48 protein-coding genes (2 of these 48 running past the window's edge) are annotated in these 57,671 nt (G+C 66.1%); 24 read left to right on the forward strand and 24 right to left on the reverse strand.

Annotation, left to right across the window (positions count from 1 at the left end):
• Both CXY80_RS13120 and CXY80_RS13125 read right to left on the reverse strand, forming a co-directional pair.
• Window positions 1-886, reverse strand: partial view of an MmgE/PrpD family protein gene (locus tag CXY80_RS13120; protein WP_233195369.1) — the 5' portion only. The gene continues 650 nt to the left of window position 1, outside the view; 886 of the gene's 1,536 nt are visible here — the first part of the coding sequence; the start codon lies at window positions 884-886; the stop codon falls past the left edge of the window.
• A 31-nt stretch (window positions 887-917) separates the two neighbouring features.
• A complete protein-coding gene (locus CXY80_RS13125; protein WP_092451292.1) occupies window positions 918-1,598 on the reverse strand; it encodes a GntR family transcriptional regulator in 681 nt (226 codons plus the stop codon).
• Between the two features lie 106 nt (window positions 1,599-1,704).
• Here CXY80_RS13125 and CXY80_RS13130 point away from each other — a divergent pair, with 106 nt between their 5' ends.
• The 3 genes from CXY80_RS13130 (at window position 1,705) to CXY80_RS13140 (ending at window position 5,688) form a co-directional block, all read left to right on the forward strand.
• Window positions 1,705-3,633, forward strand: a complete 1,929-nt coding sequence (locus tag CXY80_RS13130; protein ID WP_104132778.1) for an acetate--CoA ligase — start codon at window positions 1,705-1,707, stop codon at window positions 3,631-3,633.
• 88 nt (window positions 3,634-3,721) lie between these two features.
• Window positions 3,722-4,069 carry a DUF485 domain-containing protein gene (locus CXY80_RS13135; protein ID WP_092451296.1) on the forward strand — a complete coding sequence of 116 codons (348 nt, stop codon included), beginning with the start codon at window positions 3,722-3,724 and terminating at the stop codon, window positions 4,067-4,069.
• The gene (locus tag CXY80_RS13140; protein ID WP_092451298.1) at window positions 4,066-5,688 is read left to right on the forward strand and encodes a cation acetate symporter; all 1,623 of its coding nucleotides are present in this window, start codon (window positions 4,066-4,068) and stop codon (window positions 5,686-5,688) included. The genes CXY80_RS13135 and CXY80_RS13140 overlap by 4 nt, the downstream gene beginning before the upstream one ends.
• Window positions 5,689-6,087: 399 nt before the next feature.
• Here CXY80_RS13140 and CXY80_RS13145 read toward each other — a convergent pair whose 3' ends face one another.
• Complete coding sequence (locus tag CXY80_RS13145; RefSeq protein ID WP_170851578.1) at window positions 6,088-6,870, reverse strand: SDR family NAD(P)-dependent oxidoreductase; 783 nt, start codon at window positions 6,868-6,870, stop codon at window positions 6,088-6,090.
• Window positions 6,871-6,899: 29 nt separating this feature from the next.
• Between CXY80_RS13145 and CXY80_RS13150 the strand changes: the two genes are divergently transcribed.
• The 6 genes from CXY80_RS13150 to CXY80_RS13175 all read left to right on the forward strand — a co-directional run bounded on the left by CXY80_RS13150 (window position 6,900) and on the right by CXY80_RS13175 (window position 13,994).
• Window positions 6,900-8,000, forward strand: a complete 1,101-nt coding sequence (locus tag CXY80_RS13150) for an acyltransferase family protein (RefSeq protein ID WP_233195370.1) — start codon at window positions 6,900-6,902, stop codon at window positions 7,998-8,000.
• Window positions 8,001-8,113: 113 nt separating this feature from the next.
• A complete protein-coding gene (locus CXY80_RS13155) occupies window positions 8,114-9,445 on the forward strand; it encodes a bifunctional o-acetylhomoserine/o-acetylserine sulfhydrylase (RefSeq protein ID WP_092451304.1) in 1,332 nt (443 codons plus the stop codon).
• Between the two features lie 73 nt (window positions 9,446-9,518).
• Window positions 9,519-10,721 carry a homoserine O-acetyltransferase gene (locus tag CXY80_RS13160; protein WP_104132780.1) on the forward strand — a complete coding sequence of 401 codons (1,203 nt, stop codon included), beginning with the start codon at window positions 9,519-9,521 and terminating at the stop codon, window positions 10,719-10,721.
• A gap of 70 nt (window positions 10,722-10,791) precedes the next feature.
• Complete coding sequence (locus tag CXY80_RS13165) at window positions 10,792-11,961, forward strand: sensor histidine kinase (protein WP_104132781.1); 1,170 nt, start codon at window positions 10,792-10,794, stop codon at window positions 11,959-11,961.
• The gene (locus tag CXY80_RS13170; protein ID WP_104132782.1) at window positions 11,958-13,292 is read left to right on the forward strand and encodes a hypothetical protein; all 1,335 of its coding nucleotides are present in this window, start codon (window positions 11,958-11,960) and stop codon (window positions 13,290-13,292) included. The genes CXY80_RS13165 and CXY80_RS13170 overlap by 4 nt, the downstream gene beginning before the upstream one ends.
• Window positions 13,293-13,337: 45 nt before the next feature.
• Entirely contained in the window at window positions 13,338-13,994 is a 657-nt protein-coding gene (locus tag CXY80_RS13175) for a response regulator transcription factor (protein ID WP_092451312.1), read from the forward strand.
• 98 nt (window positions 13,995-14,092) lie between these two features.
• On the opposite strand, the gene CXY80_RS13180 is transcribed toward CXY80_RS13175, so the two are convergent.
• From CXY80_RS13180 to CXY80_RS13195, 4 genes are all read right to left on the reverse strand, one after another.
• Complete coding sequence (locus CXY80_RS13180) at window positions 14,093-15,370, reverse strand: MFS transporter (RefSeq protein WP_092451314.1); 1,278 nt, start codon at window positions 15,368-15,370, stop codon at window positions 14,093-14,095.
• Between the two features lie 38 nt (window positions 15,371-15,408).
• Window positions 15,409-15,711 (reverse strand): thiamine-binding protein, encoded by a 303-nt coding sequence (locus tag CXY80_RS13185; protein ID WP_104132783.1) that lies wholly within the window; start codon window positions 15,709-15,711, stop codon window positions 15,409-15,411.
• Window positions 15,712-15,721: 10 nt separating this feature from the next.
• Window positions 15,722-17,014: a hypothetical protein gene (locus CXY80_RS13190; RefSeq protein WP_233195371.1), complete on the reverse strand. Its 1,293-nt coding sequence runs from the start codon at window positions 17,012-17,014 to the stop codon at window positions 15,722-15,724.
• A 162-nt stretch (window positions 17,015-17,176) separates the two neighbouring features.
• A complete protein-coding gene (locus tag CXY80_RS13195) occupies window positions 17,177-18,052 on the reverse strand; it encodes an ADP/ATP-dependent (S)-NAD(P)H-hydrate dehydratase (protein ID WP_104132784.1) in 876 nt (291 codons plus the stop codon).
• Between the two features lie 287 nt (window positions 18,053-18,339).
• Between CXY80_RS13195 and CXY80_RS13200 the strand changes: the two genes are divergently transcribed.
• The gene (locus CXY80_RS13200; protein WP_146070739.1) at window positions 18,340-19,860 is read left to right on the forward strand and encodes a leucine-rich repeat protein; all 1,521 of its coding nucleotides are present in this window, start codon (window positions 18,340-18,342) and stop codon (window positions 19,858-19,860) included.
• Between the two features lie 380 nt (window positions 19,861-20,240).
• Window positions 20,241-22,376, forward strand: a complete 2,136-nt coding sequence (locus CXY80_RS13205; RefSeq protein WP_134479455.1) for a leucine-rich repeat protein — start codon at window positions 20,241-20,243, stop codon at window positions 22,374-22,376.
• A gap of 134 nt (window positions 22,377-22,510) precedes the next feature.
• Here the strand turns inward: CXY80_RS13205 and CXY80_RS13210 are convergent, their stop codons facing one another.
• The 3 genes from CXY80_RS13210 to CXY80_RS13220 all read right to left on the reverse strand — a co-directional run bounded on the left by CXY80_RS13210 (window position 22,511) and on the right by CXY80_RS13220 (window position 26,532).
• On the reverse strand, window positions 22,511-23,581 hold the full coding sequence (locus CXY80_RS13210; protein ID WP_092451326.1) for a hemolysin family protein: 1,071 nt from the start codon (window positions 23,579-23,581) through the stop codon (window positions 22,511-22,513).
• The gene (locus CXY80_RS13215) at window positions 23,578-24,915 is read right to left on the reverse strand and encodes a hemolysin family protein (protein WP_104132803.1); all 1,338 of its coding nucleotides are present in this window, start codon (window positions 24,913-24,915) and stop codon (window positions 23,578-23,580) included. The genes CXY80_RS13210 and CXY80_RS13215 overlap by 4 nt, the downstream gene beginning before the upstream one ends.
• 177 nt (window positions 24,916-25,092) lie before the next feature.
• On the reverse strand, window positions 25,093-26,532 hold the full coding sequence (locus tag CXY80_RS13220; RefSeq protein WP_092451328.1) for a GuaB1 family IMP dehydrogenase-related protein: 1,440 nt from the start codon (window positions 26,530-26,532) through the stop codon (window positions 25,093-25,095).
• A 182-nt stretch (window positions 26,533-26,714) separates the two neighbouring features.
• Between CXY80_RS13220 and CXY80_RS13225 the strand changes: the two genes are divergently transcribed.
• Window positions 26,715-30,512, forward strand: a complete 3,798-nt coding sequence (locus tag CXY80_RS13225; RefSeq protein ID WP_104132804.1) for a multifunctional oxoglutarate decarboxylase/oxoglutarate dehydrogenase thiamine pyrophosphate-binding subunit/dihydrolipoyllysine-residue succinyltransferase subunit — start codon at window positions 26,715-26,717, stop codon at window positions 30,510-30,512.
• A 312-nt stretch (window positions 30,513-30,824) separates the two neighbouring features.
• Here the strand turns inward: CXY80_RS13225 and CXY80_RS13230 are convergent, their stop codons facing one another.
• Both CXY80_RS13230 and CXY80_RS13235 read right to left on the reverse strand, forming a co-directional pair.
• The gene (locus tag CXY80_RS13230; protein WP_092451330.1) at window positions 30,825-31,067 is read right to left on the reverse strand and encodes a zf-HC2 domain-containing protein; all 243 of its coding nucleotides are present in this window, start codon (window positions 31,065-31,067) and stop codon (window positions 30,825-30,827) included.
• Window positions 31,064-31,732, reverse strand: coding sequence for a sigma-70 family RNA polymerase sigma factor (locus tag CXY80_RS13235; protein WP_092451332.1), 669 nt, complete (start codon window positions 31,730-31,732; stop codon window positions 31,064-31,066). Before CXY80_RS13235 ends, CXY80_RS13230 begins: the two co-directional genes overlap by 4 nt.
• A 105-nt stretch (window positions 31,733-31,837) precedes the next feature.
• Between CXY80_RS13235 and aroA the strand changes: the two genes are divergently transcribed.
• Genes aroA through bcp form a run of 3 tightly spaced genes read left to right on the forward strand, consistent with a single transcriptional unit; the run spans window position 31,838 to window position 34,813 of the window.
• Window positions 31,838-33,199: a 3-phosphoshikimate 1-carboxyvinyltransferase gene (gene aroA / locus CXY80_RS13240; protein WP_104132787.1), complete on the forward strand. Its 1,362-nt coding sequence runs from the start codon at window positions 31,838-31,840 to the stop codon at window positions 33,197-33,199.
• On the forward strand, window positions 33,200-34,309 hold the full coding sequence (gene rsgA, locus CXY80_RS13245; protein WP_092451336.1) for a ribosome small subunit-dependent GTPase A: 1,110 nt from the start codon (window positions 33,200-33,202) through the stop codon (window positions 34,307-34,309). It abuts the gene before it with no gap.
• A gap of 24 nt (window positions 34,310-34,333) precedes the next feature.
• A complete protein-coding gene (gene bcp, locus CXY80_RS13250; RefSeq protein WP_092451338.1) occupies window positions 34,334-34,813 on the forward strand; it encodes a thioredoxin-dependent thiol peroxidase in 480 nt (159 codons plus the stop codon).
• 25 nt (window positions 34,814-34,838) lie between these two features.
• Here bcp and CXY80_RS13255 read toward each other — a convergent pair whose 3' ends face one another.
• Window positions 34,839-35,213, reverse strand: coding sequence for a hypothetical protein (locus CXY80_RS13255; protein WP_233195373.1), 375 nt, complete (start codon window positions 35,211-35,213; stop codon window positions 34,839-34,841).
• A gap of 267 nt (window positions 35,214-35,480) precedes the next feature.
• Between CXY80_RS13255 and CXY80_RS13260 the strand changes: the two genes are divergently transcribed.
• Window positions 35,481-35,729: a WhiB family transcriptional regulator gene (locus tag CXY80_RS13260; protein ID WP_035837005.1), complete on the forward strand. Its 249-nt coding sequence runs from the start codon at window positions 35,481-35,483 to the stop codon at window positions 35,727-35,729.
• 202 nt (window positions 35,730-35,931) lie between these two features.
• Here CXY80_RS13260 and CXY80_RS13265 read toward each other — a convergent pair whose 3' ends face one another.
• Window positions 35,932-37,425: a sensor histidine kinase gene (locus tag CXY80_RS13265; RefSeq protein WP_092451340.1), complete on the reverse strand. Its 1,494-nt coding sequence runs from the start codon at window positions 37,423-37,425 to the stop codon at window positions 35,932-35,934.
• Between the two features lie 79 nt (window positions 37,426-37,504).
• Between CXY80_RS13265 and CXY80_RS13270 the strand changes: the two genes are divergently transcribed.
• Both CXY80_RS13270 and CXY80_RS13275 read left to right on the forward strand, forming a co-directional pair.
• Window positions 37,505-37,969 carry a hypothetical protein gene (locus tag CXY80_RS13270; protein ID WP_092451342.1) on the forward strand — a complete coding sequence of 155 codons (465 nt, stop codon included), beginning with the start codon at window positions 37,505-37,507 and terminating at the stop codon, window positions 37,967-37,969.
• A complete protein-coding gene (locus CXY80_RS13275; RefSeq protein ID WP_233195374.1) occupies window positions 37,969-39,699 on the forward strand; it encodes a DUF5671 domain-containing protein in 1,731 nt (576 codons plus the stop codon). Before CXY80_RS13270 ends, CXY80_RS13275 begins: the two co-directional genes overlap by 1 nt.
• 34 nt (window positions 39,700-39,733) lie before the next feature.
• Here CXY80_RS13275 and CXY80_RS13280 read toward each other — a convergent pair whose 3' ends face one another.
• The 3 genes from CXY80_RS13280 to CXY80_RS13290 all read right to left on the reverse strand — a co-directional run bounded on the left by CXY80_RS13280 (window position 39,734) and on the right by CXY80_RS13290 (window position 42,308).
• Window positions 39,734-40,996 carry a regulator gene (locus CXY80_RS13280; RefSeq protein WP_092451344.1) on the reverse strand — a complete coding sequence of 421 codons (1,263 nt, stop codon included), beginning with the start codon at window positions 40,994-40,996 and terminating at the stop codon, window positions 39,734-39,736.
• Window positions 40,996-41,625 (reverse strand): hypothetical protein, encoded by a 630-nt coding sequence (locus tag CXY80_RS13285; RefSeq protein WP_104132788.1) that lies wholly within the window; start codon window positions 41,623-41,625, stop codon window positions 40,996-40,998. The genes CXY80_RS13280 and CXY80_RS13285 overlap by 1 nt, the downstream gene beginning before the upstream one ends.
• A gap of 83 nt (window positions 41,626-41,708) precedes the next feature.
• A complete protein-coding gene (locus CXY80_RS13290) occupies window positions 41,709-42,308 on the reverse strand; it encodes a hypothetical protein (RefSeq protein WP_092451347.1) in 600 nt (199 codons plus the stop codon).
• 130 nt (window positions 42,309-42,438) lie between these two features.
• On the opposite strand from CXY80_RS13290, the gene CXY80_RS13295 reads away from it, so the two are divergent.
• The gene (locus tag CXY80_RS13295) at window positions 42,439-42,879 is read left to right on the forward strand and encodes an Rv3235 family protein (protein ID WP_092451349.1); all 441 of its coding nucleotides are present in this window, start codon (window positions 42,439-42,441) and stop codon (window positions 42,877-42,879) included.
• Between the two features lie 31 nt (window positions 42,880-42,910).
• Here CXY80_RS13295 and secA read toward each other — a convergent pair whose 3' ends face one another.
• The 6 genes from secA to mtrA all read right to left on the reverse strand — a co-directional run bounded on the left by secA (window position 42,911) and on the right by mtrA (window position 51,585).
• Window positions 42,911-45,718 (reverse strand): preprotein translocase subunit SecA, encoded by a 2,808-nt coding sequence (gene secA, locus CXY80_RS13300; protein WP_092451351.1) that lies wholly within the window; start codon window positions 45,716-45,718, stop codon window positions 42,911-42,913.
• A 140-nt stretch (window positions 45,719-45,858) separates the two neighbouring features.
• Window positions 45,859-46,563 carry a ribosome hibernation-promoting factor, HPF/YfiA family gene (gene hpf, locus CXY80_RS13305; protein ID WP_092451353.1) on the reverse strand — a complete coding sequence of 235 codons (705 nt, stop codon included), beginning with the start codon at window positions 46,561-46,563 and terminating at the stop codon, window positions 45,859-45,861.
• Between the two features lie 122 nt (window positions 46,564-46,685).
• A complete protein-coding gene (locus tag CXY80_RS13310; RefSeq protein WP_092451355.1) occupies window positions 46,686-47,408 on the reverse strand; it encodes a ComF family protein in 723 nt (240 codons plus the stop codon).
• Window positions 47,409-47,516: 108 nt separating this feature from the next.
• Window positions 47,517-49,229 carry an LpqB family beta-propeller domain-containing protein gene (locus CXY80_RS13315; RefSeq protein WP_104132789.1) on the reverse strand — a complete coding sequence of 571 codons (1,713 nt, stop codon included), beginning with the start codon at window positions 49,227-49,229 and terminating at the stop codon, window positions 47,517-47,519.
• A complete protein-coding gene (gene mtrB, locus CXY80_RS13320) occupies window positions 49,222-50,859 on the reverse strand; it encodes an MtrAB system histidine kinase MtrB (protein ID WP_092451359.1) in 1,638 nt (545 codons plus the stop codon). Before mtrB ends, CXY80_RS13315 begins: the two co-directional genes overlap by 8 nt.
• 45 nt (window positions 50,860-50,904) lie before the next feature.
• On the reverse strand, window positions 50,905-51,585 hold the full coding sequence (mtrA, locus tag CXY80_RS13325; RefSeq protein ID WP_092451361.1) for an MtrAB system response regulator MtrA: 681 nt from the start codon (window positions 51,583-51,585) through the stop codon (window positions 50,905-50,907).
• 154 nt (window positions 51,586-51,739) lie between these two features.
• On the opposite strand from mtrA, the gene CXY80_RS19540 reads away from it, so the two are divergent.
• The 5 genes from CXY80_RS19540 to CXY80_RS13345 are packed head-to-tail and all read left to right on the forward strand — an operon-like array spanning window position 51,740 to window position 57,051.
• Window positions 51,740-52,861 (forward strand): hypothetical protein, encoded by a 1,122-nt coding sequence (locus tag CXY80_RS19540; protein WP_158251652.1) that lies wholly within the window; start codon window positions 51,740-51,742, stop codon window positions 52,859-52,861.
• Window positions 52,858-53,517 (forward strand): DUF4129 domain-containing protein, encoded by a 660-nt coding sequence (locus tag CXY80_RS19545; RefSeq protein ID WP_158251653.1) that lies wholly within the window; start codon window positions 52,858-52,860, stop codon window positions 53,515-53,517. Before CXY80_RS19540 ends, CXY80_RS19545 begins: the two co-directional genes overlap by 4 nt.
• The gene (locus CXY80_RS13335; protein WP_092451363.1) at window positions 53,514-54,749 is read left to right on the forward strand and encodes a DUF4350 domain-containing protein; all 1,236 of its coding nucleotides are present in this window, start codon (window positions 53,514-53,516) and stop codon (window positions 54,747-54,749) included. Before CXY80_RS19545 ends, CXY80_RS13335 begins: the two co-directional genes overlap by 4 nt.
• On the forward strand, window positions 54,746-55,741 hold the full coding sequence (locus CXY80_RS13340; RefSeq protein WP_092451365.1) for a MoxR family ATPase: 996 nt from the start codon (window positions 54,746-54,748) through the stop codon (window positions 55,739-55,741). Before CXY80_RS13335 ends, CXY80_RS13340 begins: the two co-directional genes overlap by 4 nt.
• Before the next feature lie 2 nt (window positions 55,742-55,743).
• Window positions 55,744-57,051 (forward strand): DUF58 domain-containing protein, encoded by a 1,308-nt coding sequence (locus CXY80_RS13345; protein ID WP_092451367.1) that lies wholly within the window; start codon window positions 55,744-55,746, stop codon window positions 57,049-57,051.
• Between the two features lies 1 nt (window position 57,052).
• Here CXY80_RS13345 and CXY80_RS13350 read toward each other — a convergent pair whose 3' ends face one another.
• Window positions 57,053-57,671, reverse strand: the 3' portion of a protein-coding gene (locus CXY80_RS13350) for a stage II sporulation protein M (RefSeq protein WP_104132790.1). 377 nt of this gene lie beyond the right edge of the window; 619 of the gene's 996 nt are visible here — the last part of the coding sequence; its start codon lies beyond the right edge, outside the window — the gene reads right to left on this strand; it ends in the stop codon at window positions 57,053-57,055.

A 57,671-nucleotide genomic window follows, 5' to 3' on the forward strand; every position in this document is an offset into this window, starting at 1 on the left:
CGGCCGAGTGCTCCTTGGTATAGCTGTCCAGAATGGCCCGCTTGATGCTGCCGGCTTTCGGCAGCGACACGTCATAGGAGCCGTCCGGGCCGTCGAGCAGCCAGGCGATGACGCCGTCTTCGCCCTCATAGATGGGAGTCGGGCTGGTTTCGCCGCGCAGCGCACGGTCGACGGCTTCGACAGCCATCTTGCCAGCGAAAGCCGGGGCGTGCGCCTTCCAGCTGGAGATTTCGCCCTTGCGGGATTGGCGCGTCGCGGTCGTGGTGTGCAGCGCCTGACCGACGGCCTGAAAGATGGTTTCCTTGTCGAGGCCGAGCAGGGTGCCGATACCGGCGGCGACCGACGGGCCGAGGTGGGCAACGTGGTCGATCTTGTGCGCGTGCAGGCTGATCGATTTCACCAGGTCGATCTGAATCTCGTAGCCGGTGGCGATGCCGCGAATCAGGTCGCTGCCGGTCAGGCCGCGGGAGGCCGCGAGGTGCTGGGCGACCGCCGTGATCGGCGGGATATTGTCGCCGGGGTGCGAGTACTCGGCGGCGAGGAACGTGTCGTGATAGTCGAGTTCACGCACGGCCACACCGTTGGCCCAGGCCGCCCACTCCGGGGAAACCCGGCGGGCGGGGGCGAGGCCGAACACAGTCGCTCCGTCGCCGCCATTGGAACGCGGATGTGCGAGCGCCTGCGAGCGGGCGGCGATCACCGGGCGACGAGTCAGGCTGGCCGCCGCGACGGAGGCGTTGTCGATCACCCGGTTGATGACCATCTCGGTCACCTCTTCGGAGACGAGGGCCGGGTCGGCGGCGACCTCGGCGATTTTCCAGGCCAGCTGGTCCTCGCGGGCCAGATTCTCGTCGCTCTTGTGAACTCGAACGTGGTGAAGCTGCACTGTGGATCCCTTCGTTAGGTGACCAGGGCCGCTAATTGGCGACAGTGGCCGAACCCTCATCGATCGCCGCGAGGACGCTCTGGAGGCTTTGATGAAGATGAATATGGGTGGCATGGGCCGCCAGCGACGGATCGCCGGCGATGATGGCGTCGAGAATCAGCAGATGCTCGGCTGCCGCGGCATGGAGCCGCAGCGGATTTCTCCGGGCCAACCGACGAATTCGGGCCAAGTGGGTGCGTACGGCGCGCAGGGCGCCGACGAGAAAGGGGTTGCCGACCGCGACATCGATGGCATCTTCGAGTTCATCGATCAGCCCGTAGTATCGGTGCACTCCGACGTCGCCCTGTTCCAGCAGCTGCGGAGCATTGACGAAGCCCTCACGGAGCAGGGCGAACGGGGTGGGATCACGGCGAATCGCCGCCAGACGAATGGCCTGCACCTCAAGCGCCTGGCGCAGTTCGTAAAGTTCGGAAATACTGTCGACCGAGATATCGGTGACTTCAAAGCCACGGCCTCGGCGACCGACGACGAGTCCATCGGCAATCAATCGGGCCACCGCTTCCCGCAGCGGGGTGCGCGATATGCCAATACGCTCGGCCTGTTCGACTTCGAGCAGGGCAGCCCCTGGTGCGAGGAATCCGTTCAGGATTTCCCCGCGCAGCTGACGGTACGCTCGCTCACTGGCGCGGAGCGGCACGTCTAACCCCAACATTGCGGTTTCTGTATACACAACTCAGATCCTATTCCACAATGCTGGGTTATATGCAATACTTCAACCACTCTTTGTATACAGAGGCACTTCGATGGAGAAGATAGACATGAACGGCGAATCAGGTGCGAGCTACCGGGATGCGTGGCGACGCAGCATTTCGTCGACGGAAGCCTTCTGGCTTGAGGCGGCTGAGGGCATCGACTGGATCACGCAGCCCCGTCTGGCGCTCGCTCCCGACGGCCCGGCGACCGGCAGCTGGTTTCCCGGCGGCACTCTCAATACCAGCTACAACGCACTCGACCGCCACGTGCTGGCCGGCCGCGGCGCCCACACCGCGCTGATCTATGACTCCGCTATGACCGGCACCCGGGTCAAGCTCAGCTACCTCGACCTGCTCGGCCGCGTCGCCAGGTTCGCCGGCGTACTCCGCGCCAACGGCGTTGGCACCGGCGACCGCGTCGTCATCTACCTGCCGATGATTCCCGAAGCCGTTGTCGCCATGCTCGCCTGCGCCCGCATCGGCGCGGTGCACTCGGTCGTGTTCGGTGGTTTCGCCGCAACCGAACTGGCCGTGCGCATTGATGACGCCCGCCCGAGTGTCATCGTCACGGCATCCGGCGGCCTGGAGCCTGGCCGCGCGGTGGAATACCTGCCACTGGTCGACAAGGCCATCGCCCTGAGCCAGGGTTCGGTGCACACCGTGATCGTGCAGGGCCGGGACAGCATCCCCGGCTCAGCTGCTGACTACCAGAACCATTCAGAAGCGGATGTCGTCTGGCTCGACTGGGCAGCCGAAGAGGCCAAAGCCGCGCCGGCCGACCCGGTCGCCCTGCGCTCCGAAGACCCGCTGTACATCCTGTACACGTCCGGTACGACCGGTAAGCCCAAGGGCATCATCCGCGACAACGGCGGCCATGCCGTTGCGCTGAACTGGTCGATGCGCAACATTTACGATGTGGGACCGGGCGACGTCTACTGGGCCGCATCCGACGTCGGCTGGGTGGTCGGACACTCCTACATCGTCTACGCGCCGCTCCTGGCGGGCGCGACCACGGTCCTCTATGAGGGCAAGCCGATCGGCACCCCGGATGCCGGCGCCTTCTGGCGCGTCGTCGACGACTACAAGGTGAAGGTTCTGTTCACCGCGCCGACCGCCATACGGGCCATCCGCCGGGTCGACCCCGACCTGCTCGATCTGAAGAACCACGACGTTTCGAGCCTGACCAGCCTGTTCCTGGCCGGCGAACGACTCGACCCCGAGACCTTCCACTGGGCCAACAATGGGCTGCACTGCCCGGTCGTCGACCACTGGTGGCAGACCGAGACCGGGTGGGCGATCTGCGCCAATCTGCTCGGCATTGAAGAATTGCCGACCAAGCCGGGTTCGGCCACCGTCCCGGTACCCGGATACGACATTGCCATTCTGGATTCCAAGGGCAAGCCGATCGAGAAAGTCGGCAAGGACGGCAACATCGCCATTCGACTTCCCCTGCCGCCCGGAACCCTGCTCGGGGTCTGGGGCAGCGAGGAACGGTTTACGAGTTCTTACCTGACCGCCTTCCCCGGCTACTACGCCACCGGCGACTCCGGCCATTTCGACGCCGACGGCTACCTGTTCGTGATGGGCCGCACCGACGATGTGATCAACGTTGCCGGGCACCGGCTCTCCACCGGGTCGCTCGAAGAGGTACTCACCCTGCACCCGGCCGTCGCCGAGTGCGCGGTACTCGGCGTGCACGACGCCCTCAAGGGCCAGCGAGCCGCTGGTTTCGTGACCCTCAAAGTAGGGACTAGTGTCGACCACGACGTTCTGGCCGCCGAACTCGTCGCGCTCGTCCGGGAGCATGTCGGCCCGGTTGCCGCGTTTCGCGACGTCACCATACTCGACCGACTGCCCAAAACGCGGTCGGGCAAGATTCTTCGCAAAACCATTCGGCAGATCGTCGACGGTGAAGAATATTCCGTTCCCCCCACTATCGAAGACCCCACCGTTCTCGACGATTTGAAACAGGCGCTGTCAGCATCCGTTTCCTAACCAGGTCAAGACCGCTCGCGCCCTAAACCGCGCACCGACAACTTTTCCGTAAAACCCGTACTTTCCACCCTTAAGGCAAGGAGGCCCCATGAGTGAAGCAGTGAAAGACGCCCCACCGAAGTCCATCATCGACTACGAGGCTTTTGAAAAGACCCCCCGTTTTCTCGAGTTGAAGCGCACCCGCAACAGGTTCGTCGTACCGATGGCAATCTTCTTCTTTGTCTGGTACATCGCCTACGTACTCGCTGCCGCGTACCTGCACGAGTTCATGGCCACGCCGGTCTTCGGCCGCATCAATATCGGACTGCTGCTCGGCCTCGGCCAGTTCGTCACGACGTTCGCCATCACCATGACCTACGTGACCTTCGCGAACCGCAAGATCGACCCGCGCACCGAAGAACTTCGCCTTGAGCTTGAGCGGATGGAACAGCGATGAACGCACTGCACCTCCTGGCCACGACGGTCAAACCGGTTGAAAACAACCCGATCCTGAACATATCCATCTTTCTCGCCTTTGTGGCGGTGACCCTGATCATCGTCATCCGCTCCGGACGCAACAACAAGTCCGCCGCGGACTACTACACCGGTGGCCGCTCGTTCACCGGACCGCAGAACGGTTTCGCCATCGCCGGCGACTACCTCTCGGCGGCGTCGTTCCTCGGCATCGTCGGCGCCATCGCGATCAGCGGCTACGACGGGTTCATGTACTCGATCGGATTCCTCGTCGCCTGGCTCGTGGCCCTGCTGCTCGTTGCGGAGCTCATGCGCAACACCGGCAAGTTCACGATGGCCGACGTGCTCTCCTTCCGGTTGAAGCAGGGTCCAGTACGCGTGGCAGCAGCAACGACCACCCTGGCCGTGTGCTTCTTCTACCTGCTCGCCCAGATGGCCGGAGCCGGCGGACTCGTCTCGCTACTCCTCGGCATCAACGACAAGCTCGGCCAGTCCATCGTGGTCACCGTCGTCGGCGCGCTGATGATCGTCTACGTACTGGTCGGCGGTATGAAGGGCACCACGTGGGTGCAGATCGTCAAGGCGTTCCTGCTCATCATCGGTGCACTCGCCATGAGCATCTGGGTACTGGCCCTGAACGGGTTCAACCTGTCGGCCCTGCTCGACAGCGCTGTTGCCGTCTCGACCTCCGTTCCGGCCGATGCGATCCTGGCTCCGGGCCTGAAGTACGGCACCAACCCGCTCGACTTCATCTCGCTCGCCCTCGCCCTGGTTCTCGGAACTGCCGGCCTGCCGCACGTGCTCATGCGCTTCTACACGGTTCCGACCGCCAAGGAAGCTCGTCGCTCTGTGGTCTGGGCCATCTGGCTCATCGGCGCGTTCTACATCTTCACCCTCGTGCTGGGCTTCGGTGCCGCATCGCTCGTTGGTGCTGACACCGTTCTCGCCGCTCCCGGTGGAGTGAACTCGGCAGCTCCGCTGCTCGCGCTCGCTCTCGGTGGTCCGCTGCTGCTCGGCTTCATCTCGGCCATCGCCTTCGCGACGATCCTGGCCGTTGTGGCCGGAATCACCATCACGGCGGCAACGAGCTTTGCGCACGACATCTACGGCTCCGTCATTAAGAAGGGCAAGGGAAACCCCGACGACGAGGTCAAGGTTGCCCGTCGCACCGTGATCGTGATCGGAATCCTCGCCATTGCCGGTGGTATCGGCGTGCAGGGGCAGAACATCGCCTTCCTCGTGGCACTCGCGTTCGCCGTCGCGGCGAGCGCCAACCTGCCCACCATTCTCTATTCCCTGTTCTGGCGTGGCTTCACTACCCGGGGCGCGGTCTGGAGCATGTACGGCGGGCTGTCCTCAGCCGTGCTTCTGATCATCTTCTCGCCGGTATTCTCGGGCACTGACACCTCCATGTTCGGTGCCGCCGTGGACTTCGCGATCTTCCCGCTGAGCAACCCGGGCATCATCTCGATCCCGCTCGGGTTCTTCCTGGGCTGGCTCGGATCGGTCACCAGCACCGTGAAGGAGAGCCCGAAGCTCGCCGCCGAAATGTCGGTGCGTTCGCTCACCGGGCACGGCGCCGAAAAGGCCGTCGAGCACTAACCCTCTGCAGTACACAAACGGGCCGGCCAGGATGCATATCCTGTCCGGCCCGTTTCTGTGCCCCTGCTGCTGCAGGCATCCGCTCCCGGGGTACGGTGGTCGCCGACCTCGGCCAGCGGATGCGCGCGAGCGGCCCCGCAGACACCCTCATGTCGGCAGCATGCCCACTCCAGTTCAAAATGTGGCTAAATACGGTGGCAGGATGGCTCAGTTTCGAGGGCAGCTCCGGGTCAGTTGCCCCCCCTCGCGGCACGCGGGAGTTGTGGCCAGGCCACAGGTCCCGCGCACTGGCGGAACACCCGCGTAACGAGGCCGGCCAGCACCGCCCCCGCTCCCAAACTCCCGCGCACCGGCGCAGGTCCCGCGAATTGGCGCAACCCCCGCGCGGCCGGAACGTGGTTAGAGCTCGCGCACTTTCAGCGAACCACGGGCGATGCGTGTCGGGGCCGCCTGGGCGACCGGCTTGATCACGATCAGGTCGAGGTTCACGTGTGCCGGGCGCTCAACGCTCGACACGATGGTCTCCGCGATGTCCTCCGCCGATAGCGGATCTGGCACGTTGTCGTAGGCCGCGAACGCCTTGTCGGCGTCACCGTTGAAACGAACCAGACCGAACTCATCCGTTTTGACCATGCCTGGCGCGATCTCGATCACCCGAATCGGCTCACCGGAGAGCTCGAGGCGCAGTACCTCGGTCATGGCGTGGGCAGCGAACTTGGCCGCGTTGTAGCCGCCGCCACCGAGATAGGCCACGTGCCCGGCGATCGAAGTGATGGTGACGATGTCGGCCGACCCGGCCCCGGAGTCGATGCCGGAGCGCAGCAGCGGCAGAATCGCCGTGGTGACCCGCTTGACGGCGAGCACGTTGATCTCGAACATCCAGGCCCAGTCCTCGATACTCCCGGCCTCCACAGTGTCGAGGCCTTTGGCGCCGCCGGCATTGTTGACCAGGGCGTGCACCGGGCCGGTGGCGGCGAGATAGTCGCGGAGGGCGTCGACATCCGCTTGCAGCGTCAGGTCAGCGGTGAAGACATCCGCTCCCGTGTCCGCTCGCAGCGTAGCGAGGCGGTCGGCCCGCCGCGCGACCCCGACCACATCCCAGCCTCGCAGCCGAAACAGGCGAACGGTCGCCGCTCCGATTCCCGAACTTGCTCCGGTCACAACCACTCTTCGAGTACTCATTTCTCCATTGTGGCGGGAGAATGGATTCAATGAGCGCACTTGGCACCGCCACCACTCGACCGCAGAAGCGTCGCTTACCCCTCTGGGACAACGCGCGCTGGATCGCGGTCACCCTCGTGGTGATCGGCCACGCCATTCTCAAACTCATTGGCGAAGCGGATGTCGCCTATACGCTGTACCTGTTCATCTACGCATTCCACGTGCCGGTGTTCGTTGCCGTGAGCGGCTATTTTGCCAAATCGGGGCCTCCCGACGCGCGACAGATGCAGCGGCTGCTCACCGACATCGTTTTTCCGTACCTCATCTTCGAAACCATCTGGACCGGGCTGCGCTGGATCCTCGGCGGCAAATTTCTGCTGGATTACTCCAGTGCCAGCTGGACCCTCTGGTTCCTGCTCGCCCTGCTGATCTGGCGGATCGCATTGCCCTACCTGGTCTTGCTGCGCTATCCCCTCACCATCAGCATTGTGATCTCCATCGGCGCCGGCTACATCTCGTCGATCGATGGCACCTTCACCCTCGCCCGCACCCTCGGGCTGCTCCCGTTCTTCGTGTTCGGCTGGAAACTGCGGCAGTGGCTGCTGACGGACACCTGGCTCGAACTGCGCGCGGGGCTGGTCTGGCGCTGGCGGGCCGGGGCGCTCGGGCTGTTTGGCGGGCTGTACCTGCTGATCACCCTCAATATCGAGACCCTGCGCGAGCTGCAGGTGCGCCGTTTTCTGCTCTACGACGAGTCGTACGCGACGTTTGATTACTCCTCATGGTGGGCCGGCGGCATCCGTTTGGCCGTCATACTGCTCGCCTTCGCGCTGATCGTGGCGTTCCTGATGCTGATCCCCCGGCGCACGACCTGGTTCAGTGAGCTCGGAGCGGCCACGATGTATATCTATCTGCTGCACACCTTTCTGCTCTACCCGCTGCGTGAAACCGGTGTACTCGACGGGCCGCAGGCGGGCTGGGTGCTTCCGGCGATGATCGTGCTGAGCGTGGCCATCTCGATCGTGCTCTCGCTGCCGATCGTGCGGAGGGTAATGCGGCCCCTGGTCGAGCCGAAAGCCCGGTGGCTGTTTCGCCCGGGCGCTGCGACACCGACGGGCACGATTGTGCTGCCGCATCGCGACCGAAAGTAGCATCCGGCAGAAGATGACGCCGTGTTGCGGCATCCGTTGCAGGGTTCACACCGGCTCCATATGCTCGTGGCCAGAGCGCCGGACAATCCGCGCCGAGTGATCCGGAGGCTATCGTGACCGACAATTCTTCATCGTGGAAGTTTGAGACCAAGCAGGTTCACACCGGAGCACACCCGGACCCGACCACCAACGCTCGGGCGACGCCGATCTACCAGACCACCTCGTATGTCTTCAACAGCGCAGAGCACGCCCAGAACCTGTTCGCGCTGGCCGAATTCGGCAATATCTACACCCGCATCCAGAACCCCACCCAGGCCGTCGTCGAGGAGCGCGTGGCCGCACTCGAGGGGGGCACCGCGGCGCTGCTGCTGTCCAGCGGACAGTCGGCGTCCACTTTTGCGGTGTTGAACATCGCCCAGGCCGGCGACCACATTGTCTCGTCCAGCTCGATCTATGGCGGCACCTACAACCTGTTCAAGTACACCCTGGCCAAGCTCGGCATCGAAACCACCTTCGTGGAAGACCAGGATGACGCGGCCGAGTGGGCCCGTGCGGTGCGCCCCAACACCAAGCTGTTCTTCGCCGAGACCATCGGAAACCCGCGCATCAACGTGCTCGACATAACTCTGGTAGCGGATGTCGCCCACGCCGCCGGCATTCCGCTGATCGTCGATAACACGATCGCGACGCCGTACCTGATTCGCCCGTTCGAGCACGGCGCCGACATCATCGTGCACTCGGCCACGAAATTCCTCGGCGGCCACGGCGCCGTCATCGGCGGGGTTCTCGTCGACGGTGGCAAGTTCGAGTGGTCGAAGAATGTGGAAAAGTTCCCCGGACTGACCGAACCCGACCCCTCCTACCACGGCGCGAGCTACACCACCGCGGTCGGTGACGGCATCGCCTACGTCATCAAGGCTCGCGTGCAGCTGCTGCGTGACCTCGGAAGCGCCATCGCCCCGGCGAGCGCCTGGCAGCTCATCCAAGGCATCGAGACGCTCAGTCTGCGCATCGAACGCCACGTGCAGAATGCCCAGGAAATCGCCGAGTGGCTCGACAACCACGACGACATCGCCTCGGTGAACTACGCCGGCCTGCCCTCGAGCCCCTGGTACGCCAACGCCAACAAGTACGCCCCGCTCGGCGTCGGAGCGGTGCTCTCCTTCGAACTCAAGGGCGGAGTCGCCGCCGGCCGCGCCCTCGTCGACAATCTGAGCTTGTTCAGCCACCTCGCCAACATCGGCGACGTGCGTTCCCTGGTCATTCACCCGGCCTCGACCACGCACGCCCAGCTCACCCCGGAGCAGCAGCTCACCGCCGGCGTCACCCCGGGCCTGGTGCGGCTCTCGGTCGGCATCGAAAACGTGGCCGACCTGAAAGCCGACCTCGAGGCTGGCCTCGCCGCGGCCCGCGCCGTCGTCAAGCGCGACCGCGCCGACGCCTGACCGGGTCGCTGGGCCCGGGCGCACAACGTAACATGCGCCCGGGCCGTCCATTCGGCCGACAGAATGGACGGATATGGAATGGCAATCATCAGCAGACACGGTCCCGTCGAGCTTCATCACCGAAGCCCAGGCGCGCTCGGTCCTCGGCAAGCCTCCGGCGACCGGTGCCTGGCGTGACGGTGACCCGGTGGGAAACCGGCAATTCGCCACTCTCGGCCCGCTGAGCTTTGAGGCCGGCGGCAGCCTCCCCATGGTGCGGCTCGCCTACGAGACCTGGGGCACCCTCAATCCGGCCGGCGACAATGCCGTGCTCGTGCTGCACGCGCTCACCGGCGACAGCCACCTGGCCGGTGCCCCCGGCCCCGGCCAGGAGACCGGCGGCTGGTGGGACGGCATCGTCGGACCGGGCCTCGCCATCGACACCGACCGGTGGTTCGTCGTGGCGCCGAACATGCTCGGCGGCTGCCAGGGCAGCACCGGGCCGGCGTCGCTGGCTCCGGACGGTCTGGAGTGGGGCATCCGTTTTCCCTATCTCACGATTCGCGACCAGGTCAGCGCGCAGCGCGTTTTCAGCGACCGACTCGGCATCGACCGCTGGGCTGCCGTCATCGGCGGGTCAATGGGCGGCATGCACGCCTTGGAATGGGCGATCATCACCCCCGAGCGGGTCGAGCGCCTGATCATTTTGGCCGCGCCGCCAATCACCACGGCCGATCAGATCGCCGTCAACTCGGTTCAGATCGAGGCGATTCGCACCGACCCGGCCTTTCGGGCCGGCGATTATTACGATGAAGCAGATGGTGACGGACCGACGCGCGGGCTGGCCCTCGCCCGCCGCATGGCCCTGTTGAACTACCGCAGCCCAGCCGAACTCAACGCACGCTTCGCGCGGGGCTGGCAGAGCGATATCAGTCCGCTCGGCGCCAACGGTCGCTTCGCCGTGGAATCGTATCTTGACTTTCACGGGAATAAATTCACCAGGCGCTTCGACGCCAACAGCTACATCGTGTTGGTCGAAGCCATGAATTCCCACGATGTCGGGCGCGGCCGCGGCGGCGTGGCGACCGCCCTCGGCCGGGTCACCGCCCGGTCCGTTGTCGTCGGTATCGACAGTGACCTACTGTTCCCGGTCGACGGCCAGCGCACCATCGCCGCCCACCTGCCGAACAATATCGATGGCCCCACCGCTGTGGTGCTGGAATCCGGGTATGGTCACGATGGCTTCCTCATCGAGAACGAAGCGATCGGCGCCCAAATACGGCGGGTGTTGGACTAGGGAGAACTCTCCGGCGTCCCGCCCGGTATGGTGCAGATAGACATGTTCATCTCCCACCAGACAGGCACCCATGCAACGCATCCTCAAGGAGCGAGACCGGCTCCTTCGCAGAGCGGTGCAGGCGGCCGGGCTGACCGGCTCGGCCACGACGCTGGCGTGCTTGTTCGTACCCGGTGGCCTTGCCGGAGACGCGCGCATTGCGGCGGTGGCGCTCATCCTGCTGCTGGCGGCCGCGCAGTACCTGCTCGGCAGCACGGGCGCCCTGCGCTGGGCGGTGCTTATCGTGCTCTGCGGAGAAGGAACGATCCTGGTCGTGGGCTTCGCGAGCCACCCCGGAGTTTCTCCCAACCCAATCGAGGAAAGCGTGATCGGCATGGTGGCGACCGCGCCGATGTGCGCGGTCGCGGCGGTACTGATCACGAGCGCACGTCGGCTGCTGATGCTCGGCTCCTTCTACGTGCTGACCGTCGCGACTGTTGCCGTCGTTACAGTAGGCGCCCCCAACCAAGTCATTCTGCTCACCCTGACGGTGGCCATGTGGTTTTCCTTCACCCTCGCCTCCTGGTTTATCGCGCAGAGCGTCCCTCGGGTAATGCACCGCATTGCCGCGATCGGGCGTGCCTACCGCGCCGAACGGCACGCCAGCGAACTCGAGGCGCAACGCCGACAGGACGCCCGGTTGCTGCACGATACCGTGCTCGCCACGCTGACCCTGCTGGCCCATTCCGGGGTCGGAGTGAGCCCAGCAGCCCTGCAGAAGCAGGCTGGCGACGACGCCCGGCTACTGCGTCAATTGCGGCTCGGCGGCCTGCCGATGCCGAGCCGTTCCGGCGGGTATACCCTCGAACCAGCCTCGCTGCTGACCCTCGGCGACACGCTCGACGAAGTGCGTCAGCGCTTCGAACGGGTCGGTCTGACCGTCAACTGGCACGGCAGCGGGCAGGTGCAGTTGCCCAGCAACGTGCTCGATTCCTTTCTGCTCGCCCTCTCTGAGTGCCTCGAAAACGTGCGCCGTCACTCCGGGGTCGATCATGCCGACGTAACAATAACGGATGACGACGCCACCATTCGCGCGATGGTCACGGACACCGGGGTCGGCTTCGACCTCGGACAGGTCGGTTCGGAACGACTCGGCGTCGCCGAGTCGGTCGTTGCCCGGCTGCGTGACGCGGGGGGCAACGCTCGTCTGTTTTCCTCGCCGGGTGCCGGAACGACGGTTGTTCTTGAGGTTCCCAAATGAGTCCGCTGAGCGACACCGCACCCATTGATACCGTTCGCACGCGCGGTGTGGGTGCGCGCCTGCTGGGCGGGCCGGACGCGCGAAGCTGGCCGACATCATCCGCTGGCCAAACGACCCGGGCCGCACTGTCGCCGCTGCGGTTTCCGCGATCGAGCCTGCGTGGTGACGGTCATTTCACCGTTTTCCGCTCGGACCAAAACGGTTTAGGCGCCCGCCACCTCGGTATCGGTATGAGCATCAGTGCGGCCGTCATCGCCGTTTTTCTGGCTGTGCGGCTGGTGGTCGAGTGGGACCAGGCCCCCACGCCCACACTGAGTATTGTGGCCTGGCTGTTACTCGCCGCGATCGCGGTCGGGGTGAACCTGGCGGTCCACGAACTCTCCTCACGCATGCCCATGTGGCTGTTTCTACTAGCCCTCGGCCTCTGCGCGATCGTGGTCGCCCTCGACCTGGCCGGATCCATGGGAATTCCGGGAACGGCGGCCTTTCCCACCGCGGCTCCAGCCGTTGGCGCCTTTCTGCTGACGATTGCGACCCTGCGGGAATCTCGCGATATCACCCTGGCAGCGCTCGCCCTCGGTGTCATCATGGGCGCTGCAACCCTGCTCGAAGCCCGCAGCGACGTGCTGACGCTGGGACCAGATATTCTCGGGGTCACCCTCGCGGTGGTACCGCCGGTGGTCGGCGCGAGCATTGTGCAAGCGTTTCGGCGCATGGTTCAGCGCGAGCTCGACCTCGTGCTCGTGCAGAGCACCGTGTCCCAGCCACGGTTTGCGGTCGGCATGCTCGCCTCGGAACAGCTGGCTCGGCTCGACCTCGATGCGGAGACCTTGCTCGACGATGTGGCCCAGGGACGCACAGCGCTTCCGTTGGCCGCGTCGACGGCCACGACCGCTGCGTCGCTCGCCACCCAGTTGCGCGTGCACCTGATCGAGGGCCGCACCGAGACCTGGCTGCACCACGCGATCACGGAGAGCGAGTTTCTTGGCCCCGTCGTAGCCCTGAGCGACCCGGCCGGGCTCGCCGGGCTGTTGTCGCCGACCCAACGTGAGGGGCTGCTCCTGACGATTTGGCTGCTGATCGGGGATACCCAGCGATCGGGAGCATCCGTTTCACTGCGGTTCGGACCGATTGCCCCCACACGTGGGGTGGGGCTGCAGCACCAGGTGCGTTTTCCGATTCAATTGACCACAACTGGGGTATCGCGGCGGCGTGTCGATCCCGAAACCTGGCAGGCGATTTGTGCGGTTGGTCCGCACATGGATTCCAATTGGGCCGGAAGCTTGCGGGTAGACATCGAGTGCAGTGTGGACAATCCAGCTGATGCCTAGTATTGGGGATATAGACGATAAGGTGCACTCAGTAGGAGGCAACACATGACGACGACACCCCGTCCCATCCGCTTGGCCCTTGTTGACGACCACAGGATGCTCTTGGGGGCGCTCACCGAGTGGATTCGAAGCGCCGCTGACGACATCGAGATGGTCGCGGCGGTGACGACCTGGCCCGAGTTGCTGACCCACCGCGAGTTTCCGGTGGACGTCGTGCTGCTCGACCTCGATCTCAAGGACAACATTCCGGTGTCCCTGAAGATTGCTACGCTCAAGACGACCGGAGTGAAGACGGTGCTCATGAGCACCTACTCCGAGCCGGCTCTCGTGCGCGAAGCCCTCGCCGCCGGCGCCCTCGGCTACCTCGTGAAGAGCGAGGAAGCGAGCATGATTGTCGATGCCATTCGTGCTGCCTACAACGGCAAGTCCTACATCTCCGCTGAGCTCGACTACGCGCTCAACTCGACCGAGAACGTTGAAGGTCCCCGCCTCAGCGCCCAGGAACGCCGCGTCATGGCGCTCTACGGCGCCGGTGAGCCGGTGAAGGCCGTCGCCTACCAACTCGGCATCTCCGAGGAGACCGCCAAGAGCTACCTGAAGCGCATTCGCGAGAAGTACCGCTTAGCCGGGTACGACGTGGGTACCAAGGTCGCGCTGCGCAAACGTGCCATCCACGACGGCATCCTGCTGCAAACGGACTGACCTTCGTGTTGCCAACCGGCCCCATTTTTCGTAATGCGGGCCGGTTCGTTCGTTAACGCGGCTTCGATTGAGTGGATGCCGACGGGCACGCGCCGACATTAGCCCTTGCGAACGACGGGGATCAGCTGCGTGCCGTAGGGCACATGCTGGCCGCGCAAGCGGCGCCGACGGTCGATGATGAAGGTGAGCAGGGTCAGCAGCACGCCGAGCGCGCTCAGGGCAACGCCGATCCAGACCGGGGCGAGGTAGCCGAGCCCAGCGGCGATAGCCACGCCGCCGAGGGCCGCGCCGAGGGCGTTACCGACGTTGAGCGAGGAATGATTGAGAGCTGCCGCGAGCGACTGGCTTTCGTGCGCGACGTCCATCAGTCGGGCCTGAATGGTCGGCGAGAGAGCGGATGCCGCTGCACCGATAAAGAACATGCCGATCACCAAACCGACGAGCGACTGCGCCGACAGGCCGAGTGTGACGAGCGCTGCGATGAGCACGCCGAACGAGATGTACATGGTGCGGCGCACGCTCCAGTCGGCCAGCGCTCCCCCGGCGAAGTTGCCGACTGTCATGCCGAGGCCGATGACGACCAGAATAAGCGGTACCGTTGCGGCCGTGAGCCCGGTGATTTCGATCACCAGCGGGGCGACATAGGTGTAGACCGCGAACAGGCCGCCGAAGCCGATCGCACCGATCGAGAGCGTGATCCAGACCTGCAATTGGCTGAATGCTCGCAGCTCGGCGCGCATGGTGGCCTTGGGGTTGCCAGCCTGGAACGGCACGAACATAGCGACGGCCACGAAGGTGAGCGCGAAGATCGCGGCGACGACGAGGTAGGCGATTCGCCATCCGCTCACCTGACCGATCCAGGTGATCGTGGGCACCCCGATGACGTTGGAGATGGTCAGCCCGGAGAGCACGATTGCGATACCGCGAGCCCGTTTGCCGGGGCCCATCAGGCGGGCGGCGACGAGCGAGGCGATGCCGAAGTAGGCGCCGTGCGGCAGCCCGGCCACAAAGCGGGCAACGAGAACGGTCTCAAAGGTCGGCAACAGGGCCGAGGCGATCGTGCCGAGCGTGAACGCGGTCAGCAGGGCCAGGAGCAGTTGTTTGCGCGGCCAGCGGGCCGCAGCGGCCGCGATCGTGGGCGCGCCAACGACAACACCGAGGGCATAAGCCGAGATCAGCCAGCCGACCTGCGCGTTGGCGGCATCCGGCGCCGCAGCATAGAGACCGGGCAGCAGGTCGGCGGCCAGGTTCGGCAGCAGACCCATGGCAACGAATTCGGTCGCGCCGATGCCGAATCCGCCCAGGGCCAGGGCGAGCAGGGCAAGACGAATACGGGTCGACGACAGCTGCGTCGACCCGTCAGGAGTGAGGGGCATGCAACAAGCCTAAACCCAGGCCAGCTGGAGCGGACGATTCACTCGGAGAGGGCGGTCTCCAGGCGCTCGAGCTTGCCGGTCAGTTCGCCGGTGTGGCCGGGGCGGATGTCCGCCTTCAGCACGAGGGAAACACGCGGCCCGAAGGCGCCCACCGCCTCGGTCGCCGCCTTGATCACGGCGAAGACTTCATCCCAGTCGCCCTCGATGGTGGTGAACATGGAGTCGGTGTGATTCGGCAGTCCGGATTCGCGGACGATGCGCACCGCGGCGGCAACCGCATCGTGCACGGACCCCTGCGAGTCGGCGGCGACGGACGGTGCGACGGAGAATGCTACAAGCATGGTGGGCTCCCTAGATGAGTGGTTTGGTGGTGAGTGGTTTCGTGGTGAAACGGTCGCGGGCGGGCCGGCCTGACCTGCCCAGCCGGTGCAGCGTGAAGAGCGCCCAGCCGAGCAGCACGAATTCGAGTAGGTTGCGCACGGTCAGCACCAGAATCATGAGGGGATGGGCCACCAGCAGCCAGTCGTAGAGGTACGGGTAGACCAGCTGGGTGAGGGCGGCGAGCGCGAGCGCGAGCAGCGCCGGCGTGCGCCAGGCGCGCCCGTTCAGCACGAGCCCGAGAATGATCGGTGCGGCCAGCCAACTGATGAACTGCGGCGACCCCACCTTATTGACGGCGATGAGGGTCACGGTCAGGGCGAGGGTCAGCGGCGGAAAGACCGCCAACCAGCCGACTCCCCGCCGCTGGGCCCGCACTCCGAGCAGCAGCACGGCGGCGGCGGCGAGCGCAAGCAACGGAGTCATCACGGCGCTTGCGGCGGCGGTGCCAGCGCCGGCCACTTGAAAGGTGAGGATCTGCTGGTCGTAGTAGATGAAGCTGCCGGGCACGTTGAGCACGGCCTGCCACAGCCACGGCACAGCGATGGGTGATTCAATCTGGATCCCCCGGCCCGCCTGCTCGCCCACGAAACTCAGTACGTGGATGCCACTGCCTCGAGCCAGGCTGAGCGCCCCGGCCGCGGCGACGACCGCCGCGGTGACGGCTGCGGCGACCCCGAGCATCCGCCAGCGCAGTTTGGACGCCACAAACAGGGCGGCGAGGGCGGCCACCGGCCAGATCTTGATCCAGGCCGCAATGGTCAGTAGCACCGTGCCCCAGAGCGGAAGGCGCCGCAGGCCCAGCAGGGCGATGATGCAGAGCGGCACCGTGACCGCATCGATGCGCAGCAGCGCAATCGGGCCAAGCAACGCCAGGAATGCCAGCCACCACCACGCCGCGGGTCGGTGCGTGCGCAGGAGTACGAAGAATGCCCCGGCGTTGAGCACGGTGATTAGCCCAAACCAGGTGCCGAGATAGGCCGGGCCGCCGAGGGCGAGCGCGCCGACGACGGGTACGAGCGCGAGCAACGGGTAGACGAAATTCTCGGTGACGCCGACGATATTGCCGGCCGCGGCGCCCTCCGCCCATCCGCGATACACCACTTCGACATCGCCGAGCGGATACCCCGGCCCGAACAAAGCCAGAGTGATCAGCAGCAGGTGCACGAGCACGAAGGCCGACCATAGCGCGGCGAGCGGATGCCGCAGCACCGGCCGCGCAGGCCGCGCGCCGGTTGCCCCGCGGGGCTCGTCGTGAATTCGCACGCTTCACCTTCGCACAGGCGGCGGCCCAGGGACACCGCCCGCGCAGCTCACCCGGGAGTTTCTCGCCCGCGTTCCGCTCTGGCGCGCCGGAAGGGCATCGCGACTGCGCGCCGCGCAAACGTCAGCACGCCGAGCGAGCTCGGCGCTGGGGAAAGGCGCGCGTCAGCGCGCCGGACGAGCCCCCGGCGCGATGCCATAGTCCAGAAACGCGGCGACGGCCCGCGGTACGGCGTCGGCCACGTCCAGGGCCGCGATCGGACCGCCGGCGGAGGCGAAGTTCGCCGCTTCGGCGTGGATGAGCGCTGCAGTGGCGGCGAGCGGGGCGAGGGACGCGGCATCCGCTTCGAGCTGGTCGGAGTGGGTCGCCAGCAGCGCCCCGAGGATGCCGCCGAGCACGTCGCCGGACCCCGCCGTCGCGAGCCAGGCCGGTCCGGTCGACACGGTCAGGCGGGCGCCGGCCGGTGAGGCAATGTGGGTGACTGCTCCCTTGAGCAGCACCGTGACGTCAAACAGCCGGGCGGCGCGAATGGCCCATTCCCCCGGATTCGCTGCGATCTGCGAGGCTGAGCCCGGCTTGGCCTCGCCCTCGAGCATCGCAGCCAGTTCGCCGGCGTGCGGTGTGATGACTGTCGGTCCGATTGCGTGCGAGACCAGGTCGAGGGCGCCGGCGTCGATGACGGTGGGCAGGCCCTCGGCGAGCGCTTCGTCGAGGGCAGCGCTGACGGCATCCGTTCTCGTGGCGGCGTTGATACCGGAGCCGAGCAGCCAGGCCTGTACCCGCCCGGGCAGGGTCACGATCTCGGGGCGGCGCTGCAGGACCAGGTCCTGAGCGCGGCGCGGCCCGAGGTAGCGCACCATGCCGACGCCGGTGCGCACGGCCGCGTCGACGCCGAGCACCGCTGCGCCCGGGTAGTCCTTGGAACCGGTGCGCACTCCGAGCACACCACGGGAGTATTTGTCATCTCCGGCCTGGGGCCGCGCGATCCAGTCGCGGGCCTGTTCGGCCTCCCATTCGAGCCAGCCGCGCGGTTTCACCATGCCTCCACGATAGGTCGTTTCGGTTCAGCACGATCACACCAACGGATGCCGCGAGCGGCTGCCTTCCGGACACGCCCGGTCGGTTGGAGCACCCCGGGAGACCACGACCGGTCGACTTTGCACGGGCGGATCGAAAACCCAGTAGTTCTTCCGGCAATCACAGTGTCCACCGAGAGAAGACGTGGGTAACACCCGAAGTAGGCTCAAAATTCGGCGCATGCCGGAACCCTCTGACGTCCACGCCCACCGGCGGCCGAGACGTCACGGTCCCCTACTTGGAGGTCTCAGTGTCTGTAGCTTTTTCTCTTTCGCGAGGAGCGTCGAAGCGGATGCTGGCGGCATCCGTTGTCGGCCTGCTGGTCGCCAGCTCGATAGCGCTGATCGCCGCTCCGGCACAGGCCGCGACGTCGGGCTTTACCGCTGCAAACGGCATCCGATACGGTGCCAGCGCCGTCGACGGAACGATTACCGCCATTGGCTATAACGGGTCGGCATTGACCGTTGAGATTCCCGACACGGTCACAGAAGCGGGCGCGGAGTACACGGTCACTGCCATCGGGGCCGAGGCCTTTAAATATTGGGGCCTTACCGGGGTCATCATTGGCCAGAACGTGAAAACCATTGGCCAGATGGCCTTCAGCAGGAACTCCGTGACCGGGCCTATTATCATTCCGGCGTCCGTGCAGACCATCGAAGACGATGCGTTCAGCTCAAGCGGTATTCTAACGTCACTGGACATTCCAGCGTCAGTGACACACATCGGCGAGGCAGCTTTCGGCGACACTGGCCTGACGTCGGTCACTCTGCATGAGGGGCTCGAAAGCATTGATCAATACGCCTTCTGGGGAAACCCGATGACGGCAATCACCATTCCGGCGTCAGTGCAGACCATTGGCGCGAACCTCTTCTGGCACGGCCACGTCGTAGCGGTGACTTTCGCCGGCGCAGCGCCGACACTCTGGAGCACTGACGCCATCAATCCGGACTCGGGCCACGTCGAGCCGTCGCTGGGCGACGCTGCGGGCTTGACGGTGCACTATCTGTCGACGTTCGGAGTTGACGGAGGGCGTGCCAATGGGTTTACGACGCCGACCTGGATGGGCTACAACACCGTGATTGACCCGATCGTGTCGTTTGACGTCACCGGGCACGACGCGATTGCGGCGCAGCGCTTGGTTGCAGGCGAGCTGGCCGAGGCTCCTACTGTTACGGATGCAGGCTTCGATGGCTGGTTCACCACGGCAGACTTCACGACGCCGTTTGATTTTTCGGTCGCTCCGACCGACGATGTGACCGTGTACGCAAAGTGGCCCGTGGCCGCGGTGGTTATTGGAGAGCCGGTTGTTGAGCCGGTCGCGCCGTCGTCGCCGACCCTGACTCTTGACCTCGGCCTGGCCGTTGGCGACGTTGTCGCCGGTGCTCCGGTGACGGTGTCGGGCGCGGGGCTCAAAGCCGGCTCCGATTACACCGTCATTTTGCGCTCCACCCCGGTACTGCTGGCCGGCGGAACGATCGACAGCTCCGGAGCGTTCACAGCCAGCGCTGTTCTGCCGACCGGACTGTCGGCCGGACAGCACACCGTGACCCTGACGGGCACGGCCACTGACGGCTCTTCCCTGTCTCGCGTTGCCTTCCTGACGGTCAGCGCGACCGGGACGGTCACTTATCTCTCCTACACCGCAGCGGATGCTGCCACCGCAGCGCTCGCGGCAACCGGATTCACGGCCGCGCCGCTCGGCTTCGCCGCGCTGCTGCTGCTCCTGGCCGGAGCCGCGCTCGTCGCGGCCCGACGTCGGAGCGTCGCGTAACGCATCCACTGAAGTCGGCCGTCACCGCGTCAATCATGCGGGTGACGGCCGTCTTGTGCGGTCGGAGCGCTGCGACCCGCCGCGAGCGCGCCCGATCTGGGTGCTCGCTACGGTAACGGGCGTAGCGGCCAGCCGAATCGGGCGCGGCCATCCGCTGATCCCTTTTGCTGGAACAGAAGCACCCATCCCAGTAGTTCGTAACGAAATCCCAGCACTCCCACTCTGGGCAAATGGGGGGGGTGCTCGAAGTAGGCTCAAAATTCGGCGTGTGTCGAAACCCTCTGACGACCACGCCCGCCGGTGGCCGAGTCGTCACGTTCATCTATCTGGAGGTCGCAGTGTCTGTAGGTTTTTCCCTTTCGCGAGGGGCGTCGAAACGGATGCTAGCGGCATCCGTCGTCGGTTTACTCGTGGCCAGCTCGATCGCACTGATCGCCGGACCGGCACAGGCCACGACGGCAGGCTTCACCGCCGCGAACGGCATTGTCTACGGACCGAGCGCTGGTGACGGAACGATTACCGCCATTGGCTATACCGGGTCGGACACGACCGTTGTGATTCCTGCCACGGTCCTAAAGGACAGCACGAGCTTCCCGGTCACCGCCATTGATGAGTACGCATTTTATGGGAAGAACCTGAGCTCTATCACCCTCTCCGAGGGGCTCGTTAGCATTAGCAGTCATGCCCTCGGTGGAAACCTGATGACGGCTATCACCATTCCGGCGTCAGTGAAGAACATTGGTCAGGACATCTTCTATGAGGGCGCAGTCGTATCGGTGACTTTCGCCGGCCTCGCGCCGACACTCGATGACTCTAATGCCACCTATCCGCCGCTGGGTTGGGGTTCTAGGTATGACGGTGTCGTGGTTACGCCTGTGACGGTGCACTATCTGTCGCAGTTCGCAGTTGACGGAGGGTTTACGTCGGGAGCGTGGACGGACTACCTCACCGTGATCGACCCGATCGTGTCGTTTGACCTGACCGAGCACGGCGGCTCGATTGATTCGCAGCGCTTGATCGCGGGCGAGCTGGCCGTGCCTCCTACTTTGACGGATACCGAGGTCGGTTGCTGGACCAGCGATGCAGAGAGGATGACGAAGTTTGATTTTTCGGTCGCCCCGACCACGGATGTTACCCTGTACGCGAAGTGGGCCTCGTGTACGACGTTCACCGCCGCAAACGGCATCACGTATGACACGAGCGCTGGCGACGGAACGGCGACCGCCGTTAGCCTTACTGATGCGGCGTCGAGGATCGTTGAGATTCCCGACACGGTCGAAGATATGAGCACGACCTATACGGTCACCGCCATCGGAAACAGCGCCTTTGCCTATAAGAGCATCACGGAAATCACCATTGGCAACAACGTGACCACCCTTGGCTCTTCGGCCTTTAAATCCAACTTGTTGACATCGATTAGCATTCCGGCGTCCGTGAAGACCATCGGCGGCAGCGCGTTCCACACGAACAGTTTCCTTTCGCCACTCGACATTCCAGGGTCAGTGGAAAGCATCGGCGCCGCGGCATTCGCAAACGACGGCCTGACCTCGGTCACCCTGCACGAGGGGCTCCAGTTCATTGGAGGGTATGCTTTCGCAAACAACGCAAGGCTGACGGCGATCAGCATTCCGGCGTCCGTGAAGACCATCGAAGCGAATATCTTCTATGGGGCCCCCGTCGTGTCAGTGGCTTTCGCCGGCGCAGCGCCAACGACAGTCCTCGGCGCCGACGACCTCGAGCCGTCGCTGGGTACGGCTGAGGGCTTGAAGGTGCACTATCTTTCGAAGTTCGGAGTTGACGGAGGGTTTACGACGCCGACATGGATGGGCTACACCACTGTGATTGACCCGATCGTGTCGTTTGACGTCACCGGGCACGACCCGATTGCTGAGCAGCGCTTGGTGGCGGGCGAGCTGGCCGTCGATCCTGAGCCGACGGACGCAGACTTCGATGGCTGGTACACCACGGCAGACTTCACGACGGCGTTTGATTTTTCGGTCGCCCCGACCGATGATGTGACCGTGTACGCGAAGTGGGCCACGGCTGATGTGGTTACGTCTACCTCACCGACCCTCACGCTCGACCTTGGCCTGGCCGTTGGCGACGTCGTCGCCGGCGCCCCGGTAACCGTGTCCGGCGCCGGACTGGCCGTCGGCTCGGACTACACCGTCATTCTGCGCTCCACCCCGGTACTGCTGGCCGGCGGAACGATCGACTCCACTGGCGCGTTCACGGCCAGCGCGATTCTGCCGACCGGAGTGACGGCCGGACAGCACACCGTGACCCTGACGGGCACAGCCACTGACGGCTCGGTCATCTCTCGCGTCGCCTACCTCACGGTCAGCGCAACCGGGACGGTCACCTACCTCTCCTACACCGCAGCGGATGCCGCCACGACCGTCACCGCGGCGCTCGCGGCGACCGGGTTCACCGCCGCGCCGCTCGGCTTCGCCGCCCTGCTGCTGCTTCTGGCCGGAGCCACGCTCGTCGCCGCCCGACGTCGGAGCGTCGCGTAACGCATCCACTGAAGACGGCCCTCACCACGCGAATCACGCGGGTGACGGCCGTCCTTCGCGTACTCCGCACGCTCGGGCCACTCGCCGATCGAGGCGCGAGCTTGCGAGCGATCAAGATCCCCGAGCTGCGCGGGCTACTCGCGGCGGGTGGCGTCTTGCACTTCGCCGACGAGCTCCTCGATGATGTCCTCGAGAAAGAGCACCCCGGTGGTTTCGCCTTCTGCGGTGAACGAGCGCGCGAGGTGCGCGCCAGAGCGACGCATGGTGGCGAGGGCATCTTCGAGGTCGGTGTCTTCAAAGATTGAAATCAGGGCACGGATGCGCTTGGCCGGGATCCGCCCCGAGTAGCTGTCCGGTTCGGCGAGAGTTGCTTCCCCGGCCGATGCGATATCGAGGTCGAGAACGTCCTTCAGGTGCACGTATCCGGTGAGATAGCCCTCGGCATCGGCCAGCACATACCGGGAGAACCCGTGGCGAGTGACGGCCTTCTCCACGTCGGCCGGAGTGGCCGACTCGGGCAGGCTGACCAGCTTGGACAGACCAACAGCCACGTCGCGCACCTTAAGGTTGGTGAACTCGAAAGCCGCGGTCAGGGCGCCGGTCCCGTCGCTCAGCACACCCTCTTTGGTGGACTGCGTGACGATCGTGGCGACCTCGTCGAGCGTGTACGCGCTCGTCGCCTCATTCTTCGGCTGCACGCCAAACAGTCGCAGCACACCATTCGCGCAGGCGTTGAGCGTGACGATCACCGGACGAAAGACGCGGGCGACGAACACGAGGGGCGGGGCAAGCAGCAACACGGCCTGGTCGGGGACCGAGAAAGACAGGTTTTTCGGTACCATCTCGCCGAACACCACGTGCAGGTACGAGACCAGCAGCAGTGCGACGATGAAGGCGATCGTGCCGATCAGAGCCTCCGGCAGGCCGGTCAGGGCCAGCGGCACCTCGAGCAGGTGGTGGATCGCCGGTTCGGAGACATTCAAAATGAGCAGCGAACAGACCGTGATGCCCAGCTGCGAGGTCGCGAGCATGAGCGTTGCGTGTTCCATCGCCCAGAGCGCGGTCTTGGCGCTGCGTTTTCCGGCCTCGGCGAGCGGCTCAATCTGGGAACGACGCGCCGAGATGACGGCGAATTCCGCTCCGACGAAGAAGGCGTTGGCGGCGAGCAGCACGACCAACCAGGCAAGTCCGGCCCAGTCGCTCATTTGTCGCTCACCTTCTTTCGATCAGTCTTGGGCCCGGGCGGAACCGCCGGCTCCGGCGCCACCTCCGGGGTGAAACGCAGCCGGTCGATGCGACGCCCTTCCAGGCGCTCAACGGTGAGGAATCCGCCCGGCACCGGTACGCGGTCGCCGGTGACCGGCAACCGCCCCAGCTCGCTCATCACAAAGCCGGCCACGGTCTCGTAGGGGCCCTGTTCCGGCACGACGACACCGGTACGATCGAGCAGTTCATCCGGTCGCAGCATTCCGGGAAAGGTCAGCGAGTCGGGCGAGCGCACGACGCCGGCCCTGGCTCGGTCGTGCTCGTCGGCGACCTCGCCGACCAGTTCCTCGACCAGGTCCTCCAGGGTGACGACGCCGGCGGTTCCACCATATTCGTCGACGACGATCGCCATCTGGTAGCCACGACCGCGCAACTCGCCGAGCAGGTCGTCGAGTTTCATCGTTTCGGGCACGCGAACCGGGTCGGTCTGCAGGGCCGACACCGGCACATCCGCTCGCCGATTGCGCGGCACGGCCACCGCCTGCTTGACGTGCACGACACCCGCGACGTCGTCGACGCTCTCGTCGACGACCGGGAACCGGGAAAAACCGGTGGAACGCGCGAGGTCGATGATGTCCTGCGCCGAATCGGTGCGGTGGATACTCGCGACCCGCGGGCGCGGAGTCATGACATCGGAGGCGGTGTGTCCAGAGAACATCAGCGTGCGGCGCAGGAGGGTCGCGGTGTCTTTCTCGAGCAGCCCTGCGCTGGCCGACCGGCGCACGAGCGAGGAGAGCTCTTCAGCGGTGCGGGCACCCGAAAGCTCCTCCTTGGGTTCGATGCCGAACGCGCGCAACAGGCCGTTGGCGCTGTTGTTGAGCACGAGCACGGCCGGTTTGAACACGGCGGTGAACACGGTCTGAAACGGAATGACCAACCGAGCGGTCGGAATCGGCAACGCGAGCGCAAAATTCTTCGGAACCAATTCGCCGATGACCATCGACACGAGGGTCGCCGAGACGATGGCGATTGTGGTGCCGAAGACAGGAACCAGGTCAACCGGCAGCCCGGCCGCGGTAAGCGGGCCCCGCAGCAGAGACGAGAGGGCTGGTTCGATCGTGTAGCCGGTCAGCAGAGTGGTCAGGGTGATGCCCAATTGCGCACTCGACAGGTGAGTGGAGGTGATTTTCAGCGCCGCGATGGTCATAGCGAGACGGGTTTCCCCGCGATCGCGTCGCGCTTCAAGGTCGGCGCGATCGAGATTCACCAGGGCAAATTCACTGGCGACGAAGATGCCCGTTCCCACCGTGAGGATGAGGCCGAACCCGAGCATGATCAGCTCAGACAAGGATTTCACCGCCGGCAGTCACGGGCAAGAGTTTGTGAGACGAGGGTTCAGCGGTGGGAGGGTCATCCATTATTTTTCCGAGTATACCGGGCGCACCTGCCTGCGCGCCCGACCACACCCACCAGCGCAGCACGAGAACCGTCCGGCAGCGCCCGGCCACATCTACCAGGAGACCGGCAGAGCCTTGCCCTCTTCGTACCCGGCCGCCGACTGAATGCCCACGAGCGCTTTCTCGTGAAAGTCGGCGACGGTGGTGGCGCCGGCGTAGGTGAACGACGAGCGCACGCCAGAGGTGATCATGTCGAGCAGGTCCTCGATCGACGGCCGCAGCGGGTCGAGGTAGATCTTCGAGCTCGAGATCCCCTCGGCGAACAGGGTCTTGCGGGCGAGGTCGTAGGCGTCGAGGCGCTCGAAGCGCGCCTGAACGGCCTTGGTCGAGGCCATTCCCCAGCTTTCCTTGTACAGCGCGCCGCGGGCATCCGTATTCAGCGTTCCTGGCGCCTCGGTCGTGCCGGCAAACCAGGAACCAATCATGACGGATGCCGCCCCAGCGGCCAACGCGAGGGCCACGTCCCGCGGGTAGCGCACTCCCCCGTCGGCCCAGACGTGCGCGCCGAGCTCACGGGCCGCGGTGGCCGTTTCGAGCACGGCCGAGAACTGGGGCCTACCGACGGCGGTCATCATGCGGGTGGTGCACATGGCGCCCGGACCGACTCCCACCTTGACGATCGTGGCGCCGGCACCGACCAGGTCGCGCACGGCGTCCTTGGTGACGACGTTGCCGGCCACGATCGGCAGCCCGAGGTTCAGGTCGGCGACGATGCCGAGGGCACGCAGCATGCCGTCTTGGTGGCCGTGCGCGGTGTCGATCACCAGAATGTCGACGCCGGCGGCGGCGAGGGCGCGAGCCTTGGCGGCGACGTCGCCGTTGATGCCGATCGCGGCAGCGACCTTGAGCCGACCGCGGGCGTCCAGTGTCGGCTGGTACAGGGTGGAGCGCAGGGCGCTCTTGCGGCTGAGCGTTCCGACGACGGTGCCGTGGTGCAGCACCGGCGCGAAATCGATGTCAGCCTCCGTCATCAGGTCGAAGGCGCGGCGCGGCCCCTCGACGTCGTCGGCGTCGAGCGCGGCGAGTTCACCGTGCAGCAGATCGCCGAGGCGCGCATCGGGTAGCGCGGTCGCCAGCCGGCTGGCGACGATGCAGCCCAGGTAGTCTCCGCTGGTGGAGTGGATGACGATTCCCTGGCCGGGCGAGGCCGGAACCTGCCGCAACGCCATCTCGACGGTATCGTCCGGGGCAAAGGTGAACGGCGTGTCGAAACGAACCGATTGGGCTTTGACCCAGCGGATAGCGGCATCGAGGTCCTGCAACGGCATGTCCTGCGGCAGCACTCCGAGCCCTCCGCGGCGGGCCAGCGAGGCAGCCAGGCGTGGCCCGGTGACCGAGTTCATATTCGCCGACACGATCGGAATCGTCGCATCCGTACCGTCATTCGGTGCCAGGGAGACATCCAACCGGCTAGTGACAGCCGATTGTCCGGGCACCAAAAACACGTCGGAGTAAGTCAAATCATGGCTGGGCGTCGTTCCATAGAACTGCATACCAAGAACGCTAGCCGTTCGACAGGGTGTTAGTGGTCGCGTGGGATGGGATTAGGCTGGACAGTAAGACTGACCTGGCGGTCACGATCGTCAGCGACAGGCTCAATGAAAGCGCAGAATGACCCGGCAACGGACCTTGCCGAGGGCATCCAAATTCAAAGCAGAGAGTGGGCGATCCCACGGTGTCAAGCCAGGTAACCGGTGGAGCTTCTGACGAGACAACGTCAGGCGAATTCGGAGCAAACGAGTGGCTCGTTGACGAATTGTATGAGCGATTCCTGATCGACAAGAACTTGGTTGATGAGTCGTGGTGGCCGGTGTTGGAGAGCTACAATCAGACCGCGAACACTCCCATTCCAGCGGCTGCTGCCCCCGCAGCAGCGCCAGCAGCATCCGTTTCACCGGCGCCGGCCGCACCCGCCGCACCCGCCGCACCCGCCGCAGCCGCACCCGCCGCCGTCCCGGCCGTACCGGCAGCGCCAGCTCAGGTGACTGAGAACCAGCCGACGGCCCGCACCACCTCGAGCGCGCCGAAGCCGGCCCCGGTTCCCGCCGACGCTCCCGTCACCAGCCCGCAGACCGTCGTCACCGACGAGTCAGCGCCGGTCAAGCAGGACAAGGTCGTTCCGCTGCGCGGTATGGCGAAGTCACTCGCGACCAACATGGTTACGAGCCTGACCGTGCCGACCGCGACCAGCGTGCGCACCATCCCGGCCAAGCTGCTCATCGACAACCGCATCGTCATGAACAACCACATGAAGCGGGCACGCGGCGGCAAGGTCAGTTTCACCCACCTGATCGGCTGGGCGCTGATTCGCGCGCTCAAGATGTTCCCGAGCCAGAACGTCTACTACGACGAGGTCGACGGCAAGCCCTCCGTGGTCGCTCCCGCCCACGTCGGCATGGGCCTGGCCATCGACATGCCCAAGCCCGACGGCACCCGCGCCCTGCTGGTTCCGGCGATCAAGCGTGCCGACACGATGACCTTCGGCGAATACCTCGCCGCCTACGAAGACCTCGTCACTCGCGCCCGCCAAAACAAGCTCACGGCCGACGACTTCGCCGGAGCGACCCTGTCGCTGACCAATCCGGGCGGCATCGGCACCGTGCACTCGGTGCCCCGACTGATGAAGGGCCAGGGCTGTATCATCGGCGCCGGCGCCCTCGACTACCCGGCCGAATTCCAGGGCTCGAGCGTCAAGACGCTCACCGGCCTGGCCATCTCAAAGACCATCACCCTCACCAGCACCTACGACCACCGCGTCATCCAGGGTGCAGGGTCGGGCGAGTTCCTCAAAATCGTGCACGAGCTTTTGATCGGCCAGCACAACTTCTACGAAGAGATCTTCTCCGCCCTGCGCATCCCGTACGACCCGATCCACTGGGCCCCGGACATCAGCGTCGACCTCGCGAGCGCCGTCGACAAGACCGCGCGGGTGCAGGAACTGATCAACTCGTTCCGCGTGCGCGGCCACCTGATGGCCGACATCGACCCGCTCGAGTACTCACAGCGCAGCCACCCCGACCTCGACATCGCCACCCACGGGCTCACCTTCTGGGACCTCGACCGGTCCTTCGTGACCGGCGGTTTCGGAGCGAAGCGCCAGATGCTGCTGCGCGACATTCTCGGTGTGCTGCGTGACTCGTACTGCCGCACCACCGGCATCGAGTACATGCACATTCAGGACCCGGCCCAGCGCAAGTGGGTGCAGGAGAAAATCGAGAAGTCGTACGTCAAGCCCACCCACCACGAGCAGATGCGTATTCTGGCCAAGCTCAACGAGGCCGAAGCCTTCGAAACGTTTCTGCAGACCAAGTACGTCGGTCAGAAGCGCTTCAGCCTCGAGGGCGGCGAGTGCACCATTCCGCTACTGGACACCATTTTGCAGGGCGCCGCCGAGCAGGGTCTCGACGAGGTCGCGATCGGGATGGCCCACCGTGGCCGCCTGAACGTTCTCACCAACATCGCCGGCAAGACCTACGGCGAGATCTTCCGCGAGTTCGAGGGCACGCAGGACCCACGCACCGTACACGGCTCCGGCGACGTGAAGTACCACCTCGGTACCACGGGCATGTTCCGCGGTGAAGACGGCGCCGAGATTCCGGTGTCGCTGGCAGCGAACCCCTCGCACCTCGAGGCCGGCGACGGCGTGCTCGAGGGCATCGTGCGCGCCAAGCAGGACCGCAAGCCGATCGGCACCTTCTCCACCCTGCCGATCCTCATCCACGGCGACGCCGCGATGGCCGGCCAGGGCGTCGTACTCGAAACCCTGCAGATGTCCCAGCTGCGCGGCTACCGCACCGGCGGAACCGTACACATCGTGGTCAACAACCAGCTCGGGTTCACCACCCTGCCGCAGGATGCCCGCACCAGCGTTTACGCCACCGACGTCGCCAAGACCATCCAGGCGCCGATCTTCCACGTCAACGGGGATGACCCGGAGGCCGTGGTACGCGCCGGCGAACTAGCCTTCGCCTACCGCCAGGAATTCAAGAAGGATGTCGTCGTCGACCTCATCTGCTACCGCCGTCGGGGCCACAACGAGGGCGACGACCCCTCGATGACGCAGCCGCTGATGTACAACCTGGTCGAGGCCAAGCGCAGCGTGCGCAAGCTGTACACCGAGGCGCTCGTCGGCCGTGGTGACATCACCGAGGAAGAATACGAAGCCGCCCACCGCGACTTCCAGGATCGCCTCGAGCGCGCCTTCCTCGAGACCCACGCTGCCCAGACCGCGTCAATCCCGGTCATCACGCCGGAAATGGCCGCCACGGCCAAGGCCGAGGCTGAAGCTCAGGCCCGTGAAGACGCCGCAGGTGAGCCCGAGACCACCGGTGTCCCGGAGAGCGTCATCCAGCTCATCGGTGATGCATTCAATAACAAGCCGGCCGGTTTCACCGTGCACAACAAGCTGCAGCAACTGTTGCAGAAGCGCCTCGACATGAGCCGCAACGGCAATATCGACTGGAGCTTCGGCGAACTGCTCGCGCTCGGCTCGCTGCTGGTCGAGGGCACCCCGGTGCGTTTTGCCGGACAGGATGCCCGCCGCGGCACGTTCGTGCAGCGTCACGCGGTGCTGCACGACCGGGTGAATGGCCAGGAATGGCTGCCACTGGCCAACCTCAAGGACAACCAGGCCCGATTCTGGATCTACGACTCATTGCTGAGCGAATACGCCGCCATGGGCTTCGAGTACGGCTATTCGGTGGAACGCGCCGACGCGCTCGTGCTCTGGGAAGCCCAGTTCGGTGACTTCGCCAACGGTGCGCAGACCATCATCGACCAGTTTGTGTCCTCCGCCGAGCAGAAGTGGGGCCAGCGGTCATCCGTTGTGCTGCTGCTGCCGCACGGCTACGAGGGTCAGGGCCCTGACCACTCCTCAGCCCGCATCGAGCGATTCCTGCAGCTGTGTGCCGAGGAAAACATGACCGTGGCGCGCCCGTCGACGCCCGCGTCGTACTTTCACCTGCTGCGTCGCCAGGCCTACATGCGTCCGCGCCGTCCGCTGATCGTGTTCACGCCCAAGTCGATGCTGCGCCTGCGCGGAGCGACGAGCGCCGTGTCTGAATTGACCAGCGGCAAGTTCGAAGCGGTCATCGACGATGCACGCGTGAACGACAAGAACGCCGTCAAGCGCGTTCTGTTCATGGCCGGAAAGATCTACTACGATCTGCTGAACGAACTCGAGAAGAACCCGAACCCCGAGATTGCCCTCGTGCGCGTCGAGCAGTTCTACCCGCTGCCCGCCGTTGAGCTAAAGAACGTCGCCGCCCAGTATCCGAACGCCGAACTGGCCTGGGTGCAGGACGAACCGGAGAACCAGGGAGCCTGGCCGTTCTTCTACCTGGAGACCAACAAGCTCGGCCCGCGAGCCATCCGGCTGTTCTCCCGTCCCGCGTCGGCCTCGCCGGCGGCAGGTTCGGCCAAGCGCCACGCGGTCGAGCAGGCCAAGCTGCAGCGCGAGGCGCTCACGCTGTAACCGCACATGAAAATGGAGGGTGACCCCGGGGTCACCCTCCATTGGTGTTCCTGCGCGGCGGCGGGCGCGGCCTGGCGGCCCGTGCCTGGCCGGTTGCAACCGGGGCGGGTGCGACGAACACGTGCCCTCAGCGGATGCGCGCGGTCACGCCGCCGCTCGCGGCCCTGGTACCGCTCGTGGCACCCCGCGCTAGAGTGCCACGATCCATGACGAGTGCCACGAGGCTGCGGCGTGGCCGGCCCGCGTGCGAGCGCGGTGGCATCCGTTTGCCTGCCAGCGAACAGCGACAGGCGATTGAACGTGCGCGCTCAGCTAGTGCGAGGCCTGGAGGGCGCGCAGCTTGAGCAGGACCTGGTCGCGCAGAACTTCGGGCGCGGTTTCCTTGCAGGCGCGCTGCATCACCTCGGTCATGGTGCGTCCGATCAGGTGTTCGGCGCTGCAGTCGGTGCAGGTCGCGAGGTGCTCCTGAATGTCGGCCGCATCGTCTTTGCGGAGTTCGTTGTGCAGGTATTCTTCGAGTTCGGCCTTGGCCTTCTCGCAACCACAATCGGTCATTTGCTTGCGCTCCCGGATGTTTTCTGTCCCTGGCCTAGTCCGCGCTCGGCCGCGTAACCGGCCAAGAGCTCACGAAGGAGTCGCCGGCCACGGTGCAGGCGGCTCATCACGGTGCCAATGGGTGTTTTCATGATTTCGGCGATCTCCTGGTAGGAGAAGCCTTCGACGTCGGCGAAGTACACGGCGAGTCGGAAGTCTTCGGGAATGGACTGCAGGGCTTCTTTAACGGCGCTGTCCGGCAGATGGTCGATGGCCTCGGCCTCGGCCGACCGTCCTGACATGGCGGTCGTCGACTCGGCGCCGCCCAGCTGCCAGTCTTCGAGCTCATCGATGGTGCCCTGATAGGGCTCACGCTGCTTTTTGCGGTACTGGTTGATGAAGGTGTTGGTGAGGATGCGGTAGAGCCAGGCCTTGAGGTTGGTGCCCTGCTCGTACTGCGCGAACGCGGCGAAGGCCTTGACAAAGGTCTCCTGCACGAGGTCCTGGGCATCGGACGGGTTGCGGGTCATGCGCATGGCGGCAGCGTACAACTGGTCGAGGAACGGCAGGGCCTGTTCTTCGAACAGTCCGCGGGTCTGCTCGCGCAGCTCGGCCTTGGTCGGTGCAACCAGTTCTGTGTCGTCAACCGGAATAGATTCCGAATTGACGGGCGTGTCTGAAGTCATCACGGGCAATTCTAGGCCGTTCCCCACAGCCAGGGGTCGTTCTAACAGCATTGACACCGTCACGGGCCTCCCTCAGATTGTTATCACCGACTATTCTGATAACCGATGTTGATCTCGAGATATTCCAAGCCGGAGTTTGATCCGTACGGCGACAATTCACCGACCGAAGTGGATGTCTGGTGGCCGGCGCCGAGCATTGGCGCGCCATTGCAGGCGGTGCTGGCTCTGCCGGGCTCGAAATCCCTGACCAACCGGGAGCTCGTCGCATCCGCTCTCGCCAGTGAACCGTCTCTGCTGCGCGCGCCGCTGCACTCGCGCGACAGCGATCTCATGGTCGATGCCCTGCGGCAGCTCGGCGCCACGATCGAGGCCGTTGCGGGCGACGGGGCGTTCGGAACGGACCTGCTGGTGACCCCGCTCGAGGAATTACTTGGCTCCACCACGATCGATTGCGGCCTGGCCGGCACGGTCATGCGTTTTCTGCCCCCGCTCGCAGCCCTCGCGCTCGGCCCGACCACGTTCGACGGCGATTCCGGTGCGCGACGCCGCCCGATGGGTCCCATCATCGGCGCTCTGCGCGACCTCGGCGGCGATATCAACGACGATGGCAAGCACGCCCTGCCCTTCACCGTGCACGGCCGCGGAGCGGTCACCGGCGGAGCGGTCACCATCGACGCCGGCAGCTCAAGCCAGTTCGTGTCGGGGTTGCTGCTGGCCGGCGCACGCTTCGAGCACGGGCTGCACCTCACCCACTCCGGCGAACGGCTGCCGAGCCTGCCACACATCGAGATGACCATCGAGGTGCTGCGCGCGCGCGGCGTCGACGTGTCTACGCCGAACGTCGGCGAGTGGATCGTCGCACCCGGCCTGCTCGCCGGTCGCACGGTCGACATCGAACCCGATTTATCAAACGCGGCACCGTTTCTGTGCGCCGCGCTCGTGGCCGGCGGCAGTGTCACCATCACCGGCTGGCCGGAGACGACGACGCAGGTCGGGGCCGACCTCGCCCAGCTGCTGCCGTTGTTCGGCGCCGTCGTCACGCGCGCCGGTGACCGGCTCACCGTCACCGGGGGCGAGCACATCGTCGGCGTCGACCTGGATCTCTCCGCTGGCGGGGAACTCGCCTGCACCCTCGTCGCTCTGGCCGCCTTGGCCTCGACGCCGAGCACGATCACCGGCATCGGGCACATTCGCCACCACGAGACCGACCGTCTCGCCGCACTGGCGACCGAGATCAATCGGCTGGGCGGCAAGGTCACCGAGCTGCCCGACGGCCTCCGGATCGAACCGGCGCCCCTGCACGGCGGCCAGTGGCTCAGCTACGACGACCACCGCATGGCCACGGCCGGTGCGCTGATCGGCCTCGCCGTGCCCGGCGTCGAGGTCGAGAACATCGGTACGACCGCGAAGACGCTCCCCCAGTTTCCCGAGCTGTGGCACGCGATGATCTCCGAAGCGGCGCTGTAGATGCCCGTGGCGCCGCCCGCTGACGGTTCTGAGGGTCTTGCCGAGGACCTGGCCGGCGATCCCGGCGACACCTGGTGGGCCTCCGCCGCCGACGACGAACCGGAGTTCGACGAGTCGAGCGTGCGGGTGCGCCCCGGCCGCAAGGGCAGTAAACCGCGCTCCAAGACCAGGCCGAGCCATCAGGATGCGCTGACCGGGCGCATCCTCTCGGTAGATCGCGGTCGCTACACCGTCATGCTCGACGAGAATCTGCCCACCGAGCGTCGAATCACAACCGCGCGGGCCAGCGAGCTGCGCAAAAAGGCCGTCGTCAACGGCGACCGGGTCGACATCGTCGGCGACACCACCGGAGCCGAGGGCAGCCTGGCCCGCATCGTGCGCATCGTGCCGCGCGACACCCTGCTGCGGAGGAGCGCCGACGACACCGACGCCGTCGAGCGGGTGATCGTGGCCAACGCCGACCAGATGCTGATCGTGGTCGCCGCGGCCAACCCGGAGCCGCGCATCCGCTTGGTGGATCGCTATTTGGTCGCGGCCTATGACGCCGGCGTGAAACCCATTCTCTGCATCACCAAGACCGACCTCGCCGACCCCGCCGCGTTCCTGGCCAACTTCGCCGGCCTCGACCTGCCCGTGTTTCAAAGCGGGGAGGGCGGGATGCCGATCGAGGAGATCTCTGCGGCGCTGGTCGGCCACGACACGGTCTTCGTCGGGCACTCCGGCGTCGGCAAGTCCACGCTCGTGAATGCGCTCGTCCCCGGCACCAACCGGGCCATCGGCGTCGTCAACACCGTCACCGGGCGCGGGCGCCACACCTCGTCGTCGACGGTGTCACTGCGCCTCGAAACGGATGCCGGCCGCGGGTGGGTTATCGACACCCCCGGCGTTCGCTCCTTCGGCCTCGGTCACATCAACACCGACAATATTCTCAAGGCCTTCACCGACCTCGCGACGATCGCGGAGCGCTGCCCACGCGGCTGCACTCACCTTCCCGATTCGCCGGACTGCGCGATCATCGACGCGGTTGAGGCCGGCGAGCTCGGCGACACCGGCCAGGTGCGCCTCGACTCGCTGCAACGGCTGCTCGCCACGTTTGCGCCCGCCCGCTGAGTCTGCTCTCGATACGATGGAACCATGACGGATTCAGCGCGCCTTGCAGTCGGCGATACGGCCCCCCAGTTCACCCTGACCGACCAGGATGGGGCATCCGTTTCGCTTAGCCGTTTCGCGGGCAGCAAGGTGGTCGTGTATTTCTACCCGGCGGCGATGACCCCCGGCTGCACGACCCAGGCCTGTGACTTTCGCGACAACCTCGGGTCGCTCAAGTCCGCGGGCTACCAGGTGCTCGGCCTGTCGAAGGATGCCCCGGCCAAGCTCAAGACGTTCCAGCAGCATGATGCGGTTAACTTTCCGCTGCTGAGCGACAGCGCACTCGACGTGCACCGCGCCTACGGCGCCTGGGGCGAGAAGAACCTCTACGGCAAGATCGTGACCGGCGTGCTGCGGTCGACGTTCGTGCTGGACGAAGCCGGCGTCATCACCCACGCCCTGTACAACGTCAAGGCCACCGGCCACGTCGCCAGCCTGCGCAAGAAGCTCGGCATCGACGCCTGACCGTCTAGCGGTCATGCGGCCGTGGTCAGTCGGCGTCCGGCTTCGGTTCGTGACTGGTCGCGGCGACGACCTTCGGAGTGAAGACCAGCACGAGCACCACGATCGAGGGGGCGAGCAGCGCCCAGCCGACGTCGGGGCGGGCGTAGATGCCCTGGAAGCAACCGACGGCGATCATGATCTGTACGAGCTGCCAGGTGACCGCGGCTCCGCGAATCCACGGACGCCCGCGCAGGGCGCCGACCGTGATTGCGCTCACCCACACGGCCGCGACGGCCGTCAGTGCCAGCAGGGCAAGCGCGCCACCCATCGAGGTCGGTGTATCGATGAGCAGTTCGAGCACCCACCAGGCCGTGAGCGCCCACAGTGCGAGCGCCTCCAGAGCTACGAGCCCTACAAGCACACCCAGAAGGGGGGCACGACGAAGCGCCCGGAGGTCGATCCGAGCTGGGCGCCGCGCACCAGAGTCGCTGTTCACAGCGAAAAGCCATACAAAACTATTGATTTGATACCTCTATTATGGGACGATATTTGAGGCCCGGTTGACGCTCACAGGGACGTGAGCTGTTTCAACGCGGTTATCGCGCAGATCCCACTTTCCTGCAACCGGCCATCACCCTGCAACTCTGGCCAATCGGCCGTGCACCCATGCAATAAAAGGAGCATCCCTATGGACTGGCGCGATAAAGCTGCCTGCCTCACCGCTGACCCGGAACTTTTCTTCCCGGTCGGTAACACTGGACCCGCTGTGGACCAGATCGAGAAGGCAAAATCGGTGTGCGCTCGCTGCAACGTCACGGAGGTCTGCCTCCAGTACGCACTCGAGACCGGTCAGGACTCTGGGGTCTGGGGCGGCCTGAGCGAGGACGAGCGGCGTGCGCTCAAGCGTCGCGCCGCACGCGCCCGTCGCGCTTCCTAGCAAAGCCGGCACCGCTACAGAACGCGAGCCTACGGCCGTCCGGTATTCCCGGAGGCCGCGGGCTCGTTTTTTTGTGCTCTGCGCGCAGCCGGGCCGCGCGACCGCGCGGAATCGGCATCCGCTCCCCGGGCCCACCGTATGTCCCTGGTCCCAGTTTCTAACCTGGGCCCGGGGACGGGGCCCAGGCCCCGTCCCGAAAGGGCTAGGACTCCTGCATGAAGCGGAGGGGGATCTCGATCGTGACCTCGGTGCCGCTGCCCATCATGGTGTGCCAGTCGATGGTGCCGCCGAGCTCGCCCTGAATGAGCGTGCGCACGATCTGAGTGCCGAGCCCCGAACCGACCTTACCTTCCGGTAATCCGGCACCGGTGTCTCGCACCATGACGGTCAGCGTCTCCTCGCTGCGCTGCGCCTCGATCGACACCTCGCCCTCGCGCCCGGCGAGGCCGTGCTCCACAGCATTGGTGACCAGTTCGGTCAAAACCAACGCGAGCGGCGTCGCATAGGCGCTGGGCAGGGTGCCGAAGCTACCCGACGACTTGGGATGCACGGTCGTATTGTGAGCGGATGCGACCTCCACCGTGAGCAGCAGCACCCGCTCGAAAACGGCGTCGAAGTCGACGATCTGGCTGAGTCCCTCGGACAGGGTGTCGTGCACGACGGCAATCGCAGCGACCCGCCGCATCGCCTGGGTCAGCGCCTCGCGCGCCCGGTCGGACTGGGTACGCCGAGCCTGGATCCGCAGCAGCGAGGCAACGGTCTGCAGGTTGTTCTTGACCCGGTGGTGAATCTCCCGGATGGTGGCATCCTTGGTGATCAGCTCACGTTCCTGGTGCCGCAGTTCGGTAACGTCCCGCGACAACACGATCGCGCCGACGCGTTCGCCGCGGTTGCGAATGGGAATCGCCCGGAGCGACACCGTCACGCCGCGCGCTTCAATGTCGGTGCGCCACGGTGCCCGCCCGGTGACCACCAGGGGCAGCGACTCGTCCACGACGGCGGTGCCGGTAAGCAGGCCGGTCGTCACCTCGGCGAGCGATTCCCCCTCGAGTTCCTCAATGAAACCCATGCGGTTGAACGCCGAGAGCGCGTTGGGGCTGGCAAAAGTGGTCAGTCCGTCGACATCGAGCCGGAGCAGCCCGTCGGAGGCGCGTGGCGCGCCGCGGCGCGGACCGGTCGGAGCGCCGAGGTCGGGAAAGTCCCCGGACGCGATCATGGCGAACAGATCGTTGGCGCAATCGTTGAAGGTCAGCTCCTGGCGTCCCGGCGTGCGTGCCTCGCTCAGGTTGCTGTGGCAGGTCAGCACCGCCACCGGGGCATCCGTTACCGCAGCACCGGTCGTGCTCAGCCGGCGCAGCACCGGGATAGCCCGCACCCGGGTCGGCGTCTCCTCATACCAGTCGGGAGCGGTGGCGTCGACGATCCTGGCGGTCTCGAACGCCTCGGTAACCTGATTGCGCCACTCGACCTTGATCTGCTGCCCGACGAAGTCGCGATAGAACAGCGTGGCGGCACTCGACGGCCGGGCATGCGCGACGGCGACGAAGCCGCCAGACTGCGCCGGAACCCATACGACAATATCGGCGAAAGCGAGGTCGGCCAGCAGCTGGCCGTCGGCAACGAGCATGTGCAGCCAGTCCACGTCTTCCGCGCTGCTGCGGCCCTGGGCAAGAACGAGATCACTGAGAGTCGACACGCTCACTAGCCTAGATCCCCGCGCGCTCCCCCCGGCACCCGCTGTGGTGATGCCACACCATTGGGTCCATGATGAGAACATGCACACACTGGCGGGCACTAAAGATCGCACCTTGATCGTCATCCTCGGCACTATCGTCGCCCTGGTGCTCGTCGCCCTCGTGGTGGTCTTCACCCGCGGCGCACCGGAACTGCTCGACCCAAACACCCCGGAAGGCGTGGTGCAGGCCTATTCTGCGGCCGTCATCGCCGGTGACGAAGATGCGGCCGAAAAGCTGCTCACCGCAGAGGCCCTGGTGGGCTGTGGGCCCGTCGAACACGGTCCAACCAACAGCCTTCGCGTCGTACTGGTGTCAACGACGGTTCGCCCCAAATCAGCCGATGTCGTCGTGTCCCTGGTCACGTCCTACGACGACGGCCCGTTCGGCGCCTCCGAGTATGAGTTCGAGAGCAATTTCGACCTGGTCAGGGCGGACGGTGCCTGGCTGATCGAGACAGCTCCCTGGGAGCTCTCCATCTGCCCGAACCCGATGGTAACGAAGTAATGTCCATCGTGGTCCTCCTCGTCCTCGTCGCCGTGCTGGGCGTGGGCATGACCGGCATCGTCATCGCTGTGCGCCGATCTCCTAGACAGCCCGGTAGCACATCAACCCCGACGGCACGCCGAGTGGTCGTGTACATCTTGTTGTTCGCGCTCGTGGTCATCGCCGCGATCGGCCTGAGCGGCCTCCTGGGGCGCGCCCTCGATACCGGCACCAACCTGGCCGGTATCGATGTGACCGGACTCGCGCGGTCCCTCGCCTTCACCCTGATCGCCGGCCCGTTCGCCGCGCTGCTCTGGTGGGTGCTGTGGCGGCGGATGGCGAGCGCGGAGCGGGCGTCGATCTCTTGGGGGCTCTACCTGGCCGGCCTGCAGACGGTCGCGATCGTGACCGCGGCTTCTGCCCTGCTCGGGACCCTGGCGGCACTGGTGCGGGGCGACTGGCAGCCGCGCACCCTCGCGGTCGCGCTGATCTGGACGCTGGTGTGGGCCTGGCACCGGTGGATGTCCCGACACCCGTCCAAGAGTCCCATGCAGTTGACGAGCGTCGCGCCCATTCTGAGCTCGATTTTTGGCTTGCTGATCGGAGCGGTCGGGGCGGTGACCGCGCTCGCATCCCTGATCAATGCGGCCGTCGACGCGCTCCAGTCCTCGATCGTGATCGGCGATCCCTGGTGGCGGCTGGCCCTGCAGGCAGGCGTCTGGTTTCTCGGCGGCACCCTGATCTGGTGGTGGCAGTGGATGCGGGAGCGCGCCCGGCTCGTGCGCGGTGTGCTGGCCGATCTTGCCCTCGTCGTCTTGGGGATCGCCGCCGCTGCTGCCGCGTCGCTGGTGGGAACGGGCACGGTGCTGTTCGTGCTGCTCCGGCTGGCCTTTACCCGGGAGCATCCGCTGGACGATATTCTCGATCCGCTCGGCACCGCCGTGGCGACCGCTCTGGTCGGCGCTCTGGTCTGGGCCTACCACCACGGTCTGCTGCGGCAGCGAGCGCTGCCGACCCGGCTGGCCGCCACCCTCGTCGTTTCCGGCTTCGGTCTGGTGGCTGCGGCTACCGGGCTGGGAATCATCGTCAATGCCCTGCTGTCCGGCCTGGCGCCGGTCGTGGTCGGGTCGGACACGCGCTCCCTGCTGCTCGGCGGGCTTAGCGCCGCAATCGTGGGTGGCCCGGTCTGGTGGGCCGCCTGGAAGCCGCTGCGCCCGGTCGATCCGGTGTCCGCCCAGGTGACGGGCCGCCGGGTCTACCTAATTCTCATCTTCGGGATCAGCGCGATCGTGGCCATTATCACCCTGCTCGTGATCGGCTACCGCATTTTCGAATTCGTCCTCGACGACCTGAGCCGACAGAGCCTGCTCGACCGGGTGCGAGCACCGTTGGGGCTGCTCGTCGCCACCGGCCTCGCCGCCGGCTACCACTTCTCGGTCTGGCGGAGGGACCGCGCTGCGCTGGCTGAGGCCGGGCTGCCCGGCCGTGCCATCCACCGGGTCATTCTGGTCACGGCCGGCGACCCGACCGCGACCCGCGACCTCATCGCCGAGCTGACCGGCGCCGCCGTCACGGTCTGGCAGCGTGCGGCCTCCCCCGACGGCCCTGCACCGATCGACGCTGCACCGATCGACGACGTCCTGCCATCGGCCGAGCGCCTCGGCCTGGCCTTGGCCGGGGTCACCGGAGCACGCGTGCTCGTCGTCGTGGGCGTCGGCGGCAGCGTCGACGTCATCCCGCTGCAGAACTGACCAGCGCAGGCCTGATCGATCAGTACTGGTCAGATCAGATCGCCGGGGCGGCCTTGCGGCCAGGCCAACGCACTCGCCGCGGCACCCGCTCGGTTTGGCCGACGGCAACGACGATCAGCTCATCGAGCACAAATCGACGGATGCTGACGCGCGCCGGGGATTTCGGCGCCCCGTCCCGCAGGGTGTGGCCGGTCAGTACTGCGGTATCGAGCGCGACCTGGTCGTGCGGCACCAGAACGGCGGAGTCGATGTTGCCGAGCAGCTTGAGGGTTCTCAGGACCTGGCCACGCGGATTGAGCCCCAGGGCGCTCGCCCGCACCTGATTGATCACAACACTCACGGCATGGCCGGTCGTGACCTCGGCGAGGTCCACCCAGGACCGCAAAAACCGCGCCATGCCGATCGGGTCGGCCAGTCCGCAGGCGACGACGTGGTCGGCCATCCGCAGCGCGGTCACCGTGGCCGCGTTGCGGCGCGGTGCCAGCAGATCGCTGCTCAATTCCTCGTCGCTCTCCAGATTGAATCCGGTGTCCAGCACCACGTAATCCACCCAGTGTCGCAGCGCATCGATCGTGCGGGTGACCCGCTCGGTCGACAGTTCCGGCCAGCGAGACGGCCGGCCGAGACCGGTCAACACCCAGAAGGCGCCCTTCGGGGAGTTGTAGCGCTGGGCGATGCGCTCGAGTTCTGACCGGTTCAGGCTGTCGCTGCCGGCCAGGCGGCAGGCGGCGGCAAAGCCGGGAGCCTCGTCGAGCATGCCGAGCCGCGGCGCGATCGACGCGCCGTAGGTGTCGACGTCGGCCAGCACCACGGTGTGGCCGGCCGCGGCAATTTCGGCTGCAATGTTAATGGCGAGCGTGGTACGCCCGGGCGCCCCGGACGGGCCCCACACCGCGATGACGGAGCCAGCACTCAGCGCGCCGCCGGTGAAGTGCCGATCCCCGACGCGCAGCGGCACCACCACGCCCGAGACGAGCAGGTCTTCGATCTCCGCCCAGTCACAGGGCAGGGCCACGGTTTCGTACAGGCCGAGCGAGCCTGCGTGCCGACGTTCCTGTTCCGATGCGGCGATGGCGACGACCCGAATGCCCCGCTCATCGCAGGCGGCGATCAGCTGGCCGGTCAGAGACTCCCGCCGACCACTGACCACGACGACGTGCGGCTGCCCGTGCGACAGCGATTCCAGAAAATCCCGGGCGGTATCCACGCGCGTCACCACACTGTGCCCGCACTCGATGATGTCGGCCAGCATGCGCTGCTCGGTCGCTCGGTCCAGCACGAGCGCGATCCGGGCCATCAGGGAACCACGGGGGTATTGACCGGTACGATCGCGAGGGCATCACCGTTCATGATCGCTTCGAGCACGTCGGCGACGTTCGCCTTGGGCACGAGCAATTCCACGGATTGACCATTGTCTGCGGCGATGATGCCGGTCGGGATCACGATCCGCACCACGACAGCCTGCGCCACGAGAATCGTCGGCGGCGCGTATTCGCCCGGCCCGGTCGCCCGCGCCGACCAGATGTCCACCACCGAACCGGACACGACCCTGGCTGCCAACCGGCCGGGAACGTCTACGACGACACTCGTCGTCAGCTCTCCGGCTGCTGCTCCGACCGCGGAGCGCGCCACGAGTTCCCCGGCCAGAATGGTCTGGGTGACCAGCAAGCCCGGCTCGACCGTGGGCGACAGATAGAGGTCGGCGGCTCCGCCCAGCCGTACCCGGGTTTCAACGAGGTCGGTCTTCGTAAGGCGATCGCCGACGGTGAGCGTGTGGCGTGCGGTGTAGACCGCCGTGGTGCGGTCGCTGCCGGCGACGATCGCGCTCACGCCGGCAATCGACGTGGCGACGAGCACGAGGCCGATGACGAATCGGGGGTCTACCCAGAAGCGGCGGCGCGTACGTGTGGAACCGGGTGACATCATCCGCTACCTCGCTTGTTTGGAAGGATTCGCTCTTATCGTGGCCCACTGTGCCGCCCGGTGAAAAAGTTCTCCACAGGGCAGCGTCATTTCAGCCGGATGACATGGATCTGCCAGATCGGCACGATGCGGTAGTGAGCGATTTCGGGGCCACGGCGCAACGTTCCGAGCGGATGCACCGCCAGATCAATGTGGTCCCGCGCCACCCGGTCGATGGTTCCGGCCACCACACCGGCCCGGGTGTCCAACTCCACGGCGCGCCGGCGACGGCACAGGTTGCGCAGGACGAACGGCAGTCCGACCCGTTCGATTCCCCGACCGGTCGCTGCCGATTCCACGGCCAACGACGCCCTGATCTGTTCCTCGTCGAGCAAGACTGCGGCGATGGCCGCGAGCGGGACCACGCACTGGCCGCGAGCGCTCTCGGAATCGAGCAGGTCGGCCGCAAGCCAGTCCCGGCCCAGCGCGGTCGGACGCAGGGCGAGCGTTTGGCCCGACACGAGCACCACGCGCAGCCGCAGGGCGCTGCCGAGGCTCGCGGACCGCACCACGTTGCTCAACCGGGTGCGCAGGGAGAGCTTCTCCAGACGCTCCCGTTCCTCGTGCAGGCACAGGTCAGCGACCTCGGCCTGCAGCTCGTAGTCGAGCTGCCCTTCCAAATCGTCAAACAAATCATCCCAGCGCACACACCGAAAGTAGCCGAACCTGGGCGTTCTCGCTCACGTTGTCCACAGGCTCTTTAAGCCCTCGACAGTGCCGGAACAATGCTGCTTAGGTTTCCGCTATTCCAGCTCGTGCTCGACCTCAGGAGGCATCATGCCGTCACCCGGTAGCAGCGAATCGAATGCGCAGGCCCTTCGGCGGGAGCGAATCGAAGACGACGAGTTCTTCGGTCCTCAGCCCAGCACCCTGGCGGAGCTCCCCGATCCGGAACCGCTGCTTCGGGCCTTGGCGATCTGCGCCTTCGAGGTCATCGCCGGAGTCCGACAGATTGAACACCTTGCGAGCTGGGTGACCGACGACGTCTATGCCCATCTGCGCGTTCGAGCGTCAATCGCGGCGCGGGCGCGCGCCGTCACCGGCCAGGTTGCTGACCGCCCCCGGCTCGCCATCGGCCACGTCACCCAGGTGAAGCGCGACGCTGGAGGCCTGGACGCCGTCGTCGTCGTGTTCGAGCGGCACCGGAGCTATGCGGTCGCGATCTGTTTGGAGGGGATGGACCGGCGGTGGCGGGCCTCGGTCCTGGTCGTGCTGTAAAGCACGGCCCAAACCGAGAGCGCCCGAAACGCTACGTTGTTTTCTTACCCTGCGAGCGACGCTCCGCCCGGTTCGCTGGGGCAGCACCCTCGGTTTTCTGACCGAAGGCTCCACGCTGGGGCGGTCCGGCCGGCTCGGTCGGCTCGTCGTCGCTCGCCGCGACGGTGGCCGTGCGTCTGGCTCGATCGGTGGCGGCCTGCTGAATCTGACCGCGCTGGTTGCGCACCTCGACTCCACCCGAATCGCTCGGGGCGGTGTAGCTGAGCTTCTCCTCGGGGGAATCGGCCGGGGACAGCCCCTTGGCCGCGACGACCGGTCCGGCGACGGCTCCGGCTCCGGCCGTCACCTCGACGTCGAGGTTGAACAGGAACCCGACCGTTTCTTCGCGAATCTGTCCCATCATCTGCTGGAACATGGCGAAGCCTTCACGCTGGTACTCGACCAAAGGGTCGCGCTGAGCCATCGCGCGCAGACCGATGCCATCCTTCAGGTAATCCATCTCGTACAGGTGGTCGCGCCAGCGTCGGTCGATGACCGACAGCACCACGCGGCGTTCGAGCTCGCGCATGGCCGGAGAACCGAGGGACTCTTCCCGGCGGGTGTAGGCGAGCTTGGCGTCGGAGAGAATCTCGCGGCGCATGAAGTCGCGGTTGATCTTGCCCTTGTCGCCGGCCTCTGATACGACCTCGTCGATGGTCAGTCCCACCGGGTAGAGCGTCTTGAGCTCGGTCCACATGGCATCGAAGTCCCAGTCGTCGCCGTTGCCTTCGCCGGCGTGTACGTCGAGCACCTCGTCGATGACGTTGGTGAGGAAGGTCTGGGTGCGCTCGTGCAGGTCGTCACCCTCAAGGATGTGCCGGCGGTCGCCGTAGATCGCCTCGCGCTGGCGGTTGAGTACGTCGTCATACTTGAGCACGTTCTTGCGAATCTCGGCGTTGCGACCCTCGACCTGCGACTGGGCGCTGCGAATGGCCCGGCTGACGACCTTAGACTCGATAGCCATATCGTCGGGCACCCCCTGGCGCCCCATCAGTGCTTCGGCGGCGCCGGCGTTGAACAGGCGCATGAGGTCGTCGGTGAGGGAGAGGTAGAAGCGGCTTTCGCCCGGGTCGCCCTGGCGACCGCTGCGTCCGCGCAGCTGGTTGTCGATGCGACGGGACTCGTGCCGTTCGGTGCCGAGCACGTAAAGGCCACCGGCGGCGATGACCTTGTCGGCCTCTTCCGCCACGTCGGCCTTTACCGCGGTGAAGACGTCATCCCAGGCGAGTTCATACTCGTCGGGGGTCTCAATCGGGCTGAGGCCCTTCGCGTTCATCTCGGCGACGGCGATGAACTCGGCGTTGCCGCCGAGCATCACGTCGGTACCACGACCGGCCATGTTGGTGGCCACGGTCACCGAACCGAGGCGACCGGCCTGCGCGACGATCGCGGCCTCACGGGCGTGGTTCTTGGCGTTGAGCACCTCGTGCCGCACGCCCTTCTTGGCGAGCAGACGCGACAGGTATTCGCTCTTTTCAACGCTCGTGGTGCCGACCAGAACTGGCTGCCCGGCCGCATGGCGTTCGACGATGTCCTCGACGACCTGACGAAACTTGGACTCTTCGTTCTTGTAGATCAGATCGGACTGGTCGAGGCGCTTCATCGGTTTGTTGGTGGGGATGGCCACCACGCCGAGCTTGTAGGTGCTCATGAACTCGGCGGCCTCGGTCTCGGCTGTTCCGGTCATGCCGGAGATCTTGGAGTAGAGGCGGAAGTAGTTCTGCAGGGTGACCGTGGCCAGGGTCTGGTTCTCGGCCTTGACCGCGACGCCCTCCTTGGCTTCGATGGCCTGGTGGATGCCCTCGTTGTAGCGACGGCCCATCAGGATTCGGCCGGTGTGCTCATCCACGATGAGTACCTCGCCGTTCATCACGACGTAGTCCTTGTCCTTCTTGAACAGGGCGTTCGCCTTGATCGCGTTGTTCAGGAACGAGATCAGCGGGGTGTTGGCCGATTCGTACAGGTTGTCGATGCCGAGGTAGTCCTCGACCTTTTCAATGCCGGGTTCGAGCACACCGATGGTGCGCTTCTTCTCGTCGACCTCGAAATCTTCGTCGGGGACCAGGCGCTTGGCCAGGCTGGCGAACTCGTTGAACCAGCGGTTGGCTTCGCCGGAAGCGGGTCCGGAGATGATCAGGGGCGTGCGTGCCTCGTCGATGAGAATCGAGTCGACCTCGTCGACGATGGCGAAGTAGTGACCGCGCTGCACCATGTCGCTGGACTGCCAGGCCATATTGTCGCGCAGGTAGTCGAAACCGAATTCATTGTTGGTGCCGTAGGTGATGTCGGCGGCATACATTTCCCGACGCGCAGCCGGCGTCTGGCCGGAGACGATGCATCCGGTCGTCATGCCGAGGGCGCGGAAGACGCGGCCCATAAGCTCGCTTTGGTAGCTCGCGAGGTAGTCGTTGACCGTGATGACGTGCACGCCGCGGCTGCTGATCGCATTGAGATAGGCGGCGGTGGTGGCGACCAGGGTCTTGCCCTCACCGGTCTTCATCTCGGCGATGTTTCCGAGGTGCAGTGCTGCCCCGCCCATCAGCTGTACGTCGAAGTGACGCAACCCGAGCGTGCGGGTGCTCGCCTCGCGCACGGCGGCGAACGCCTCGGGGAGCAGGTCATCGAGCGATTCGCCGTTGGAGTACCGTTCCCGCAGGGTGACGGTCTCATTTTTGAGCTCCTCGTCGGTGAGCTCGTGGAAGTCCTCTTCCAGCGCGTTGATGGCTTTCGCGTAGTTTTCCAGGCGGCGCAAAACGCGGCCTTCACCAACACGAAGAACCTTTTCAAGAATTGACGCCACGAATGTACTCCACTAGTCAAACGGTGCAGACACGCGCTGCGGAAGCTCGATTGAACTGCTCCCGCAGCGCCTGCCTGCGCCTCTCGTCTGGCAGATGCCAGAGCGCCGACCTGGTCGGCAACTAAGGCAATGCTAGTTGGTCAGTTGGCACGCCCGCTGGCAACGGGCACAGCCTCGTGCAACTCACTGACGGCACTATCGAGTTCGATGACTCCATAGTCCCAGCCCTTGCGGCGGTAGACCACGCTCGGACGCTCGGTTTCGATATCCTGGAACAGGTAGAAGTCGTGCCCGACCAGCTCCATGAAGTAGAGTGCATCGTCGACCGACATGGGCGCAGCGGCGAAGACCTTGCGACGGATGACGACGGGGCAGTACTCTTCCTCGTCCGCGACGGCGGGGGCATCCGCTTGCACGATGGGAATCGCGCCGGTGCGCACCCGCTCGAGCGTTTCGGGGTTGGCCGGCGTGATGTCGATGACGCTGAACCCGACCGCGGACGCCTCGTGCAGCGAGGTGGGGCGGTGGGCTCCACCGCGGTGCACCTTCTTGCGGTCCTTGGCGCGGCGAACACGCTCGAGTAAACGGCCGAGCGCCACGTCGAAGGCAGCGTACTTGTCGGATCCGTCCGCTTCGGCCCGAACGAGCGGACCCTTACCGATCAGGGTGAGTTCAACCCGGTCGTTGCCGACGGCTGCACCGTTCTTCTCGTGGTGGCGGCTGACCTTGATTTCGAGTGCGAGGGCCTTATCCGCGAGGAGGGCGATTTTCTCGGCCTTCTCCGTCGCATAATCCCGGAAGCGATCAGTGATCCCAAGGTTGCGTCCGACGATGTTAGTTTCCATGACGACCTCCAGTTTGGCGGACCGCCCTCAAACCGGGCGATCATTGCGCGCCTTTGACTCCACCGTAGCCGGGGCGATGGGATAAGTCACAGTATTTGTTAACCAGTTTGTGCGACGGGTCGTTATCGCGGCAGCAGACGCCGTGTCTCCGCCAATGTGGCCAGGCCAACAACGGTGCCGCCCGCAGCGAACACGGCACGGCGCGCCTCGAGGAGCGTGGCGCCGGTGGTCACGATATCGTCGACCAGGATTACAGCGACTCCGCTGAGTGGATGTCGCGCGATGAGGCTGTGGTCTTTGTTCGCGGCGCGCTCGGCACGGCCCAGACCGACCTGGTCGCTGACCACGCCGCGCTGGGCGAGCAACGGGGCCGGGTGGAGGCCAGCGCGATGCAGCAGTGCATCGACCGGATGGTAGCCGCGGGCCCGCCAGGCCCGGCGTGAGGAGGGGATGGTCACGAGCTCGATTCCGGCCGGGCCCGGCGCGACCCGGCTGAGTGCGGGCCGGCTCGGTGCGGGCCGGCTCGGTGCGGGCCGGCTCGGTGCGGCGGCGAGCGCGGCCACGATGGCTGCTCGCAGCGGTGCGGCCAGCGCCGCGGCGGCATCCGTTCGCCCATTGTCTTTGTAGGCAGCGATCACGTGGCGGGCCACACCCTCGTAGGTGAGCGCCGACCAGATGCGCACGTCGTCGCGGGTGACCGGGTGTACGGCCGGGAGCAGCGCCAGCCGGCAGGCCGCGCACAGGGCACGGTCAGCGGCTCCACAGCCGCTGCAGGAAGTGGGCAGCAGCGCCGCCCAGGCGTCCAGTGCCGCAGCGGTCAGATGATCACGCAGCCGGTGGCTCATGGCGCCAGTGTGCCCGATGCTGCGGTGCGGATGGGCGCGAGCGGGCGGGTGGCGGACGGCCGCGCCCGGACGCCGCCGGTGGAGGAGTCGGCCGGCTTCAGCGCGCGCTCAGCGGCCGAGACCCTGCTGGGTGGCGAGCAGCGTCACGTCGTCGATGCGGGCCTGCCAGCCCGCTCCGCGTTGCACCTCGAGGCTACCGGTGTCGGTGAGGGCACGCAGGTCGCGCACCGAGTTGCTGCCGACGATGAACCGGCTGCTCGCGGGCGACTCCAGGGTGGAGCTGACGCCACCGAGCTGTTGTATGACGATACGGGACTCGCCGTTCGGCAGGGCACTGAGCGAGGCGACGGTCAATTCGTCGATCCAGGTCGCATCGAGGCCGACCCCTCCGCCTCCGGCCAGCAGTACCGGCGGTCCGATGTCGGTGGGAACCGACCCGTCACGAATGATCGACGCGACCACGAATCGGGTTTCGGATCCGGTGCCGAGCAGGGCGATCAGCCGGGAGCCGTCGCGGGAGATTTTCAGGGCGGTAATCGACGTCGCCTCCGGCCAGGGTGTTGGCAACACTGTCGCTTCTCCCGTTGGGCTGTAGACGACCAGCGCGCTCGGGTCGTTCGACGGCACCGACCAGACGAAGCGGTCGTTGTCGCTGGACGGCGCGAGCAGGCCCGGGCGAGAATCGAGCAGCTCGGGGTCGTCGCCGGCGCGCACGACGTAGACTCCGTCGGCGGCGAGAACCGCAGCTGTTCCCTGGCCGGACGAGAGCGTCACCGCGGTGGGGGCCAGCTGGGCGATGGTCGCCGACAGCCCGTCGAGCGGGGTGATGCTTTGCCCGGTTGCGGCGACAAAGCCGAATTCACCGCCGCGCAAGACGAGCGCGCGGGCGTCGACGCGCGGGTCCACCGTGGGAGCCCCCGACTGCAGGTCGTCGATGGACTGGGAGTTCTGGTCGATCGTGATGTCAACGGACAGGCCAGCTGGCAGGCTGGCCACGAGCTGCGCCTTCATGCGCTGCAGGGTTTGCCGATCGGCGTTGAGCGCCTCGCTGTTCAGATCGACCATGGCCTGGCGCCCCACAACCTGTACCGCGTCAGCGGTGAGTTTGGACCCGGCCGGGAACGCCGTGGCGACCGCGCCATCCAGCCAGGCGCTCGGCCCGCCGAGCACGGCGTTGACCAGTTTGGTGGGGGCGGATGCTCCGCGCGGAAACCAGCGCAGGTCCGGCACCAGATAGCGAAACCCTGGGTCGTAGAAGTACACCGGCTGAGCGCTGAACACATCGTTGAAGGTGTTTTCGTCAATGACGGTGCCGTTGGGGGCCGCACTAATGCGCCACTGGTCACCGACCTTCGCAAATTCGTAGCGCAACGGAACCGGGGTGGCGTCGACCTCGCGGTATTCGCCGGACACGTCCACCTCGGCGATCGGCGTGATGGCCACGAGCGTTGTGCCCTCGTCGACGACCGTCAGTGTGCGCCCGGAGCCATTGTCGACCGTGACTCCGACGGTGGGGTCCCAGACTGAACCGAACTGCGGAACGAGAAATTGGCGAGCAATGTCGTAGTTGTTCTCCGGGCTCGAGGAAGCATCGATGAACCCGCGCAGAATGGAATCCGTTGATGCGTCCTTCTGCGGCAGCGCCGGGAGAAAAACCGGAGCCGGATTGGCGTCGGGGACGAGGTCCGTTCCGGCGTGCACCACTCCGTCGCGGGGGATGCCGGTGCAGCCGCCCAGGCCGACGGCCAGCGCGATAGCGACGAGCCCGGCCGGTACAACGCGGCCGACCCAGCCGCGCCACGGTGAATGGTGGTTATGCATGCGGGCCTCCGCCCAGAACGGGAACGTGCCCGGACTCGCCGAGCTGGTCCGTGGCGTCGGCGGGTGGCAGCGGTAGGGGCGAGGATTCGAGCAGGCCCTGGGCGGTGCGGGGCAGGGTCAGCCGAAAGCAGGAACCCTCGCCGGGACGGGACCAGACCTGCAGCCATCCGTTGTGCACGCTCGCGTCTTCCCGCGAGATCGCCAGCCCCAGGCCGGTGCCGCCGATCGTGCGCTGACGGGACGGGTCAGCGCGCCAGAACCGGTCGAAGACGTGCGCGACTTCAGCCTGGCTCATACCCAGGCCGTAATCGCGCACGGCGAGCGCGACTGCCTTCGCGTCGCTGTCGACCGACACCATGACCGGTTTGCCCTCACCGTGCTCGATAGCGTTGCCGATGAGGTTGTGCAGCACCCGACGGATGCGTCGCGGATCGACGTCGGCGTTGAGGTACCCGCCCGGCGCCACCAGCCGCAGGTCGCTGCCCTTGGATTCGGCCAGGGATCGCAGGCTGTCGATGGCGTCCTCGGCGAGATAAACCAGGTTCGTCGGTTCGCTCTCCAGCTCAACAGAGCCGGCGTCGTAGCGGCTGATTTCGAGCAGGTCGCTCAGCAGCAGCTCAAACCGCTCCACCTGGGTGTGCAGCAGCTCGGCCGTGCGCCCGGTCGCCGGCGGAAAACTCGCCCGCTGGTCGTAGAGCACATCACCGGCCAAGCGGATGGTCGTCAGCGGCGTGCGCAGTTCGTGCGAGACATCCGAGACAAAACGTTGTTGCACCTCGGACAGGTCGGCGAGTTCACGAATCTGACTTTGCAGGCTGTCGGCCATTCCGTTGAATGATCGTGCGAGCGTGGCGATGACGTCTTCGCCCTTCTCCGGGATGCGCACCATGAGATCGCCGGAGGCCAGTTTCTGGCTGGTTTCGGCGGCGACCCGCAGCGGTGTGACGACGAAACGAACGACAATCCAGGTCACGGCCCCGATCAGCAGCACGAGGGCGACACCGGCGACGCCGAGCGTCTGCTGCACGAAGAGCAGCGTCGCTTCGGCGTCTTGCAGGCTGTACGCGATGTAGAGCTCGTAGCGGCCCGCGACCGGAACGGTGATCTGCGACCCCACGACGATGCCGGGGACGGTCGCGGTCTCGCCAGTCAGAGTGACCGATTGCCAGAATTGCTCACCGTTGTTGCCCTGGACCTGGGTGCGCAGGTCGGCGCCGATCACCCCGGTGGACTGCCCGAACGTCGAGGAGTCCTGCGGCGCAACTGTCGACGATTCCTGGCCGGGCACGCGAAGCACGGCGACCAGCCGGCTCGATGACGTCGTGGAGATGGAGGTTCGAGCGGAACTGAGCAGGTTCTGGACCTGAACCCGGTCCGTGGCATCCGAGGCATCAAATAGGCTCTGCGCGGCGCTCGTCGCCCGGTTGGAATCGAGCAGCACCTGGCTGAGCCGGGACTGAAACAGGTCATTGCCGATGCTGACCGACATATAAACGCCGACGACGAGGATGGCCAGCCCGGAGAAGGCGACCGAAATGGTCACCGTACGAAACTGCAGGGAGGATCGCCACGACGAACGCAGCAGACGCGGCCAGTTGCGCGGTCTGCTCCAATAGGTCAATTGCGGCATGGGGAGCCGCACCGGTTCTGCTGTTGCCTGACGTTCATGGTGAGGCTAGCTGACGACACCGGCACGGTAGCCGACGCCGCGCACCGTCATGACAATTTTCGGATTGTCCGGGTCGTGCTCGACCTTGGCGCGCAGTCGTTGCACGTGCACGTTCACCAGCCGGGTGTCAGCCTTGTAGTGGTAACCCCAGACCTGCTCCAACAGCATCTCCCGGGTGAACACCTGTTGCGGTTTGGAGGCGAGGGCCAGCAGCAGGTCGAATTCGAGCGGGGTGAGGTTGATCGAAGCATCGCCGCGGGTGACTTCATGGCCGACTGCGTTCACGACGAGGTCGCCGATGTGCAGGCTGAGCGCACCGTCGACAGCTGGCGGACGCAGGCGGGTGCGAATACGGGCGACGAGTTCCTTGGGATTGAACGGCTTGACCATGTAGTCGTCGGCACCGGATTCGAGCCCCTTGACCACATCAGTGGTGTCGGAGCGGGCCGTGAGCATGATGATGGGCACGCCGGATTCGGCCCGGATCAGGCGGCACACTTCGATGCCGTCGAGGCCGGGCAGCATGAGGTCGAGCAGCACCAGGTCGGGCTTCTCGGTGCGAAAAATGTCGAGGGCGAGTGATCCGTCGGCGCAGTAGCCCGGGGTGAAGCCTTCGCCCTGCAAAACGATACCGATCATCTCGGACAGGGCGGTGTCGTCATCGACAACCAAAATGCGTGAGGTCATGGGTCTCCTTCCAGAACAAGGTCAGGTGTGTTCTGATGATGCGCGGGGCAGATTGCCCGATGAGTAGGACAAAGTCTGGCATAAGAGTAGCCGAGACCGCTGACAGAGTAGTCGCGCGGGCGTTTCTTCGAGCGACCTGTGCCAGCATGGAATGGTGACCGACCACTGGCAAGCCCCCGACTCCCCGGTTCCGCCCCAATACGGGGAGTTTGCCACGCCGACACCCTCCTACCAGGGCCCCCGTACGGGACACGGCTGGGCGCCGCCGCCCAAGCCCGGGTTGATCCCGCTGCGACCGATCGGTCTCGGCACCCTGCTCGGGGCATCCTTTCAGGTGTTGCGTCGAAACCCTAAGGCGACGTTCGGCAGCGGCCTGATCATTCAGGCGGCCATCATGCTGGTCACCGTGCTGGTTGTCGGCCTGGTCACGCTGTGGGCGTTCGACCGGATCGACAGCGCCCCGCTCGACCAGCAGGACGCCGTCGCGGCCGGCTCAGTGCTGACCGGCGTCCTCTCGGCCATTATTCCGCTGGCCCTGACCGTGATCGCCTCGGCACTGTTGCAGGCCATCATTGTGGTCGAGGTGGCCCGCGCGACCCTCGGCGAAAAGCAGCGACTCAGCGCTCTGTGGCGGCGAGCGGCGACCCGCCTCTGGCCACTGGCGCTGTGGACCCTCCTCATTACCGGCGCGCTGCTGCTCGGCGTCGCCGTGGTTGCCGGCATCGTCGTGCTGCTGGTCGCCGTCGGCGGTGTCGCGGGCATCGTCGCCGGGGTTCTGGTCGGCGTCTTTGGCGGGCTGCTGCTCGCTGCGGCGAGCTTCTATTTCTATACCAAGACCAGTGTGGTGCCGAGCCTGATCGTGCTCGAAAATTTGGGCGTGCGGGCATCCGTCATTCGGTCATGGTCGCTCACTCGCGGCTATTTCTGGCGCACGCTCGGCGTGCTGCTGCTGGTCACCCTGATCGTGCAGGTCATCAGCCAGGTCGTCAGCCTTCCAGTCTCGCTCGTACTCGGCTTCGGAACCGTGCTGGTCGACCCCAACGGTGTCTTTGCCTTCGAATCGTCGATCGTGACGCTCGTGGTCACCTTGATCGTTGCCATCCCCATTGCGGCCGTGGCCGCGGTCGTGCAGTCGGCGGCCGTCGCGCTGATTTACCTCGACCTGCGCATGCGCAAAGAGGGCCTCGATTTGGAACTCGCACGCTACGTGGAGTCGGCGGCGCAGGGCTTCGACGTGCCGGACCCCTATCTGGTCACCGGGCACCCGGCGCCATGACCGTGGCCGTGGTGCTGCTCATCGGCGCGGTCGGTGTCCCGGTTGATCCCGACGCACCGGATGCCCGCAGCTGGCTGCGCGAGGAACTCGCCAAGGCACAGTACACCGCGGCCAGGCCGACCTGGTTCGATCGTGTCGCGCAGACTTTTCTGGACTGGCTGCAGTCGCTGACGTTGCCGTCCGGTGGCGGCGCCAGCTGGTTGCCGGTGCTCGCGACCCTGGTCGTGATCGCGGCGATCGTGGCCAGCTGGCTGGTGTTCGGGGCTCCGAAACTGGCTCTCCGGCGGCGGATCAGCAGCGAATTGTTCGGCGCCGTCGACCAGCGCAGCAGCGCCGAGATGCGCACGGCGGCCTCTCGAGCTGCCAGCGTGGGCGACTGGAGCCTCGCCTGTGAAGAGATTTTTCGCGCCGTGGCCCGCGGTCTCGCGGAGCGCACCGTGCTGACGGTCACCCCCGGCACGACCGCGCACGATTTCGCAGCGCAGGCCGGGCTGGCATTCCCCCAGTCCGGCGCTGCCCTCTCGAGCGCCGCTGACATTTTCGACCGCGTGCGCTACCTCGAGCAGGCCGGCACGGAGGCGGAGTATCGCGCCCTCACGGAGCTGGACGCCGAGCTCGGCGCGGCATCGCCCGCGCCGCTGGCTGGAGTGCCGTGAGCGCGCCCGTGATCGTTGGTGAAACGGATGTCGCCACTCCGACCCTGCGCGCCCAGCTGCGCCGTTCCTCATTCTGGATCATCGCCGGTGCCGGCATCATCGTGGTCGCGATCGTCGCCGTGCTCGTGTCGGGCGGCGCCAACGTCGCCGGCCGCGCGCTGGCCGGGGACAACCCCGCTCCGGCCGGTTCGATGGCCCTGGTCGAGGTGCTGCGCCAGCAGGGCGTCACCGTGACACTGGCCGATTCCCTGGCCGAGGTACGAAGCCTGGCCGAAACGGATTCAACCGTTCTGCTCTACGACGAAAGCAGCTATCTGGTCGATTCCCAGCTGGCCCAGCTGACCCGGCTGGCCGCGCGCACCGTTGTCGTGGCGCCGGACTTTCTCGCCCTGCAGTCGCTCGCTCCGACCGTCGGTTTCGGCGGGGTGTCCGGCGCGGAATCGCTCGTCGCCGACTGCACCCTACCGGCCGCTAACCGCGCCGAAGAGCTGATTCCCGGCGGCGACACGCTGTCCCTTCCGGCCGATTCCCCGCTGATGGGCTGTTTTCCGAGCGGCGACAACACATTCTCGGTGGTCGCCAACGATCGAGCCACACTGGTCGCCGACCTGCGGGTGTTCAACAACGAGAACGTGGCCGGCTACGGCAACGCGGCGTTGGCCCTCGGCCTGCTCGGCCAGAGTGACTCCCTGATCTGGTACCTGCCGACGCTCGCCGACCTGCCCCGCACCGGGCCGCCCTCGCTCGCCGCGCTGACGCCCGGCTGGGTGACCCCGGTGCTGCTGCTGTTCGGGCTCACCGCCGTGGCCGCCGCCTTCTGGCGGGGACGGCGATTTGGGCCGCTCGTGGCCGAGAATCTGCCGGTCACGGTGAAAGCGAGCGAGACCATGGAGGGTCGGGCCCGGCTCTATGCCCGCGGCAATGCCCGGCTGCGCGCCCTCGATGCGCTTCGAATCGGGGCGGTGCAGCGACTCGCCAGCACCGTCGGGCTCGGGCATGTCGCCGCGTTGGAGGAGATCATGCTCACCGTTGCCGGGATCACCGGGCGTACCCAGGCCGAGGTTCGAAGCCTGCTCGTCGAGGCTGTTCCCACCAGCGATGCCCAACTTCTGGCGTTGTCGGACGCGCTGCAGGCTCTGGAATGCGCGGCCAGCCGGGCTGTCGCTGCGGGAGTGGCGGCATCCGTTTCACAACAGTCTTTAACCGATCCAGCCGAAAGAATGGAACCATGACGATTCCCACCACGCCTACCCAACTGCCGGTCGCCGATGAGGCAGCAGCCCTGCGCGCGTCGCTCAACCGAGTGCGCGCCGAGGTCGGCAAGGCCGTCGTCGGCCAGGACGGCGCGGTGACCGGGCTGATCATCGCCCTGCTCGCCCGCGGCCATGTGCTGCTCGAGGGCGTGCCGGGGGTGGCCAAGACGCTGCTCGTGCGCACGCTCAGCCAGGCGCTGAGCCTCGATACCAAGCGCATCCAGTTCACGCCCGACCTGATGCCGGGCGATGTGACCGGGTCCCTCATCTATGACGCACGGGCCGGCGAGTTCGAGTTTCGGCAGGGGCCGGTGTTCACCAACATCATGCTCGCCGACGAAATCAACCGCACGCCGCCGAAGACCCAGTCGGCACTGCTCGAAGCGATGGAGGAACGTCAGGTCAGCGTCGACGGCGAGTCGCTCAAACTGCCGGAGCCGTTCATCGTGGCGGCAACCATGAACCCGATCGAGTACGAGGGCACGTACACGCTGCCCGAGGCCCAGCTCGACCGGTTTCTGCTCAAACTCGTGCTCGACGTGCCGCAGCGCACCGAGGAGATCGAGGTGCTGCGTCGCCACGCGGCCGGATTCAACCCGCGCGATCTGGCCGGTGCCGGCGTCACGGCGGTGCTGGGTGCGGCGGAACTCGCGGCGGCGCAGGCTGCGGTTTCTCGGGTCGGCTCGAGCGCGGATGTGCTCGCCTACCTCGTCGACCTGGCCCGCGCCACGCGCGTGAGCCCCTCGGTCAAACTCGGCGTGAGCCCGCGCGGAACGACCGCGTTGCTCGCGGCGGCCAAGGCGTGGGCTTGGCTGAGCGGGTATGACGCGATCACGCCCGATCACGTGCAGGCGATGGTGTTGCCGGTCTGGCGGCACCGTGTGCAGCTTCGACCCGAGGCCGAACTCGAGGGCGTCTCGGTCGATGCGATACTGCGCGGCGTGCTGCAGCAGGTTCAGGTTCCGATCTAACGATGACGATCAGCGGACGGTTCGTTGCACTCGTCGCTCTCGGCGTGGTGCCCATCGTGCTGCTCGGAAACACGGCGCCGGTCGCTTTCGGGCTGCTTTCAGCCTGGCTGCTGCTGGTGATCGTGCTCGGCGGCATCGACCTCGCTCTCGCCGCCTCGCCGCGCGCACTGACCGTCGAACGGATGCTGCCCGCCCGCGTACGACTCGGCGAATCGGTCACGAGCGGGCTCTACCTCAGCAATTCCGGCCGTCGACGCCTGGTCGGCGTGGTGCGCGACGCCTGGCAACCGTCGGCGGGTGCCAGCACCAACCGCACCCCGATCGAAATTCCGCCGGGAGAACGGCGCCTCGTCTCGCTCGTGCTCACGCCCTTTCGCCGGGGCGAACGTCGAACCCTGCAGGTGACGGTACGCTCCCGCGGACCGCTGGGTCTCTGGAACCGTCAGGTGACCCTGAACGCGCCCGGGCGCATCCGGGTCCTACCGCCGTTTCACGCTCGCAAACACCTGCCGTCCCGCATCACCCGACTGAAGGAGCTCGACGGGCGTACCAGCGTGATGGTGCGCGGGCCGGGCACCGAATTCGACAGTCTGCGCGAATACGTGCGCGGTGACGACGTGCGCTCGATCGACTGGCGCGCCACCGCCCGGCGGAACGATGTGATGGTGCGCACCTGGCGGCCGGAACGGGATCGCCGCGTGGTCATTGTGCTCGACACCGGCCGCACCTCGGCGGCCCGGGTGAGCGACGAACCACGGCTGGACACCGCGTTCGAGGCCGCGCTGCTGCTCGCCGCCCTCGCCTCGGTCGCTGGCGACCGGGTGGACTTTCTCGCCTTCGACCGGCGGGTGCGCGGTCGGGTGCAGGGCGCCAGCGGGGCCGCGCTGCTGGCGCAGATGGTCGATTCCATGGCCCTGATCGACCCGGAACTGATCGAAATGGACTGGGCGGCGGTTCCCGCCCAGGTGCGTTCAATCACGAGCCAGCATGCCCTGATCGTGCTGCTGACCTCGATCGACGCTGCCGGCGCCTCGACCGGGCTGCTCTCGGTGCTGCCCCAGCTGACCAAACGGCACACGGTTGTGGTGGCATCCGTTCTCGACCCGGTCACCGTTCTCGCGGCCGGTGAGCGCGGTGGCCGCGACGAGATTTACCGGGCTGCGGCAGCTGAGCGGGCCTTGCTCGACGTGGCCCGCGTGTCGGCCGCGATCCGTCAGCTGGGAGCGGATGTTGTCACCGACTCACCCGCGCAGCTTCCGCCGGCCCTGGCCGACCGGTACATCGCGCTGAAGGCCGCCGGGCGGCTCTAACTCAGGCGCTGTAGATTCGGGTGCTTCCGGCTTCGAATTCGCCGAGGTCGCCGGTCTCGCCGGCCCGGAAGGCACGGCCACCGACAACGATCATATACGCCAGAAAGGCACCCAGAGCGACCGCTCCGATGCCAATCTTGACCGGCCACGGCCACGGCTGCGAGGTGACGAAGCCCTCAATAATGCCGGACACCAGCAGCACGAAAGCCAGACCAATGGCCACCGTGAATAGCGCCCGCCCGTCTTCGGCGAGGGCTTGCCCGCGGGTGCGTGCGCCGGGAGCGATCCAGGCCCAGAAGATCAGTAGCCCACCGGCCGCCGCCACAAAAATCGCAGTGAGTTCGAGCAGACCGTGCGGAGCGATATACAGAAAGAACACGTCACCCTTGTCATAGGCGAACATCACGGCCGCCGTGGTCCCGAGGTTCATCGCGTTCTGCAGAATAATGAACGGCACGTACACTCCGACGATGCCAAAAGCGATGCATTGCGCGGCGATCCAGGCGTTGTTGGTCCATACCAACCCGGTAAAGGATGCCGCCGGGTTCGCCGAGTAATATCCCACGAAATCCTCATTCGCGATCTGCGCGAGTTGGGCATCCGTTCCCAGGTTGGCCAGC

This window comes from Cryobacterium sp. M91 (assembly GCF_002929615.1).
GTDB classification, from domain to species: domain Bacteria; phylum Actinomycetota; class Actinomycetes; order Actinomycetales; family Microbacteriaceae; genus Cryobacterium; species Cryobacterium levicorallinum.

Excerpts from the sequence above, each read along its gene's own strand:
- CXY80_RS13160 (WP_104132780.1), top strand. The coding sequence starts at position 9,519 with ATGGAATGGCAATCATCAGCAGACACGGTCCCGTCGAGCTTCATCACC.
- aroA (WP_104132787.1), top strand. The coding sequence starts at position 31,838 with ATGTTGATCTCGAGATATTCCAAGCCGGAGTTTGATCCGTACGGCGAC.
- CXY80_RS13285 (WP_104132788.1), bottom strand. The coding sequence starts at position 41,625 with ATGATGTCACCCGGTTCCACACGTACGCGCCGCCGCTTCTGGGTAGAC.
- CXY80_RS13230 (WP_092451330.1), bottom strand. The coding sequence starts at position 31,067 with ATGACCGATTGTGGTTGCGAGAAGGCCAAGGCCGAACTCGAAGAATAC.
- CXY80_RS13215 (WP_104132803.1), bottom strand. The coding sequence starts at position 24,915 with ATGCTCGGGTTCGGCCTCATCCTCACGGTGGGAACGGGCATCTTCGTC.
- CXY80_RS13275 (WP_233195374.1), top strand. The coding sequence starts at position 37,969 with ATGTCCATCGTGGTCCTCCTCGTCCTCGTCGCCGTGCTGGGCGTGGGC.
- CXY80_RS13205 (WP_134479455.1), top strand. The coding sequence starts at position 20,241 with ATGCTAGCGGCATCCGTCGTCGGTTTACTCGTGGCCAGCTCGATCGCA.
- CXY80_RS13295 (WP_092451349.1), top strand. The coding sequence starts at position 42,439 with ATGCCGTCACCCGGTAGCAGCGAATCGAATGCGCAGGCCCTTCGGCGG.
- CXY80_RS13150 (WP_233195370.1), top strand. The coding sequence starts at position 6,900 with ATGAGCGCACTTGGCACCGCCACCACTCGACCGCAGAAGCGTCGCTTA.
- bcp (WP_092451338.1), top strand. The coding sequence starts at position 34,334 with ATGACGGATTCAGCGCGCCTTGCAGTCGGCGATACGGCCCCCCAGTTC.
- mtrA (WP_092451361.1), bottom strand. The coding sequence starts at position 51,585 with ATGACCTCACGCATTTTGGTTGTCGATGACGACACCGCCCTGTCCGAG.
- CXY80_RS13280 (WP_092451344.1), bottom strand. The coding sequence starts at position 40,996 with ATGGCCCGGATCGCGCTCGTGCTGGACCGAGCGACCGAGCAGCGCATG.
- CXY80_RS13185 (WP_104132783.1), bottom strand. The coding sequence starts at position 15,711 with ATGCTTGTAGCATTCTCCGTCGCACCGTCCGTCGCCGCCGACTCGCAG.
- CXY80_RS13195 (WP_104132784.1), bottom strand. The coding sequence starts at position 18,052 with ATGGTGAAACCGCGCGGCTGGCTCGAATGGGAGGCCGAACAGGCCCGC.
- CXY80_RS13310 (WP_092451355.1), bottom strand. The coding sequence starts at position 47,408 with ATGAGCCACCGGCTGCGTGATCATCTGACCGCTGCGGCACTGGACGCC.
- CXY80_RS13340 (WP_092451365.1), top strand. The coding sequence starts at position 54,746 with ATGACGATTCCCACCACGCCTACCCAACTGCCGGTCGCCGATGAGGCA.
- CXY80_RS13220 (WP_092451328.1), bottom strand. The coding sequence starts at position 26,532 with ATGCAGTTCTATGGAACGACGCCCAGCCATGATTTGACTTACTCCGAC.
- CXY80_RS13345 (WP_092451367.1), top strand. The coding sequence starts at position 55,744 with ATGACGATCAGCGGACGGTTCGTTGCACTCGTCGCTCTCGGCGTGGTG.
- CXY80_RS13135 (WP_092451296.1), top strand. The coding sequence starts at position 3,722 with ATGAGTGAAGCAGTGAAAGACGCCCCACCGAAGTCCATCATCGACTAC.
- CXY80_RS13165 (WP_104132781.1), top strand. The coding sequence starts at position 10,792 with ATGCAACGCATCCTCAAGGAGCGAGACCGGCTCCTTCGCAGAGCGGTG.
- CXY80_RS13260 (WP_035837005.1), top strand. The coding sequence starts at position 35,481 with ATGGACTGGCGCGATAAAGCTGCCTGCCTCACCGCTGACCCGGAACTT.
- CXY80_RS13235 (WP_092451332.1), bottom strand. The coding sequence starts at position 31,732 with ATGACTTCAGACACGCCCGTCAATTCGGAATCTATTCCGGTTGACGAC.
- hpf (WP_092451353.1), bottom strand. The coding sequence starts at position 46,563 with ATGGAAACTAACATCGTCGGACGCAACCTTGGGATCACTGATCGCTTC.
- CXY80_RS13315 (WP_104132789.1), bottom strand. The coding sequence starts at position 49,229 with ATGCATAACCACCATTCACCGTGGCGCGGCTGGGTCGGCCGCGTTGTA.
- CXY80_RS13125 (WP_092451292.1), bottom strand. The coding sequence starts at position 1,598 with ATGTTGGGGTTAGACGTGCCGCTCCGCGCCAGTGAGCGAGCGTACCGT.
- mtrB (WP_092451359.1), bottom strand. The coding sequence starts at position 50,859 with ATGCCGCAATTGACCTATTGGAGCAGACCGCGCAACTGGCCGCGTCTG.
- CXY80_RS13270 (WP_092451342.1), top strand. The coding sequence starts at position 37,505 with ATGCACACACTGGCGGGCACTAAAGATCGCACCTTGATCGTCATCCTC.
- CXY80_RS13145 (WP_170851578.1), bottom strand. The coding sequence starts at position 6,870 with ATGAGTACTCGAAGAGTGGTTGTGACCGGAGCAAGTTCGGGAATCGGA.
- rsgA (WP_092451336.1), top strand. The coding sequence starts at position 33,200 with ATGCCCGTGGCGCCGCCCGCTGACGGTTCTGAGGGTCTTGCCGAGGAC.
- CXY80_RS19545 (WP_158251653.1), top strand. The coding sequence starts at position 52,858 with ATGACCGTGGCCGTGGTGCTGCTCATCGGCGCGGTCGGTGTCCCGGTT.
- CXY80_RS13140 (WP_092451298.1), top strand. The coding sequence starts at position 4,066 with ATGAACGCACTGCACCTCCTGGCCACGACGGTCAAACCGGTTGAAAAC.
- CXY80_RS13175 (WP_092451312.1), top strand. The coding sequence starts at position 13,338 with ATGACGACGACACCCCGTCCCATCCGCTTGGCCCTTGTTGACGACCAC.
- CXY80_RS13210 (WP_092451326.1), bottom strand. The coding sequence starts at position 23,581 with ATGAGCGACTGGGCCGGACTTGCCTGGTTGGTCGTGCTGCTCGCCGCC.
- CXY80_RS13130 (WP_104132778.1), top strand. The coding sequence starts at position 1,705 with ATGAACGGCGAATCAGGTGCGAGCTACCGGGATGCGTGGCGACGCAGC.
- CXY80_RS13180 (WP_092451314.1), bottom strand. The coding sequence starts at position 15,370 with ATGCCCCTCACTCCTGACGGGTCGACGCAGCTGTCGTCGACCCGTATT.
- CXY80_RS13170 (WP_104132782.1), top strand. The coding sequence starts at position 11,958 with ATGAGTCCGCTGAGCGACACCGCACCCATTGATACCGTTCGCACGCGC.